Annotated in this window: 27 protein-coding genes; 22 read left to right on the top strand and 5 right to left on the bottom strand. The window is 56.2% G+C overall.

What is annotated here, in order from left to right; all coding sequences use genetic code 11:
• The 3 genes from WCO56_06910 to WCO56_06900 all read right to left on the bottom strand — a co-directional run.
• On the bottom strand, nucleotides 1–1360 hold a 1360-nt coding region (locus WCO56_06910; protein ID MEI7729283.1), incomplete at its 3' end, for a sulfatase.
• A gap of 33 nt (nucleotides 1361–1393) precedes the next feature.
• Nucleotides 1394–2833, bottom strand: coding sequence for a sulfatase (locus tag WCO56_06905; GenBank protein MEI7729282.1), 1440 nt, complete (start codon nucleotides 2831–2833; stop codon nucleotides 1394–1396).
• Nucleotides 2834–3166: 333 nt separating this feature from the next.
• Nucleotides 3167–4246, bottom strand: a complete 1080-nt coding sequence (locus WCO56_06900) for an agmatine deiminase family protein (protein MEI7729281.1) — start codon at nucleotides 4244–4246, stop codon at nucleotides 3167–3169.
• A gap of 144 nt (nucleotides 4247–4390) precedes the next feature.
• Between WCO56_06900 and WCO56_06895 the strand changes: the two genes are divergently transcribed.
• The 7 genes from WCO56_06895 to WCO56_06865 all read left to right on the top strand — a co-directional run bounded on the left by WCO56_06895 (nucleotide 4391) and on the right by WCO56_06865 (nucleotide 11335).
• Nucleotides 4391–4969, top strand: coding sequence for a malectin (locus tag WCO56_06895; protein ID MEI7729280.1), 579 nt, complete (start codon nucleotides 4391–4393; stop codon nucleotides 4967–4969).
• A gap of 113 nt (nucleotides 4970–5082) precedes the next feature.
• The gene (locus WCO56_06890) at nucleotides 5083–6687 is read left to right on the top strand and encodes a hypothetical protein (GenBank protein MEI7729279.1); all 1605 of its coding nucleotides are present in this window, start codon (nucleotides 5083–5085) and stop codon (nucleotides 6685–6687) included.
• Between the two features lie 5 nt (nucleotides 6688–6692).
• Nucleotides 6693–7427 carry an RluA family pseudouridine synthase gene (locus tag WCO56_06885; GenBank protein ID MEI7729278.1) on the top strand — a complete coding sequence of 245 codons (735 nt, stop codon included), beginning with the start codon at nucleotides 6693–6695 and terminating at the stop codon, nucleotides 7425–7427.
• A 35-nt stretch (nucleotides 7428–7462) separates the two neighbouring features.
• On the top strand, nucleotides 7463–8422 hold the full coding sequence (locus WCO56_06880; protein MEI7729277.1) for a sugar ABC transporter substrate-binding protein: 960 nt from the start codon (nucleotides 7463–7465) through the stop codon (nucleotides 8420–8422).
• Between the two features lie 24 nt (nucleotides 8423–8446).
• A complete protein-coding gene (locus tag WCO56_06875) occupies nucleotides 8447–9967 on the top strand; it encodes a sugar ABC transporter ATP-binding protein (GenBank protein MEI7729276.1) in 1521 nt (506 codons plus the stop codon).
• Nucleotides 9964–10971: an ABC transporter permease gene (locus WCO56_06870; GenBank protein ID MEI7729275.1), complete on the top strand. Its 1008-nt coding sequence runs from the start codon at nucleotides 9964–9966 to the stop codon at nucleotides 10969–10971. The genes WCO56_06875 and WCO56_06870 overlap by 4 nt, the downstream gene beginning before the upstream one ends.
• Before the next feature lie 100 nt (nucleotides 10972–11071).
• Complete coding sequence (locus WCO56_06865; protein ID MEI7729274.1) at nucleotides 11072–11335, top strand: type II toxin-antitoxin system prevent-host-death family antitoxin; 264 nt, start codon at nucleotides 11072–11074, stop codon at nucleotides 11333–11335.
• A gap of 305 nt (nucleotides 11336–11640) precedes the next feature.
• Here the strand turns inward: WCO56_06865 and WCO56_06860 are convergent, their stop codons facing one another.
• Nucleotides 11641–13554 carry a hypothetical protein gene (locus WCO56_06860; protein ID MEI7729273.1) on the bottom strand — a complete coding sequence of 638 codons (1914 nt, stop codon included), beginning with the start codon at nucleotides 13552–13554 and terminating at the stop codon, nucleotides 11641–11643.
• 261 nt (nucleotides 13555–13815) lie between these two features.
• Between WCO56_06860 and pilM the strand changes: the two genes are divergently transcribed.
• The 15 genes from pilM to WCO56_06785 all read left to right on the top strand — a co-directional run bounded on the left by pilM (nucleotide 13816) and on the right by WCO56_06785 (nucleotide 50764).
• The gene (gene pilM, locus WCO56_06855; protein MEI7729272.1) at nucleotides 13816–15627 is read left to right on the top strand and encodes a type IV pilus assembly protein PilM; all 1812 of its coding nucleotides are present in this window, start codon (nucleotides 13816–13818) and stop codon (nucleotides 15625–15627) included.
• A gap of 4 nt (nucleotides 15628–15631) precedes the next feature.
• Nucleotides 15632–16693 carry an Amuc_1100 family pilus-like protein gene (locus WCO56_06850; protein MEI7729271.1) on the top strand — a complete coding sequence of 354 codons (1062 nt, stop codon included), beginning with the start codon at nucleotides 15632–15634 and terminating at the stop codon, nucleotides 16691–16693.
• A 3-nt stretch (nucleotides 16694–16696) separates the two neighbouring features.
• Nucleotides 16697–17491: a hypothetical protein gene (locus tag WCO56_06845; GenBank protein MEI7729270.1), complete on the top strand. Its 795-nt coding sequence runs from the start codon at nucleotides 16697–16699 to the stop codon at nucleotides 17489–17491.
• A gap of 55 nt (nucleotides 17492–17546) precedes the next feature.
• The gene (locus tag WCO56_06840; protein ID MEI7729269.1) at nucleotides 17547–20336 is read left to right on the top strand and encodes a hypothetical protein; all 2790 of its coding nucleotides are present in this window, start codon (nucleotides 17547–17549) and stop codon (nucleotides 20334–20336) included.
• A gap of 58 nt (nucleotides 20337–20394) precedes the next feature.
• Complete coding sequence (locus WCO56_06835) at nucleotides 20395–21300, top strand: 5'-3' exonuclease H3TH domain-containing protein (protein ID MEI7729268.1); 906 nt, start codon at nucleotides 20395–20397, stop codon at nucleotides 21298–21300.
• A 106-nt stretch (nucleotides 21301–21406) separates the two neighbouring features.
• Nucleotides 21407–22921 (top strand): hypothetical protein, encoded by a 1515-nt coding sequence (locus WCO56_06830; protein ID MEI7729267.1) that lies wholly within the window; start codon nucleotides 21407–21409, stop codon nucleotides 22919–22921.
• A gap of 9 nt (nucleotides 22922–22930) precedes the next feature.
• Nucleotides 22931–24346 carry a hypothetical protein gene (locus WCO56_06825; GenBank protein ID MEI7729266.1) on the top strand — a complete coding sequence of 472 codons (1416 nt, stop codon included), beginning with the start codon at nucleotides 22931–22933 and terminating at the stop codon, nucleotides 24344–24346.
• A 36-nt stretch (nucleotides 24347–24382) separates the two neighbouring features.
• A complete protein-coding gene (locus tag WCO56_06820) occupies nucleotides 24383–27361 on the top strand; it encodes a hypothetical protein (protein MEI7729265.1) in 2979 nt (992 codons plus the stop codon).
• A gap of 74 nt (nucleotides 27362–27435) precedes the next feature.
• A complete protein-coding gene (locus WCO56_06815; GenBank protein MEI7729264.1) occupies nucleotides 27436–42135 on the top strand; it encodes a Calx-beta domain-containing protein in 14700 nt (4899 codons plus the stop codon).
• Between the two features lie 211 nt (nucleotides 42136–42346).
• On the top strand, nucleotides 42347–43384 hold the full coding sequence (locus WCO56_06810) for a TIM barrel protein (protein ID MEI7729263.1): 1038 nt from the start codon (nucleotides 42347–42349) through the stop codon (nucleotides 43382–43384).
• Nucleotides 43385–43887: 503 nt separating this feature from the next.
• A complete protein-coding gene (ileS, locus tag WCO56_06805) occupies nucleotides 43888–46716 on the top strand; it encodes an isoleucine--tRNA ligase (protein MEI7729262.1) in 2829 nt (942 codons plus the stop codon).
• A gap of 7 nt (nucleotides 46717–46723) precedes the next feature.
• Nucleotides 46724–47323: an HD domain-containing protein gene (locus WCO56_06800; GenBank protein MEI7729261.1), complete on the top strand. Its 600-nt coding sequence runs from the start codon at nucleotides 46724–46726 to the stop codon at nucleotides 47321–47323.
• Between the two features lie 154 nt (nucleotides 47324–47477).
• A complete protein-coding gene (locus WCO56_06795; GenBank protein ID MEI7729260.1) occupies nucleotides 47478–48548 on the top strand; it encodes a type IV toxin-antitoxin system AbiEi family antitoxin in 1071 nt (356 codons plus the stop codon).
• On the top strand, nucleotides 48541–49386 hold the full coding sequence (locus WCO56_06790; protein ID MEI7729259.1) for a hypothetical protein: 846 nt from the start codon (nucleotides 48541–48543) through the stop codon (nucleotides 49384–49386). Before WCO56_06795 ends, WCO56_06790 begins: the two co-directional genes overlap by 8 nt.
• Before the next feature lie 100 nt (nucleotides 49387–49486).
• On the top strand, nucleotides 49487–50764 hold the full coding sequence (locus WCO56_06785) for an MFS transporter (GenBank protein ID MEI7729258.1): 1278 nt from the start codon (nucleotides 49487–49489) through the stop codon (nucleotides 50762–50764).
• A 14-nt stretch (nucleotides 50765–50778) separates the two neighbouring features.
• Here WCO56_06785 and WCO56_06780 read toward each other — a convergent pair.
• Nucleotides 50779–51064: hypothetical protein (locus WCO56_06780; GenBank protein ID MEI7729257.1), on the bottom strand; the 286-nt coding region annotated here is incomplete at its 5' end.

The following is a 51064-nucleotide window of genomic DNA, read 5'->3' as shown; positions in this document are numbered from 1 at the left end:
GGGTATAGCGCTCCGTGCGCCGGCCGTAATGTTTTTGCACGCTGTGGCCGGGATCATAATAGTGGTAATAAATGCTGTGTCGCCAATCGGCCGGGACTTCACCGCGTAACAACGGCAGGAGCGAGCGCCCGTGCAGGCCGGCTGGCACTACACCGCCAGCGATTTCCACAAAGGTCGGCGCATAATCAATATTTTGCACCATTTGCGGAACCCGCAAGCCGGGTTTAACGACCCCCGGCCAGCGGATGATGAGCGGCATGCGCAGCGATTCCTCATAAATCCAGCGTTTGTCGAACCAGCCGTGTTCGCCGTTGAAGAAACTTTGGTCGGAGGCGTAAATTACCACGGTGTTTTCCTCCAATCCCTCCTGCTTCAGGTACTCGAGCAACTGCCCCACACTGTCGTCTACGCCCTTTACACAGCGCAGATAGTCCTTCATGTACTCCTGATATTTCCACCGGGTTAATTCGCGCCCTTCGAGATTCGCTTTTTGGAATGCCTCGTTGCGCGGGCCATAGGCTTTTTCCCATTCCGCCGCCGGCCCGGCGGGAATTCCCCCTGGGCGCTTGCCCGAGGCCAGCACTTTGAGATCGCTGGGCAGGGTCATGTCCCGGCCGATTTCCATTTTCTGATTTTTCGCAGATGAGGTGCGGCCGGAATAATCATCAAACAGTGAAGCAGGTTCTGGAACCTTTACGCCGTCAAGCAAGTGATAATACCGGTCCGGCGGCGACCAGGGACGATGTGGCGCCTTGTGATGACACATCAGCAGGAATGGTTTGGATTTATCACGCCCCTTCAACCAAGCCAGGGATTTTCCAGTAATGACATCGGTGGCATAACCCTCGACGGATTCCTTGAAATCATTCGCCCCCTTGAAGGCCGGCTGCCAGTAGGTGCCCTGGCCGGGTAAAATGCGCCAGACATCGAATCCGAGGGGATCATTGCCCAAATGCCACTTGCCGAAGATCGCCGTTTGGTAACCTGCGGCTTGCATGGCCGGAGGAAACGTCCATACCCCTTCACGAATGCTGCCACCCAAATGGGTGACCCCACTAATGTGCGTATGCACGCCCGAAAGCACCGTGGCGCGGCTGGGTGAACAAATGGAGTTGCCGCAAAAACTCTGCTCGAAGATCACGCCCTGATCCGCCAGCCGATCAATGTTCGGCGTGATTTTTTGTTCGCGGACAAACCCGGATAACCAGCTCCGGTATGCCCCAATACTCTGGACGGAGTGATCGTCCGAGAAAATGAAGAGGAGGTTGGGTTTGGCGGCCGCCCGGGCTTGGCTGCCCGAAAGGGCAAGTAACACCAAAAGGCCAAGGCTCAAGCGTAAAACGGTATTGGTTGGGTTCATAAGTCAGTTGCTGGTTGATGGTGGATCGGCCGGTTATTCAGCTTTTTTATTCTTTCGGTTTTTACGGTTATTTTCGCCGGTTTGCTTTTCCTCTTTTGCCGGCGGTTTGTTGTCGGATGGTAGAAATTTTCCCAACTCGGTTTTAACGGGGTTATATTCTGCACCTTTGCGCGCCAGATTGGTCCATTCGTACGGATCGCTAGTCTCGTTATAGAGTTCTTCGCCGCCATCAGAGTAATGGGTGTACCGCCAGGATTCGCTGCGGACAGTATGGTTGTTTTGCTTGTAAGTGGTAATGGCCGGTTGTTCCCAAGGCGCCTGCGCATCCGCCAGCAGCGAGCGAATACTGCGGCCTTGAACATGCGCGGGCGTTGGCAGTCCACAGAGATCCATCAAGGTCGGGTACATGCTCATGTAATCCACGGTACGATCGCAACGGCTGTTGGGTTTGGTCAAGCCGGGTACGACCCAGATGTGGGGGGACCGGGTGGTTTCCTCCCATAACGCAAATTTACGCCAATGCTGTTTTTCACCCAAGTGCCACCCGTGGTCGCTCCAGAAACAAAGAATGGTATTGTCGCGCTCGGGCGATTTTTCATAAGCATCCAGCAATCGCCCCACCATGGCATCACAGAAATTGATGGTGGCAAGATAAGCACGGATGGCCTGTTTCCAAGTGTTGGTGCCGCCTTGTTTGAGAATGGCCTCGTGATCGCCTGAACGCAGGGCCAGCTGCAAGGCAATCGGTGGCAAATCATCCAGGTCGTCTTCCTTGTACGGCGGCAGTTCGATGGTTTCGAGCGGAAATTTCTCGTAATATTTTTTGGGCACGCTCCAGGGAAGATGGGGTTTAGTCAGCCCACAGGCGATGAAAAATGGACGGTCATGTTTCTGTTTTAACTGCGCAATGGCGTAGTCCACAAACCGGTAATCCGGCATATCCTCGTCGCGACAATTCATGGGGGTGATGGGGAGCTTTCCGGCGAGAACAGCCGCCTGCGGTGAACCGTCTTCTTCTCGCTCGCCACCTTTGCCGCCTTTCAGCCAATCATCCCATTCTCCAGGGCGATACACGCTGGCATGGTAAATTTTTCCCGCGCCGCAAACATGGTAACCGGCCTTGCGGAATTGGGTAGTGAGTGTGATATCCACCGGGATGACCGGTTGAAAATTTTCCCCGTTGTCATAGACGCCGGTGGTGCCGGGCCGCAGACCAGACATGAGTGCGGCACGGGAGGGGTTGCAAACCGGGGCGGCACAGTAGCTGCGGGTGAACCAAGTCCCCCTTGCCGCGAGGCGGTCTATATTGGGCGTCATCGTCTGCCGATTGCGTCCCAGATAACCCACCCAATGGTTCAAATCATCCACCGCAATGAAAAGTACATTGGGTTTCATGGCTGGCTGGGTTGCGGCCAGCATATTCCATGGCAAAGCGATAATGCAAGCCAGCCAGAGATTGGATGTCGTTTTCATGGGTTATTGATAGCGGATGCCCGGGTTAGATTCAAGCGGCAGATTTAACATTTTGGGATCGCCTTGGACACTGGGGTTGATTGTTTATCCCGGTCCAAAACTAGGATAAAACTAGTACGCGTAAGAACCCTTTGGAACCATCATAGACGGGTTCCCACGGCAACCGGATCCTCGCGCCAAGAATCGCCCATCCGGCCAGGGCGGTCAGAAAAAAGGCAAAGGCGGCGGTCGTGGTCAAGGTGGCGGCGACCGTGGTGGGCAAGGAGAGGGTGGCCAACGCGGTGCCAGAGAGGATGCCCCAACGTCACCGCGCCCCTAATACTGGATACCGGGTTATGCGGGTTCCTGTTGCGTCAGGCAATGCAGGGTGCCAAAGCCCAGCACCAAGTCCACCGCGTGAATGCCAATGACCGGACGGTCTTTAAACAGTTCGCCCAGGGTGCCTAACGCGATGCGATCATTTGGATCGTTGAATGTGGGTACGATTACAGCCGCGTTGCTGATGTAGAAATTTGCGTAACTGGCGGGCAACCGGTAGCCGTCGAAGTAGAGCGGCGCGGGCATGGGCAGGGGCACCACTTCCGGCTTGGAGCCGTCCTCCAACCGCAAATCCTGGATGCGGTCCCAATTCTCGGAGAGCGGGTGGTAATTGATGTCCTTCCGGTTGGTCTCCTTGATAAGCACCACGGTCTTGGGGTTCACAAAACGGCAAATATCATCAATGTGACCGTGGGTATCATCACCCACCGGGCCGGCGACGAGCCAGCAGACATTGGTCACGCCCAGGTATTTCTTCAGGGTTTCGTCAATCTCCTTGCGACCCAGACCGGGATTGCGCACCTGCACCTTGGGGTCCAGATAACACTCTTCGGTGGTCAGCACGGTGCCGCGCCCGTTGACGTCAATGCCGCCGCCTTCGAGCACGAAATCCTTGCCGTCATATTCGGCATTGAATAGCGGGCGGCGCTGGCGCTTGGCAGCCATCTCCGGCACGCGCCGGTCTTTCTGCCAGTTGTCATATTTCGCCCAGGCATTGAAATGAAAATGGACAATGGCTTTTTCGCCGTTCGCCGCTTTGCGAACATGAATGGGGCCGCTGTCGCGCATCCAGCCACGGTTGGTCGGATAGGGGATGAAATCCACGCGCTTGAAATCGCCGCCGGAGAGCTTGATGATCCGGCGCGCCCGCGCTTCATCCGCCTTGGAGTTGACGCACAAACGAACCTTCTCACCCGCGCCAATCTTGCGGATCATTTCGCCATAGACCCAGTAAATGGCGTCGAGCTTGCCGGGCCAATCGGTTTTTTCATGTGGCCAGCCGAGCCAAGTGGCTTCGTGTTGGTCCCATTCCGCCGGCATGGAGAAACCCAAGCGAGCGGGCGTCGGTTCAATGATAATCGTTTTCGTTGCCATAATAATGCGTCTGAGCATAGCGATTTTTCCGCGATTGTCTAACCCGGAATGGTTGCGGCCAGCCATACCACTCTGGCGCGCGATTTTTCCATCTTGACGGGTTGGCAGGAGTAGCGCAATTTGGCCGATATGAAATCGAATCAAATGAATGTATCAACCCGCATCACTTCAAGTAAACGTTTGTCCTCTGCTCTGCTGGCGGGCGCGTTGCTGGCCGGTTTGTTGGGGATGACGGCGTGCAAGTGCCCCTTTGCCGGACAAAAGACGCCGGCGTTCCAACCCATCCGCATCAATGCCGGAGCGGAGAAGCCTTATGTTGCCCCCGATGGCAGCATCTGGCTGCCCGACCAGGGCTTTACTGGCGGCAAGATCGCCGACCGTGGCACTATTGAAATTGCCGGCACCAAGTTGCCAGACCTATACCGGACGGAACATTACGGAATGACTGCCTTCACGCTACCGGTGCCGAATGGAACGTACACGGTGAAACTACACTTCGCCGAGACCTACGCGCGCATCACTGAAAAGGGGCAACGTGTATTCGGCCTGAAGGTGGCCGGGGTGGAGATCAAGGATCTGGATATCGTGGCCCGAGCGGGTGCAGCCAAGACCGCGTTTGTGGAAACCGTGCCGGTGACCATTACGGATGGCAAGTTGGACATCCTCTTCACGGCGGGGGTCCAGAATCCGTTGATCAATGCCATTGAGGTCCAGGCCCGCTGATCCGGTTACACACCGGACATGCGTTTTGGACTCCCGGCTGAGGGAGTGGCCGTCCATCTTTGACTAGGCCATGATCGCATTCTGGTTTTCCTATTGTTTCAGTTAACGCACCGATGAACTTGTGGCGGACCATACTGGCAGCCGCGCTATTGCAGGCGGGTGGACTGGCGGTGGCGGGTTGGTGGATGCGGCAGGCACTGAACACCGATGCCATCGCCTATCTGCGCATTGCCGGGTATTACCTCGCCGGCCAAAATGAACTGGCGCTCACCGGCTATTGGGGACCGTTGCTCAGTTGGCTGATCGCGCCGCTGTTATCACTGGGGCTGGCCAAGCTGGTGGCCGTCCGGGTGGTGATGGCCGGGTCGGCGATGATTTTCTGGTGGGGTTGTCTGGCGCTGTTTCACAGTCTGGAGCTGCCGCCGCGCTGGTTGAAGTTGGGAATATGGCTGGCGGCGGCGGTGAGTATCCCGTGGTCGGTGGCCAACATCACTCCGGATTTGCTGCTGGCCGGTTGGGTTGCACTGGCGCTGGCCGGGCAGATACAGGCGGTGAAACGCGACGTTTACCATGCTTCCAGTTTTTTCATAGTTGTCGCCGGGGTGTGTTGGGGGATGGCCTATTATACCAAGGCCATCGCTCTGCCGCTGGCCCTGCTTACCATTCCGGCTTATGGTGTGGTCTGGCGGTGGCGCGCGCGGAAGGATTGGCCCGGCATCGTGAAACAGTGCAGCCTGATCATGGGTGTTTTTCTGCTGCTGGCTACGCCGTGGATTGGCGCGCTCAGTGTTCATTATAATAAGCCGGTCTTTTCCACGACCGCCGCGATTGCGCACGCGGTGGCGGGGCCGGTGGATCAGGAGCGGTATCATCCCTTTGTGCGCCAGTTTCATGTGCCGGAAGCCAACCGAATCACGGCCTGGGAAGAACCGTCCCGAATGAACTACGCCTATTGGGCACCGTGGGACAGCGGGAGTTATTTGTGGCATCAGATCAAATTGTCAGCGGTGAACTTCGGGAAACTCCAGTTGATGCTGACAGGGATTTGTCTGCTCTGGCCGGTGTTGCTGGTGGTGTGTGTTGTGCGGTGCGCCCGTCCGGACCGGGATGACGCATTTTGGCGGCAGCGCTGGTGGTGGGCGGTGATGCCGCTGGCCGCCCTGATGTTGGCGTTGTTGCCCGGTTATCTGGAGGTGCGCGAGTTGCGGTTCATGTTTGTGGTGTTTCCCCTCCTGATGGTGATGGCGGTGGAGACCGTGGCTTGGCTCGAAGTTCGCAGCACCGGACGCGTCAGCCAGCAGCTTGGGATGGTGGCGGTGGCACTGGCTTTCCTGCTACCGGCGCTGGCGTGGGGCGTTTATCAGTTGCCGAATAAAGATACCGCCAGTCGGTGCGCCCAAGATTTGGCGATACGACTGCGCCAGCATCAATTCGTGGTTCCACTCGCGGGAGCCGCGACGCTGCCCGGCGGGCGGACGGGCCTCTACACCGCGTTCTTTCTCGGCCAGCCGTGGTATGGCGATGAGGTCCGGCCCACTGTGGAATCCATCAGGAAATCCGGGGCGAAACTCTATCTTGTTTTGCGGCAGAATCCGCTGGTGACGGAGTTGTCACGCGCGGCGGGCTTCCGCAATCTGGACAACGAACTGTTTGCCTCCCAGACCGAGGCCAACCAATGCCCGGTGATGGTGTTTCAAGTGCCGCAACGCTCACGTTAAATTATATGGCCAAACCACCTTTCATTGAATTAAGCCGTACGGATCGTCTGCCGATTCTTTACGAGGATCGCGCCGTAATGGCGGTGGATAAACCGCGCGGCTGGATGCTGGTGCCGTTCACCTGGCAGCGCACGAACCGCAATTTGCAGGCCGCGATTGCTTCCTCCATCGCGGCCGGGCATTTCTGGGCACGCTCCCGCAACCTGAAATTCCTCCGTCACATTCACCGGCTCGACGCGGATACGACCGGCATCCTCTTGTTTGCCAAGAGCCAAGGGGCGCTGGAAACGTTTAGCGATATGTTTGAATCGCGGCGCATGGAGAAGCGTTATCTTGCCGTGGTGTGCGGCGTCCCGCGCGAGGCGGAGTGGATCTGCCGTCAGGCGCTGGCGCCGGATCCCGCTGAAGTAGGGCGCATGAAAATTGATGCGGGCGGTAAATCGGCGGAGACGCATTTCCGGGTGTTGCAAGCGAAACCCGGTTCGGCCCCCACTGCTTTGGTTGAGGCCCGCCCGGTGACTGGTCGCACGCACCAAATCCGCGTGCATTTGATGAGTGGCGGGCTGCCGGTGGTGGGCGACCCGATTTACGGGGCCGGATCATCTGCCGTGCCATTGGGATTGCGGGCGGTGGAGTTGATGTTCACCAATCCGTTCACGCGACGTTTGGTGCGCATTGAAGCGCCAGCGGCGGAGTTTTTGCGGCAATATGGATTTGAGTCGGGAAATATTCCGGCTTGAGTTTGGCGCGATTCCAGGCACAATTCTTCAAGAATATGAAAAACATTTCCACTGGACGCTTTCTGTTTCTGCTCGCGGCGGCAGCCGGTCTCGGCTGCCTGACTTTCGGATGCTCTCAATCGAAGGGCCCTGCCAAACCACGGATTGCCCTGATCATGAAATCTCTTTCCAACGAGTTTTTCATGACGATGGAAAACGGCGCGCGGGCGCATCAGAAACAGCACGACGCGGAATACGAGCTGATTGCCAACGGCATCAAGGATGACATGGATGTGGCCCGTCAGATTGACATTGTGGAGCAGATGATTGCCCAGCGCGTGGATGCCATCGTGATTGCGCCGGCGGATTCCAAGGCGCTGGTGATGACCTGCCAGAAAGCGCAGGCCGCCGGCATCCCGGTGGTGAACATTGATAACAAGCTGGACCCCGGGGTGCTGGCGGATAAGGGCGTGAAGGTGCCATTTGTGGGGCCGGATAACCGCAAGGGCGCCCGGCAGGTGGGCGATTATTTGGCCAAGCGGCTGCAGGCCGGGGACAAGGTGGCCATCATCGAAGGCATGCCGAGCGCGTATAATGCCGTCACGCGCAAGCAGGGATTGGAAGATGCCATGAAAGCGGCCAAGGTGAACATCGTGAGTTCGCAATCCGGCTTTTGGGAAACGGACAAAGCCAATGCAATTGCGGCGGCGGTGATCACGGAGCATCCGGACATCAAAGCCATCCTGTGCGCCAATGACAGCATGGCGCTGGGCGCGGTGGCGGCGCTGCGCTCGGCCAACAAGCTGGATAAAGTGCTGGTGATCGGCTATGACAATATTTCCGCCGTGCAGCAATTGTTGAAGGAAGGAAAAATTCTGGCGACTGCCGATCAGCACGCGGATCAACTTGCGGTCTTCGGCATTCAATACGCGTTGGACATGATCAAGACCAAAGGCGCGCCGCAGGATCGCGAGACGCCGGTGGATTTGGTCACGCTGGAACCGCTGAAGAAGTAACCCGCCATCACTGCGCCAACCCGAATGCCCGAATCTCCGGCATTGCTCCACGTTACCGGTATTGAAAAGGCCTATGCCACGCCGGTGTTGACGGGGGTGAATTTCGCGCTGCGCCGGGGCGAGGTGCATGCGTTGATCGGCGAGAACGGGGCGGGCAAAAGCACGCTGGCCCGCATCCTTGCCGGGCTGACCCAACCGGATGCCGGAACCATGCAGGTAAACGGGCGGCCGCATGCGCCGCGCAGCCGTCATGAGGCCGAGCAGCAGGGGGTGCGCATGGTCATGCAGGAGTTGAACCTGGTGGGCACGCTGACGGTCGCCGAGAATATTTTTTTGGAGGAGATGCCCAACCGGTTCGGGTGGATTGATTATGGCCGGATGAATTCCCGGACTGCTGAATTGTTGCAGACGGTTGGCCTTTCCCACGTGGACCCCGGCGAGCCGGTCGGGCGGTTGGGCATCGGCCAGCAGCAGTTGGTGGAGATTGCCGCCGGGATTTCCCGGCGCTGCGAGGTGTTGATCCTGGACGAGCCGACGGCGGCGTTGACGGACCCGGAAGTGGAGCGGCTGTTCGCGCAGATCAATCGTTTGAAGGCGCAAGGAGCCGGCATCATTTATATCTCCCATCGCCTGGAGGAACTGCGGCTGATCGCCGACCGCATCACGGTGCTGCGCGATGGCCGGATGGTGGGCACGCACCAGACCGGCGCTGTTTCGCTGGATGAGCTGGTGCGTCTCATGGTGGGACGCGAATTGGGGGAGGTTATTCAACCGGCTGAGTCAAAACCCGGTCCCGTGGCGTTGCGAGTCCAGGGGCTGTGTCGCGGCAACAAAGTGCGGGAGGTTTCCTTTGAAGCGCGCCAAGGGGAAATCCTGGGCTTTGCCGGCTTGATGGGTGCGGGACGCACCGAAACCATGCGCCTTATTTTTGGCGCTGACCAAGCGGATGCGGGGGAAATATTTTTGCATGGTTCTGATACACCCGCCCGCATCCGGTCACCCCAGGATGCCGTGCGGCAGGGTATCGCGCTGCTCACGGAGGATCGCAAAGAGCAGGGGGCATTTCTGCCGTTGCCCATCCGCGCCAATCTCAGCATCACGGCGCTGGACCTCGTCAGCCGGCTGCGATGCTGGATTGAGCCCAGCCGCGAACATGGCGCAGCCGTGGAGTGGAGTGAAAAACTGCGGGTGCGCTGTCATTCCGTGGAACAGCGCATTGTCGAATTGAGCGGCGGCAACCAGCAAAAGGTGATCATTGGAAAATGGCTGTTCCGCAACTGCGATATTCTGATTTTCGACGAGCCCACCCGGGGTATTGATGTGGGAGCCCGGTTTGAAATATACCAACTGCTGATTGAATTGGCCCGCAACGGCAAGGCGGTGATCGTGGTATCGTCTGATCTCAAGGAATTGCTGGCCTTGTGCGACCGGTTGCTGGTCATGTCCGCCGGAAAAATTGCCGCCGGTTTCACGCGCGGCGAATGGACGCAGGACAAGATCATGGCCGCCGCCCTGAGCGGTCATCTGGACAAACAACGACTATGAACGAGAAGCTTTCCACTATGGCACCCACGCCCACGCGCCCGTCGCGCGCCGCCGATTTGCGGCGGGTGATGGCGGATTATCTGGGCATGTTACTGGCTCTGGGGGCGCTGATTCTGGTATTCAGTCTTCAGGCCCAACATTTTTTCAGCGCGACCACTTTTCAGACCATCGCGAACCAAATACCCGCCGCGATTATCATGGCCACCGGGACGACCTTCGTGTTGATCATTGCCGGGGTGGATTTATCCATCGGTTCCGTGCTCGGTTTCAGCGGCGCGGTGTTGGGCGTGTGCATGAAACAATATAACTGGCCGTTGGGCGCGGCCATTCTCGCTGCCCTGGGGACCGGGCTGGCTTGCGGCGCATTCAACGGGCTGGTGTCCATCCGCTGGGGCCTGCCATCGTTTATTGTTACCTTGGGCATGCTGGAGATCGCGCGGGGCGGGGCTCACCTGGTCACGCATTCGCAAACACAATACATCGGGTCGGCCATTGAAGGCATCGCCGGAACGCATGTCCTGGGGCTATCCCTGCCGTTCCTGCTGGCGACGGCCATTGTCATCGCGGGGCAGTTGGTGTTGTCGCGGACCGTCTTTGGGCGCTACATGATTGCCATCGGGACCAACGAAGAAGCGGTGCGGTTATCGGGCATTGACCCTCGCCCGGTCAAATTGGCCGTCTTCCTGATCAGCGGCGTTCTGGTGGCCGTGGCAGCGATCATTGACACGTCGCGATTCCAATCCGCCAATCCGAATGCCGGAGCAGGTTTTGAGCTGCAGGCCATTGCGGCGGCGGTGATTGGTGGCACCAGCCTGATGGGCGGACGCGGGTCGGTGGTGCGGACCTTTTTCGGGGTGCTGATCATTGCTGTGCTCAATAACGGCTTGGCATCGGTGGGGGTGAAGGATGAAACAAAACGGCTGATCACCGGGGTGGTGATCGTGGCGGCAGTGATCCTGGACCAATACCGGCAGCGCTTGGGCAAAGGCGCCGGGAAAAGTTGAAGCCACGAAGCCACGGGCGAGTCATAAGCAATGGTTGCACGGGATATCCATGCATGTTAGACGTTAGCCTAGTCGTTGTCTGGTTAATTAGAAATTACGTATGTCAACTGTAACCGCATCTGAGGCCAAGACTCGCTTTGGTGAGTTGTTGAATCGCGTTGCCAAAGGTGAGGCGGTCGTCATTACCCGTTATGAAAAAACGGTTGCCCGGATGATCCCAGAAGGAGGGCAAAGCCTGGAAGATATTCGCAAGACGGTGGCTGGCCTCCAAGCACTGCAAGAATTGATCCGCACCCGGGCCAAGGGAAGAACAAAACTGTCTGATGCGGAAGTTCGCTCGGCCACCGAGGAAGGGCGTCTATGACGCTGCCTACCTTGAGCTGGCGCTTCGCCGCAAGCTTATTCCAAATCGCTATCAAGATGAGACTAATTCGCTGGTCTTTTGAGCTGCTGGCTTCGTTGCTCGCTCGTTACAGACCGCTGCGGGTATGCGCCTCGCTCGCGTCTCGCCAGCCGCTCAAAATCCTGCGCGCCTTAGTCTCATCTTGAAAGCTCATTGGAATTACTTTGGGCTGCAAGGACGGCCCGCTTCGGGAAGCCGCCAGTAAATGCCGCGTGCCGCTCTGGCGCTGAAGCACACAGAGGGCACGGAGATTGGAACCTCGCCAGTTACTTCCGCAGTCCGGGCGGCACTGGGGCGTAGAATTTAATGGCCATGCCCTCCGGCGTGGAACTGAACGCATAAACGCTCAGGTCGAAATATTTCTCCACTTTGGAGAAATCCGGCAGCAAGGAAAGATCCAGCCATTCCTTGAACTTCTTGCTGTCGTCCTGCATGCCCAATCGCCCGCCAATGGGCGAATTACTTACGGCATCTTCGATGGCTTTCGGATTTTTGGTCAGGGTGCCAAAGAGCATCTTCATGCTTTCCTTCTGGTTTTCGAAACCAAACAGGCCGGAATTCATGCCGCCGACTTTTTGCGCCGCTTCCGCCAGGCGCGGGTTTTCCCGCCAGGCTTTGCGGTCACCGGGGCCGCGCAGGAATTCTTCGAACATGGCGTTGTTGTTGCCCAACGCGAGGTATTCCTTGCTGCTGCTCAGGCTGAAACCGTCGCCCGCCGGAGCATCCGCCTTGCCGTTCTTGTTGCGCGGAGCCGGGGCTGGTACTGTATAGACCTTCCGGCCCAAAAATTCGCGTTCTTTCACCTGCCCACGGTTGCCTTTGCCCAGCATCAGGAGGAATTGCAGATTGGACACCAGTTGCTCACTACTGGGGGAACCCAACAGCAGGACAAACGGCGGCATGCCCAGCCCCTCGAGGGTGGCCGCAGCATCTTTGCGCGAGTAATAGATTACGTCATCGCCCAGTTGGTTGAGGATCGCTTTGATCATGTCGCCGATGGGGTTTTGCGGTTGGCCCTGCCCTTGCGGGGGAGGCGTCACGGCATCCACAAACTCTTTGATTCTCTGAAAATCCAAGCGATACCGCACAAAATTAACGATGTCTGCGGAGATAAACGCGGGCGGACTGCAGTCCTTGGGAGCAGGGGACAGGATTTTGAACAGGCCCTTGCGGTCGGCCTCCGGAATGCCCAAGTGCCAGACCATCTGGCCGCCGTCACCCTCATCCTTGAGATTGAAAGCCAACGACTTTAATCCGGTCAAGCCCATCATTTCCAACTGCGCTTTGGGGTCTGGCTTACCGCGCCGGTTGGGCTGGTTATCGGCCGCAGCGGCACCCGCTTCGATCAGGGTTTTCAGGTTGACCCAGCCAAAGAAAAGCGAGTTGCGGAGCATGGCGCGGTCGGGGGCGCCGAAGGCGGCATTTTCCGTGAGGGCCGGCGCGGCACCCCCGGTTTGCCGGATCATCAACTTCTCAATGTCTTTGGCGTTGGTGCCCACCAGCAGCAGGGAATCGGATTGGCCGACGATCAATTCCACTTTTTCTTTGCCTTTGTCCTTCTCTGCGGCTGGCTTGCGAGGTTTCTTGGCCGGTTTGTTGTCGGTGGACTCCCAGCCTTCGCTGGGGTCGGGAAACACTTTTTCAAACAGATTTTTGACATCCTCGCCGGCAATGATGAAGGTGACGAATTCGGCATCGCGGATTTTGTCGGTTTTAATTTGCTTGCCGGAATCCACCCACTTCTTCTTCAGATCGGCCAAAATTTTCTTGAGCTGGTCGCTCTTACTGCCGGTATCCATGACCATTAGGAAACCGGGGTCGCCTGATTCCGGGCCGGTTTTGCCGGGCACCCAGGTGCCGCGGGTGACCGCCAAGGAGAACTGCCCTTGGGCCAGGCCGGTGTAATCTGAAAACTTGATCCCCAGTTCTTTTTCCAATGGGGTGGTCACATTTTTTTGGAACGCGGCGGTAAAGTGGTCCAGAAAGGGCCTCATGGCCGCGTCTTGCCAGAGGGCGGCTTGGGGGGCGTTGGAGAAGTGATGGGCGGTGCGGGCATAGTCGGGTATGGCAAAGACCGCCATGGTGTCCTCCGGCAGCAGGTTCTCCGGCGCGGGCGTTTGGGCAGCAGGCAGGCCAGCGGCACAGGCCAGCAGACCGGTTAAGATGAGTAGTGTTTTCATAGTGGAATTACATGTTATCTTAGCAAACGTGCGCTTACTAAAGCCCATTTATCGGGCTTATGCCAGTAGAATTTTTCCGTATTTTGGTAATGCGGGAAAACCGTATTTTCACTTTTTATGGTTTTTTGTTTGACCAAGGTGTTTTTTTTCAGTAACCAACTCTCATATCAATTAACGCAATTGCGCTTGTTGAGTCGCCAATGGAGTAGTTTCGTTGCGCGGCCGGTGGTATGTTGTTAAATGCTTAAGGCAAAGTCATTTTTGGCGGTTGACTGCGGGGCGAACACCCTGAAGGTCGCTGAATTTGAGCCGAACGAGTCCGGTGGACTGCGGCTCAAGCAGTATGCTTTTCGTTCTTTGGGACAAGAGGGAGCCCAAGAGGCGACGCGCGAATCCGCCACGGTCAAGGCACTGCAAGCGGTCTTGGGGGAGAAGCCATTCAGCTCCAAAATGGTGAATGTTTGCGCGCCGGGCTTCCACGTATTTTCCAAGTTTGTCAAGCTGCCCCCGGTGGACGAAGCCAAGGTCACCCAGATTATTCAATACGAAGCCCAACAGAATGTCCCGTTCCCGCTCGAGGAAGTGGTGTGGGATTACCAGATTCTGGGGGCTACCAATTCGGGCGATCTGGAAGTGTTGCTGGTCGCCATTAAAACGGATGTCGTTGAGGGATTGTTTCGCAGCACGGAAAGCTCCGGCCTGCGGCTCAACCTTGTGGAAGTGTCGGCGGCGGCGCTATGCAATGCGTTTCGCTTTAATTACGGGGATCTGGAAGGCTGTACCATGCTGCTGGACATTGGGGCCAGAACCAGCAGTCTGCTGTTCTTCGAGAAAGGAAAAGTCTTTTCGCGCAGCATCAATATTGGCGCCAACACCATCACCCAGGATTTTGCGACGGAATTCAGACTTTCCTTTGACGACGCTGAACGGATCAAAGCGGAGAAGGGGTTTGTAAGTCTGGGTGGCGCTTATGAAGAGCCGGATGATGCGCAGGCGGCGGCGATTTCCAAGATCGCCCGCCAGATCATGACCCGCTTGCACATCCAGGTGAACGCGACGATTCAAAACTATCGCGGCCAACAGGCCGGTTCGCCCCCGTTGCGCTTGTTCCTTTCCGGCGGGGCGTCCATCATGCCGTTTACGGCCCAGTTTTTTGCCGAAAAACTGAATATTCCGGTCGAATATTTCAATCCGTTGCGCAACGTGGATCGCGATCCGGGATTGAATTTGGAGGAGTTGGCCAAAGTGGCGCATTCCATGGGGGAACTGGTTGGTTTGGGGTTGCGCACGCTGGCGCATTGCCCGGTGGAGTTGAACTTGATGCCAAAGACTTCGGTCAAGTTTCAAGAATTCAACCAAAAGAAACCGTTTTTCTTATCCACGATTTTCAGCTTGGTGTTGGTGGTGTTCGCGTACGGTTTTTTGCAGCAGAAACTGGTCGAGGAAAAGCGCCGTTCGCTTGATGATTTACAGGCCACCCGTTCGCCGCTGGAGGCTAGCAAAACGACCCTCCAAAACGAGCTGCGGCGCCTGAAGGAAATCATGTCCGACGCGGACGCCATGCGCGTGGTGCTTAGTGAACGGCGAATCTGGCATGAAATTTTGCCCGTGTTGCGCGAGTGCCTGATGGCCACTGAGGAAGAAGCGCGCAAGGAATTGGAAGTGGATACCGGCATTTGGATTGATACCCTGACCACCGAACTGCCTTCTGACCATGCAGCAGCGGCGGCGGCAGTGGCGGCAGAAGGGGCGGTGGCGACTGACCCGGGGGATTTGCGTCCGACCAAGAAACGACGCGGCCAAGCTGCGGTGGATCCGGCGGTCACGGCGGCAGCCTCCGACCAACTCATCACCCATTTGACGCTGAAAGTGCGTTCGATTGACATGACCAGCATCAAGCCGGAGGGTAACAACACCATGGCCTTTGAGTTGCTCAAGCAGTTGCAATCGCATCCCTGGTTGTTTGATACCAATGAACCCAACGCCACCGGATTCAAGGGCAGCATTAATCTCGAAGGGCCAACCTTTACCGCTGAGATTGTCGTGAAACTGAAAACCCCCATAACCTTATAGCCCTATGTTGTGGATCAAACGCAATCTCCTGTTTGTCGTTGGCTTGCTGGTCGCCGTGGGTTTGCTCGCGTTTGCCATCGTGCGGCTGTTGGGCACCATGGATCAGGATAAGCAGGTGCGCGACGGACTGGAGGAGGAGTGGGGGCAGTTGGCCAATTTGTATCGGGAAAATCCTTTTCCGGATACCGCCAATATCGGTTTGGTGCGGCAAGATCAAAAGCGGCTGCGGCAGTTTGTGCAACAGGCCCGGGATTGTTATCAGCCCATACCGCCAATCCATTATGCCAGCCAGCAAGGTTTCAAGACTGAATTGGAACGGTTGGTGTACCAGCTTAACGCGATTGCCAAATCGAATAAAATCGCCCTGCCAACCAACTATTACTATTCCTTCCAGGCGCAGCGTACGTTGATTAAATTCGCGCCGGGAAGTCTGGAGCCAATATCCCGGCAAATGGCGCATATTCAGCGCATTTGTGCCATCCTGTATGATGCCAAAATCCAACAATTGGAGTCCGTCCAGCGCGCCCGGATATCCGATGATGATACTGAAGCGGGCGATCTTATCCAGCAAACCATCCAGACCAATGCGGTGGCGGTGGTGACGCCGTACCGCGTCAATTTCAGGTGTTTTAGCAGCGAGCTGGCGGCCGTGGTGGATGGCCTGGTCAATTCACCAAACGGTTTTGTCATTAAAACCATTGATTTGATACCGGGATCGGAGGGCGTGCCGCAAATGCCGGCGCCCAGTACTCCACCGCCAGGCGCGATGGACCCTGGCCAGCCCGCGCCTCCGGCAGCGATGGACCCCGGCCAGCCGGCGCCTGCTCCAGTGTTGCCGCCGGTGCGTTTGCAACCGTATCGCCGGACGCCTGGTGGCGGTCGGGCCAGCCGTTTTCCAACGCCACCGGTAGTTGCTCCGCCGACTCCCGGCGCGGCTCCCACAGCACCTGTGACAGCGGTGCCGGGCAAGGTGGATGCCGGCGGCTTGAAAACGTTGTTAAATGAAAGAGCCTTCCGCGTTTCAATTCTGTTGAACGTGGTCTCGATGCGGCAAGGAAGCAAATAGCGCATGGAATTTCTCAAACGACATTACGAGAAAATCATCCTCAGCGTGGTGCTGATCGGCTTGGCGGCCGCTGTGGCGATGCTGCCCATGAAGATTCGCGAGGAGAAAGAGTATTTGACCCAGAAGAAATCCACGATCTCGGACAAGCCCATCAAGTATGTGCCACTGGATCATTCTTCGTATGACAAAGCTCTGGCACGTGCCACGAATAATACGCCGGTGGTGTTGAACGGCGGCGTTTCCGGTCATAACACCTTCAACCCGGTGCTGTGGCAGGTCAAGGAGGATGGCACCTTGATCAAAATTGTCTCGCCGGAGGAAAGCATTGGTTTGAAGAAGCTTGAATTGGTGAGTATTAAACCGTTGAACTACGTGGTCGCGTTTGAAAAAGTCTCCGGGTTCTCCTATGTGATGACCGTGTTTAATGAGGCCAAACCGAAGATTTCCAAACGCACGTGTTACCTCTCCAAGGCGTCGCCCAAGGTCACCGGAATGTTCTCGCTGGTGGAGGTCAAGGGAGAATCCCAGAATCCGGAGGCGCTGGTGATCGAGATGGCTGATACCAAAGAGCAGGCCACCATCACCACCAACCAGCCGTTTAAACGCGTGGAAATGTATGTCGCGGATATGCGATACGACTTGGAGAAAAGGGAGTTCAAACAGCAGAAAAAAGGCGATAAAATCGGTTTCGCGGGGGATATATTTAAAATTGTGGACATCAAGGCCGATGAAGTGGTATTCTTCGCCGAATCATCTGGTAAAACTGTGAGTGTGAAGTTGAAAGCGGCGGCGCAATGACGCGGCCGATTTTTGTTTTATGTCAGTGGATGAAGGAAAAATGAATTTGAGTTGCATGAAAAAAACATTATCTACCGTGGTTCTGGGTTGCCTGATTGGGCTGGCTGGCGCGTGGCCGATATTGGCTCAACAAAATCCGGTTCCGATTGCCGAGGAACAGGCCCTGCGCGTTCAGGAAAAAAATATTCTGATGCGCAAACATTTGGCAGATGCCCAAGCGGCGGCCGCCAAGAACGATTATAGCGAAGCGGCGAAAATTTACCTGAACGCCCTGACTCTGGCCCGGGAAATCGGGCCTTCGGCGGATTTGGAGTATCAGCGCATCGTGGACGGGTTGGTTCAGGCGCGCATCAAATTGGCGCGCAATTTCCTCGAGTATGCGCGTTACAATGACGCCCAGATCCAGGTGAGCAACGCGCTGGTGGTTGCCCCCAAGCATCCCCAAGCGGTGGCATTCAAGAAAGACCTGGACCGCGTCGTCGCGGAAAACAAGCGGTTTTCCCCCACGGCGGAGACACTGGAAGTCGAAACGCCGCGTTATCTTAAGATGCGCGAAAAAGTGGATGGATTGGTCCAGGATGGCAAATATCTCTATGAAATGGGGCGCATGGACGAGGCCGAAATCAAATTAAAGCAGGCCACCAAAGATGATCCGGAAAACAAAGCGGCATTCTATTATTTACGATTGGTCTCCGAGGCGAAGTTCGCCCGGGCTTCCCGCAACCGGGAAAACGATAGTGCCCGCGGATTTGTGGACGTCGAAGAAAGATGGTTGCGCCCGGTCAAAAATGAAACCCTCCCGCAGCCTAACGCGTATGCGCGCAGCACGCTGGTGCATACGAGCAAGGGCCGTCAGGCGATCAAGGACAAGTTGGATCGCATTACCATGAATGAGGTGTTTTTTCCGGGTGTTACGCTGGTGGATGTGGTGAAAACCCTTTCTGAGGAAGCCAAAAAGCGGGATCCGGACAAGCGTGGTATCAACTTCCTGTTAAATGCCAACGTGGACCCAGTGGGGGCGGGTGGCCGTCCGGCGGCAGCGGCAATTGATCCCAATACCGGCCAACCCGTGGCAGCACCGGCGGCCCCGGCCGGGGAGGATGTGAATATCAACGAAATCCAGATCAAAGTGGACCCCGCCATGTCGGATATGCGTTTGGCGGATGTGCTGGATGTCATCGTCAAGGTTTCCAAACCGCGTCTCAAGTTTTCGATCGAAGATTATGCGGTGGTTTTCTCGCTGCAGTCGCCCGAGCCGGAAACGTTGTACACCCGCGTGTTCAAAGTGGACGCCAATACCTTCATGCAAGGGTTGCAAAATGTGGAGTCCGCAGATTTCGGGTCGGGCGGTAGCAGTGGTGGCGGTGGTGGTAATGGTGGTGGTGGTGGCAACCGTGGTGGTGGTGGTGGCAACCGTGGCGGTGGTGGTGGGCAGGGCGGTAATCAGGGTGGTGGTGGTGGTGGTGGTGGTGGCACCACTTACGCTGAGGTTTCCATCGCAGGCGGTGGCGGTAACCGTGGTGGTGGCGGTGGTGGTCGCGGTGGCCAAGGTGGTCAGGGTGGCGGTGGCGGTGGCCAAGGTGGTGGCATTCGCTGGTTGACCCAAACCAATTCGATGGCGCAGGGCGAAGGGGTTCGCGCTTTCTTCCAAGCCCATGGTGTGGTTATTGCCGAGCCGAAGGCCTTTTTTTGGAATGATCGTAGCGGGTTATTAATGGTCCGGGCCAGCTTGCAGGACTTGGAGATTGTTGAGCAGGCGATTGAGGTGTTAAATCGTGCGCCGCAACAGCTTACCATTGAGGCGCGGATCGCGGAATTCACCCAGGAAGACAGTCGTGCCTTGGGTTTTGATTGGTGGCTTGGCAACATGAGTTTGCAACATGGCAAAATGGATGTCTCGGGGGGCTCGATGGCTTCCTTACTTCCAGCGGCGGGTAGTTCCGCCGGGGTTGCCGGGGGCAATGGACTTTTCCCCGGCCCTGGTCCAGCAGGTACCAGTACTGGTGGCCCGGGCGCGCAATCGCCAGCGTCCACCGACAATTACTTGACCAGCGCGTTAACTCCCGTGGGAACCCCCTTGGCCACCATTACCGGGATTATGACGGATCCCCAATTTCGGATGGTGATTCGTGCCATTGAAAATCGTGGCGGCGTGGATTTGCTGGCTTGTCCAAAAATTACCACGCTGAGTGGACGGCAGGCGCAAATCAAAGCAGTGGACATCAAGTACGTGGTGACCGATTTGTCCTTGGACCAAACGGCCACGGGTGGCGGTGGCAACGGTGGGGGTCTTGGTGGCAACGGTGGAGGCGGCGCAATTGGCTCCTTATCCCAGCCGACCACGGAGCCCATGGAATTCGGTCCGGTATTGGACGTTGTTCCCTATGTTTCTGCCGATGGTTACACCATTCAACTCACGTTGATTCCTACCTTGAAAGAGTTTCTTGGTTACGATGATCCGGGCGCCTTTGTTGCCCAGATTCAGTCGGCCACTTCGGGAGGCTCTTCCTCGCCGTTGATTTCGCCCACGCCGTTGCCCAAGTTCCGCCTGCGCCAATTGGCGACCAGCGTGGTCGTCTGGGACGGGCAGACCGTCGTACTCGGCGGACTGATTTCTGAAGACGTGACGAAGGTCAAAGATAAAGTGCCCGTCATCGGTGACTTGCCGCTCTTAGGTCGTTTGTTCCGCAATGAATCCACTAGGAGTACAAAGAAGAATCTGGCCATATTTGTCACCCCAACCTTGATTGATCCGGCGGGGAATCGCCTGCATAGCGAGGATGAGATGCCGTTTGCCGTCTCGACCGTGCCGGTTCAAAAACCGGTCACTCCAGCCACGCCATAAACGGGAAATCTTATTCACGCCCCGCACCCAACCCTGCGGGGCGTTTTCTTTTCCTCCCATGAGTATTCCAACTACTTCCGGTCGCTTGCTATTGGTGGACGCCCATGCGCTGGCATACCGGTCGTTTTATGGCATTCGCAACCTCAAGTCCGCCGGTGGCATGCCCACCAATGCGATCTACGGATTTATCAAGGCGTTAGACCGGATGCGGGCAGCCTTGTCGCCCACTCATTGGATGGTGATTTGGGATGGCGGCCTCGCGGCTGAACGCCTTGCCGCCTTGCCGGAGTACAAAGCCCAGCGCCCGCCAATGCCTGACGATTTACGCCAGCAATTGGATGGCATCAACGAGTATTTGGATGCGGCTGGGATTGTGCATCATTGTGAGGCTGGCGAGGAAGCGGATGATCGGATTGCGACGGTGACGCGGCTGGCGGGAGAGGCAGGGCTGGCAGTGGTCATTGCCAGCCCGGATAAGGACTTCCTGCAATTGGTCGCGGACCAGGTGGGCGTGTGGAGTCCGAATGATAAATCAGGCGTGGTCTGGGGCCGGGAACAGGTGGTTCACAAAACCGGGGTTCCGCCCGAGCAAATCGTGGATTGGCTGAGCTTGGTTGGGGATGCGGTGGATAACATCCCGGGAGTGCCGGGGGTGGGGCCAAAAACCGCTGCCGAGTTACTGTGTCAATACGGGAAACTGGAGGCACTTTATGCCACCGGCGGCGGAGCCTTTCCGGACAAACTGCGGGCGTCCTTGTCATCCTCCCGAGAGTTGGTTTTCCGCAACCGCCAATTGGTGCGCCTAAACCAGGATTTACCCGGGGAGGTGGATTGGCGGAAATGTATGGTGCATCCGCCTGATACCGAGGCGTTGCAGAGGTTATTTGAGCGTTGGGATTTTAAGAGCATGAGCGGACCGCCGAAGCCGCTTCAGGCAACCCAGGCGGAACTTTTTTCAGGATAATCGGCACCTGGGCATTTTTTTTAAGAAACCGTTTTACAAACCAACAATGTTTTGGTAGATTGGCTTGAACAATATGTCAGCGCTAATAACCGTCTGTAAACGGCTTGTGATAACGAGCCTGGCGATGGGCTACGCCTTCCTTGTGGAGGCGCAGCCAACTTTTGTGCCATCGGGCCAGGAGTATTCCATCGTGGGCAGCAAGTTGGGTGATCAAACCTCTCCAAGCGTGGCGCTTCGCAGTCAAGGTGGCTACCTGGTTTGGGAAGACAATGGCACCGGTGGCGCCTTGCGGGCCATCCTGATTCGTCCGCTGGACGCGAATTTTGCCGCAACCTACACCAATTATTTAGTCAATAACAAAGCGGCAGGCGGGGAGAATGGCAAACCGCAGGTGGTGTTGCTTAAGAACGGGAACGCGATGGTGGTTTGGCAGAATAACCGCAAAAAGAATTGGGACATTTACGCCCGCGTTTTTTCCACGAACCGCACCTTTGTGACGGCGGAAATCCAAGTAAACACCTACGCTGCCGACGACCAGCGGGAGCCGGTGGCGGCCTGCCTCGCGGATGGCAACGTGGTGATCCTTTGGAGAAGCTTCAAGCAGGATGGCCGGCTGTACGGCGTCTATGGCCAGTTGCTGTCCCCCACGGGACGGAAAATCGGCAAGGAATTTCGCGTCAATGGCGCGACGGATTGTAACCAGCGCTCCGCCGCAGTGGCGGCCTTGCCCAATGGACAGTTTGTGGTGGTGTGGGTTGCCGAAGGGAGGCGCTGGAACACAGCGACTACCACCAGTGTGGATATTTATGGCTGCATTATGGGCACCAACGGGGTGCGGTTGAGCGCGGAATTCCTGGTAAATTCCGGCACGAATCTTTGTGCCAACCCCAGCGTCGGCGCGCTGGCTAATGGTGGCCTGTTGGTGGCGTGGAGCCAAAAAGCCAAGGTGGTCACCAATAGCGCAATTGTGGTTGCGGAAAATAGCTGGGATATCTTCGCCCGCGGGTTCTCCGCCACGGCGGCGCCGGTGGGCCCCGCGTCCTTGGTAAATACGTTTGTGTATGGGGATCAATATTTTCCCCGGGTTTCCACGTTGGGCAACGAGGCGTTGGTGCTCTGGACCAGTCAGGGGCAGGATGGTTCGCGCGAGGGTGTGTTTGGCCGCTTGCTCAATCCCGTCGCGGCGCCGGATAGCGATGAATTTCGTGTCAATACCACGACGGTGGCCTCGCAAATCCAGCCTGTGGCCACCTCGGATGGGCAATCCCGCTTTTTGGCGGTGTGGTCCAGTTTCACCGGCTTGAACACCAGTTTTGATTTGTTCGCCCAAACGTACCAGCTTGCCGGTGTGCCATTGCGTGCGCCCGCTTTGGCGGCGGCTTCCACGCCGGCGGCCAGCCAGCCTGAAACCGTGGGCATGGATATCGTGCAACCATCGGCGAACAGTCTGCAATTGGCGTGGCCGGCCATCCCGGGCACCCGCTACCAGCTACAATGCAGCCGGGACATGAAAACCTGGCTGGCCATGGGCGATGCGCGTGTGGCGGCGGGAGCCAATGACGCGGTTTTGGTGGAGAAACCCGCCGGGCAAATGTTCTTCCGAATCATCCGGTTACCTTAAGGAATTAATATGTTACGATTTTTTTCTCTGAGTTTGACTTTGGCACTGCTGTTGGGGTCCGCGCGGCCAGCGCGGGCGTTTTCGCTGCTGGGCCTGCTGGAAACCTGGCAGGTGCCGCTCATCGGGTATAACTATTTGAACACCGATATCGGCGGGCCCAAGGTGCTGTACGAAGGGTACCGCTGGAGCGTGCCGTATGTGTACTACGGCTTTGATCCGTCGTTTATGATGTACTTTGGCACGGACGGGGTCAAGGCGGTGGATGAAGCGTTCCGAATCCTGAACGCTCTGCCGCCGGTTTCCAAGTGGAGCGCGGATTTGAGCGAGTTTCCGCTTTCCTCCACGCATGTCAATTACCAGGCGCAATCGCTGGGGGTGTATGATCTTAAGTCGGCGACTTTGGGTATGCTGATCGAGGCGATGGGTTTGGCGGAATCGGTGCGCTACACGTTTTGTTTGCGTGATCGCAAGACGATCGCCGGCTCCAATCCGACAGCCTACGACTATTACGTCATCATGCGCAATTATGATCCGGTCACTTGGGAGCCGTCCAAGTATGTAAATGGCGTTTTGTACAGCTATGCGGTGAATGAGTACATTTTGCCCATCGTGTATGCGGATGCCGACGAATACATGGTGGAACCGCTGGACATTGAGAAGGGATCGGTGGCCAACTTCACATGGTACAGCGGCAACAGCGCTAATGGCGGAGGGTTGGGGCTCGGGCAGTTTTATAGCGGCATTACTCGGGATGATGCCGGCGGGCTGCGGCATTTGTACAGCCGCCAGAACGTCGTGGGCGAAGGTTTGATTGCCGGCGCGTCCAATGCGCTGGCCTTTGCCGAAGGCAATGGCGGCTATACGATGTATTTTGGCAATGTGACAAATAATGTCAATCAATCGACCACCAATTCGTGGTGGGGCGGCAGTGTTTTCATGCCCAATGGATACCGCGCCGGGCTGGAAAAAATCAACTTTATAAAATTCAATTGGAATGCGGGCACCAATATCTCGCCAATCTGGACGGACCGCGTGGCCAGCAATGCCTACAGTCGCATGATCAGCCAGCAATGCCGGCGCCGCTTGGGGACGCCGGATATTCTCTTCACGGCGACGGATTTGGGGATGATGGCGAATGGCGCCGTGCCCGTCACCATGCAGCGCACGGATGAAGCGCGGTTTCAGGACAATCACGCCATGAATGGAGTGACCGTGCGGGCCGGCCCTGGAGTAGTCGTGCCGCCCCTTGTCATCCAATATTCGGTATTGTACCCTGGGTATGAAAGCACTTCCTATTTTAACACGGAGGCGGACGCGTTTAAAAGTCTGGTGTGGGGCACGTTCGACGGCACCACCAACGCGCCCATTATCATGCCTCGGATCATCTCCGTTCAGGATTTGGTGCGGAGAGTATATAATCCGTAGTGGTTAACTTTTATCGCAGCAATAATAAGTAATTTTATGAAACGCATTCTCTCCTGGCTCTGGACGATGACAGCGACGGTTTCGCTGGTGGCGGCAACCAAGTATCAGCCGGCGGCCATTTATGTGAACCAAGCGAACCTGGACACCACGGTCGGCATCGGTGCGACCGTGCCGCCGCAGGTGGACGCCACCGTGTTTGTGAACCAGGCGCTGTTCAGTGTCAGCGACAGCTTGGTGTACGAGACGCAAAACACGCGCTTTTATACCAATGAGGCCAGCGGCCTCATGTTTGGCTATCCTGGTTTTAATTTCATGTACAAGCCGTATAATCCCAAAGCCCTCAATAATGTGCGGTTGCCGGCGAGTTGGGTGGTCAATCGCGGGGATATTTATAGTTCGACCCATTTTTTTATCAATGCCACGAATGTGGTGAACCGTGGCATCCTGAGTGTCGGCCAGGCGGGAATGTTGCAGTTGCTCGGGAAGAATGTGGATTTGAGTTTCAGCGGACTGCGTGCCGGGCTTAACCCCGCCGCCGCAATCACAAGTGGCGGGGACGGACTGAATATGGATTATGTTCGAAGCTACTTCAACGTGAACGGCGTGACGGACTATTACTGGGCGTCCGGTACCAACAACGCGCAAATCACCAACGCCGCCCGACAGTTGCGCTTGGGGCAGGCCATCATTAATAATTTCGATACGCCGTACACCATGTCTCCCCAGCATCAAGTGCTCTACAGTAACCGTGGCATTCCCCTTTGGGCCACGGTACCGGCCGTAAACTATGGTGGTTACACGGCCTACGTATATCAGAATTATCTCGGGGTGGGGGACCAACCGGTCACGCATGTGGTCTATTTGCCCACGAATTTACCGCCGGAGTTGGTGGTGGATGTCCGTTTTGCCCAGGATTATCTGGCTGGGGGTGTCGGTGGAACCATGCCAATTGTGCGCATTGGCGTTACCAATTATGATAATGTACTGCAACGCGTAGTGACCAATTCGCTCTTTTTGATGGACCATTCCACCGTCATGACCAATTCTGCGACCTATCGCAATTGGCAGGGCACCACCCGCCGGCCGCAGGCATTTGAACTTACTGATGCCACCTATTACTATGGCCAAGTCTTTGATTTCTTTGATCCGGCGGATGCCGCGTTGTCCGGCGCGAATTTTGATAGTCGCATTCTGTTTCCGCGCGGTGCCTCAAATGTGATAAATACCACCTATAATGCGTATTCAGCCTTGATCGGTGATACGGGTACGATTGGATCGAACGTGAGCAATTCCCCCGGGCGCATTGAAATCGTCGCCGACCAGCTCAATGCCAACCAGACCCGTATGCGCGCGGAGCAGTTTATCAGCCTAACCACCACCAATTTGGTGAGTAACGTATTGCCGGACATGGATGCGCCGGTCATAAATTTTGACATCACTACGACCAATTCGTTGTTGCTGGTTTCCAATTTCGTGCGGCCCTCCATTAGCCGCTTGGCAGGTCAGGTTTGGATGTATAGCACCGTCTGGACCAACGCCTCGATGATCGCACCTGCCGTCGCCACCAATGAAATGATTCATGTGTTGATTGTGGATGTCAGCATGCTTCTGAACCAGCAAATCAAGATCGACCGACTGAAGCTTCATGCGAAGAATATTGATATTCATGACACGTTGAATGTGAATACCTCTTTGTTGCTGGATGCGGATGGCCTGCGCTTTTCCAGCAATCTGCCGGTGAACGCCTCGCTGACGCTGCCCACCCAATTGAGTTGGGCTCCGACCAATTTTCCACGCTTGTTCCACTTGACCAACGAGGGAAACATTCTGCTCTCCACCAATACGACCGCCTTTTTCTATTCCCAGGTCATGACCAATACGAACAGCGCCTTCCTGCAGTTGGCGGCCCGGCGGCCCACCGTCAACCGTGGCTTGCTCACCAACCAAGTGACTGTGCCGTATCTGGATTTGATTAATCGTGGCACGATTATTGGGGGTACCCATCTGGTCTATGCCAGCAACCTTTTCAACTCCGGCAACTGGACGGCGGCGGCGGGGACGATTGATTTCAACGCTCAAAATGCGTTGTTTACCGGCGGCCTGTTGTGGGCCAGCTCGGATATTCAATATCGCGGTCGCGTCTGGCAGTTGTATAATTCCACGGTGCAGGCGGGCCAAGGACTGAGAGGGGCCTTGGTATTCAGTGTTACCAATCAGTTATCGGATACCGGGCCAGCCGCGAATAATTCATGGCAGTGCTCGGATGGCTTCCGCATGTACGTCAAGCCGGTGCTCGGGGATTTGTTGGGGACAAAGATTCTCACCCAAGCCAGGCAGGATTCGGAGGCGGTCCATATCTGGGCGGGCCAAGACCGTGGCAATACGGCAGCGGGATATTCCAACAACGTTGCGCTGGGGCATTTGGTGCTCGACGGCGGGCTGCGGGGACGGTTCACGTTCCGCGGGCTGAACGTCCGCAACGCGCTTTATGTGGATAACCTCGAATTTGTCAATGGTGCCACAAATTGGATGACGCCTGGCGCGCTGGCCAACTTGGCCATTGATCCAAACCTGACCATCTATTTTGCCACGGCCAATGTGCCGCCGACCAAGCTCAATGGAAAACTGGGCGGACGGCTGAAGTGGGCTTCGGCGTACGCGGGTCCGGCTAGTGGTACGAACATCTTCGGCACGTTGCGAAATTATTACGTGGCCACCGATCCGTATTTTGATTCCAACGGCAACGGGATTCCCAATTTTCTGGAGTTGCAAGCCGGCAAAGACCCGTGGGACATTCAGCGCAACATCGTTTATAGTGGGACCACGGTGACGCTTTCATGGACCGCCGCTTCCAACGCGGTCTGTCAGGTGTTATATACCACTAACTTGACGACTGGCACTTGGCCGGCCTTGACCAATTTCACGGCCACAGTTAGCGGGCGGCAATCGGTGGTGGATGCGGTCCACACGCCGCCCCGGTATTATCAAATCAACGTGGTGGCGCCATTGCCATAAATGGATGGCTTTGGCTGAGAATGAACCGTGTGCGTATGCCTCGAATTGTTATGTGTAATGTTTTAAACAAGTTTATGTTTGTAAAAACTTTGTGCCGCCTTGGGGTGCTGCTGGCCCTGTGGGGTGTCCCTTTCCTCGCCACTGGGCAGGTGAAGCCCACCATCCAATTTGCCCAAACCAATATCACCATCGTCGAGGGCAGCTCGAACGCCTTGGTGGTGATGTGTCAATACGTGACCAACGCCAGCGTAACGCTGGGCGTGCAGCAGCTCACGGCCAACGGCCTCAATCAGGTTTCGAGCTGGCCGCCTGCCGGCGGGCTGACTTACACCTTTGCCAGTAACAACACGTGGACCATCCCCCTGAGCACGATTTACAACGCGCGCGACCAGGGAACCATGATTCTAAAATTCTTTCTGACCAATGTTATCAACGGCATCCTGACCGTGCAAAGTAATGTGGCGTGGGTTAATATCACCGACACCGATGTGGTTTGGCGCTTGATGGGGGATCCCAATGGCATGGCCCAAGTGAATGGGGCCGGAACGGTTTCGGTTTCCGAGCAGGAACAGTACGTGCTCTTCCGGCTGTCCCGAACCGGCAACCTGAACGCGACGAATTCGGTTACAGTAACGGCGACGCCGCCGGGCCCCAACTGGAGCCTGAACTGGCGTTTCACCACCAACATGTTCGTGTGGAAGCCAGGCTGTTCCAACTACACGATTTCAATTCCCATCTTTTGGAGTGCCGCGACTGGGAATCGGACGTTTACGCTGGCATTAACCACTCCTGATGCCGGTAGCCGGATTGATCCGGCGGCCGCGAGTGTGGTGGTGACGCTGGCGGATTATGTGCCGCTCGGAGCCGCTTGGTTCCGGTTTGCAACGGGACCCAACGTGATTGGCGGTAATATCAACTGGAATTGGACCAATTTCACCCGGGTCGAGGAAGATGCCGGCACCGTAAACGTGGCGGTGGAGCGCATGGGGGATATGGCGGGCGGCTATGACGCGTATTACACAACGATCACGTATGATTGTTTGAATTATCACAAGCCTGGATTGACGAATGCGCAGAATACCATCGGCGACGCGGATTATCAATTAGCCGATGGGATTTTGAACTTTGGCGCTAATGTCAGGTATATCAACATCCCAATTCCGATTAACAATGATCGGTTTGTGGAACTGGATAAAGTGGCGGAAATTTTGATTTATGACACCGGTCCGAAGCCGGGCCAGCCCGCTGATGTGGTGGGCGTGCGTACGTACGGTACGGTCAGGGCGCCGGGCGTCTATGGCGCGTGGGGCGAGTTTTTGTTCACCATTCATTTTGACGATCAGCCGGCCGGGGCGTTTGATCGCCGCTATAATCCGTTCGACCGGCGGTTGAACCAGAACCAGCCCGGCGCGGATCAACCGGTCTGCGCGGTGGCGGTGGACGATCAGGGAAGGACGGTGATTGGCGGCGAATTTCAAAACGTCAATTCCAGTCCGATTAATGGCATCTCCCGCTTGTTGGTGGATGGCACGTTGGATACAACCTTTGCTGCCGGATCGGGCGCGGATGGCAACGTGTATGCCCTCGCGATTTATCCCACCACTTCGACAAATAATGCCGGGAAAATCCTGGTCGGTGGCGAATTCTCCTCCATCAACGGCGTTCCTCGTAATGGCATTGCGCGCCTAAATAAAGACGGCTCGTTGGATACCACATTCGCGCCCGGGAACGGTATTCAGGGCAATATATACGGCGATCCGAACCGGCGCGCCGCAGTCCATTCGATTACGATTATGAATAACGACACCGCTGTCATCGGCGGTGATTTTAGTTTATTCAATAATTTTTCACGTAATGGCGTGGCCCGTTTGAAAGCCGATGGCAGTCTGGATGAGACTTTTGATCCCGGCAGCGGCGCGGATGGTCCGGTATGGACCGTGGCGCAGGAAGACACCGTGCCCATCCTGCTGAACGGCAGCCAATCAGGGGCGGGTCCAATGGAATGGCGCACGAACCTTAACACGGGCGCCAGTTCCGGCACCATCACTCTGGATTATGATTTTTATACTGTCCCGGATACGATCCACATCTATTACGACGGGACTCTTATTTATGATAGCGGTCTGGTTGGTGGCACCAACCATGTCGTCATCCCCTACGGGCCGGGAAGTTCAACGTCCCTTGATTTTGTGATGAACGAGGGTGGCGGTGATCCGTTTACGGTCTGGGATTTTTCGGCGACCATTGTGACGGCTGGCGGGTCTAAAAAGGTGTTGCTGGGTGGCGAATTCTTGAATGTCGGCACGTATTCCCGGCCCGGGGTTGCGCGTTTGAATGGCAATGGCACGGTGGATACATTATTTACTCCGGGCAAAGGCGCCGATGGTCCCGTGTATGCCATCAAGGTTCCGTCGCCCGGACAAATCCTCGTCGCCGGGAATTTCGCCTCCATGGGAGTGACGCCCCGCCGCAGCATTGCGCGGTTGGACAATTATGGGAATGTGGATCCGGCCTTTGATCCCGGACAGGGCGTGGATGGATCGGTGTATGCCATGGTTGTGCAAAACAACGGCCAGGCGATCATTGCGGGCGATTTCCGGTTCTATAACGGCACTGGGCGCACGAATATTGCGCGGTTATTCAACGATGGCACCTTGGACACCACGTTCCTGGACACGTACTATAACCAGTGGCTACCCGGCCTCTATTATCTGGATGATAACAACAATATCGTACCAGGATATGTCAATGCGTTAAGCTTGCAAACCAATGGTCATTTGATGGTCGGCGGACGTTTTGATTTCGGTGGTGGGGGTGCCACCATTGTCGGCTACGCCCCGGTCGAAGGTGGTCCGAATACGTATAATACCAATCTGCTGAATGACGTCAACAGCATGCACACCAATCGGAATTTTACCCGGATTATTGGTGGGGACATGCTGGTGGGTGGCGGGCAAACCAACGCGCCGGGTAATATTGAACTTGTGGACGACGCCTATTCCGTCATGGAAAACGCTGCGTATGTGACAATCACTTTACATCGTATTAACGGACGCTTGGGCACGGCGCAAGTGCCGGTTTATACACGCGATAGCAGTGGTATCGCAGGACGGGATTACGTCCAATTCGCCACCACGGTTACTTGGCCGATCAGCGCCAATGATATTCAGGAAATTCAAATTCCCATCCTCAATAACACCAATCGGGATGGGAATCGTGAATTTGAAATTGTTTTGGGCCAGCCCGCTTGGTATTGGCCTGATCCAAGTACGGCACCGATCCTTCAGCTAACCGCTATTCCCCCTGGTACGGCTGGTTACGTCTCCTCCGGTATTCCCAATCCAGCCTTGGGTTTCCGCTCCACGTCGCGGGTGACGATTTTGGATGATGATGCGTTGCCGGGTACCATTACGTTTGCCAATCCGGTGTATTATGTGAATGAAGGCACCAACTATGCCAGCATCATGGTGGTGCGCACCAACGGGGCCGATAAACGGGTGGATGTGAACGTCATGGCGACCAGCGGTACTGCCACCAATGGGGTGGATTATCAGTGGAATTATACTTGGGCCTCCCCCTACAAGTTAACCTTCAGCCCTAACGTAACGACCCAATTCTTCAGCGTTCGGATTATTGATAATCTGATCAAGCAACCTGAGCATACGTTGAAGTTGAGTCTGTTTGGCGCTTCCGGCGGGGCGGGTCTCGGTCGTACCAATGCCACCTTGGTGATCGTTGATAATGATAATTCCCCTGGTAGTTTGAGTTTTGTCAGCGATTCGTTCCAAGCGTTGGAATCGGATGGCGCGCTCACGATTCCGGTAATGCGTACGGGCGGTGCCACCGGGTTGGTATCGGTGGCCTATGCCATGATTGGTACCGGGCTGAATCCAGCCCAACAAGGGTTGGATTATTTGAACCCCTTGGCCAGTGGGGTATTGTGGTTCTCGAACGGCGTGACGGTGAACACCAATATCAGCATCGTCATCTCGAATCGCCTGGGTATTCAGGGAGATCGAACCCTGACCTTGTTCCTGTCAGCCCCGGGAGGTGGTTCTTACTTGGGATTCCAAAACAATACGACCTTGCTGATCAAGGATACCGACCGATATGGTCAGCTTTCGTTCAGCCGTCCGAGGTATGCGGTGAATGAAAAACAGGTGTCACTGGGCATTGATGTGGTCCGATCAGGCGGGAGTTATAGCAACGTAGCGGTGACGATTGCGCCGTTTACTGACTATCAACCGTTCAGCGCAATTCCGGGCGTGAACTTTCTGCCGGTGTTCACCAATCTGGTGTGGACCCAGGGGGATACCTCGGTCAAGACCTTCTACCTCCCCATCCTGTACACCAATTCGGTGGATGGCAACAAGACCCTCAGTGTGCTGATGCTTAATCTGACCAACGCCACGCTGGGGGATATTACGAATGCCAGCGTGTTGATCGTGGATGCGGAGTCGCAAAATGTGCCGGCTGGCAGCGTAGACACCTCTTTCAATCCCGATCCCGGAATGGATGGATATGTGCAGGCTATCACGCTGCAAAACGACGGCAAGATACTCGTGGGCGGCAGTTTCACGAGCGTCAATGGCATCGGGCGCAGCCGGATTGCGCGCATGGCGGTCAACGGGGTGTTGGATGGCACGTTTGACCCGCTGGATGGTGCCAATGATTCCGTGCAGGCCATTGCCGTCCAGACGGATGGCCGCATTCTGCTCGGTGGACGTTTCACCACGTTTGCTTCCACCAACCGTAACCGGATTGTCCGCCTCAACGCGGATGGTCGCATGGACCCGAGCTTCGACCCTGGTGCCGGCGCTGATAATCCAGTTTATGCGTTGGATGTCTGGAAGGATGGTCGGATTGCCGTGGGCGGGTCGTTTGTGAACTTCAGAGGGTTCACCCGTCCGGCGGTCGCGGTGCTAAATACCAATGGATCAGTGCGGTTGCTTTTCAACGCGGATGGGCAGGGGCCCAATGCGGTGGTTCGGGCCTTGGCGTTTCAGCCGGATGGCAAGTTGTTGATCGCCGGTGATTTCACGTACTATAAGAACCAACCGGTGGGGCATGTGGCGCGCTTGAATGACGATGGGTCGCTGGATACTTCGTTTAATGCTGGCGGGGTTGGCACTGATGGGACGATTTATGCTCTCGATATTGATTACAATGGACGCATTATCATCGGTGGCTTGTTTACTTCGGTCAATGGGGTCCGACGCAACAATCTGGCCCGGTTGAATTCGGATGGCACGTTGGATACGAGCTTCCTGCCCACCGCAGCGGAGATTGGCGCCAATGGCGCGGTGTTTGCGATTTCGCTGCAATCCGATGGCAAAGTGGTGGTCACGGGAGATTTTACCCGGTTTAATAATGTCAGCCGCAACCGTATCACCCGGCTTTTTGATGATGGAACCACCGATCCCACCATCAATTTTGGGACCGGTGCCAATGCCTTCATCGCCGCAGTGGCCAATCAAACCGATGATCAGATCATTATTGGCGGTGGCTTTACCTCCTTCAATGAGTCGCATCGCAATTACTTGGCCCGTTTGATCGGTTATCAGAACCTTGGTTCCGGACAGTTGGAGTTTCTGAAACCTGAGTTCACTTTCTACGAAAGCCAGACGAACGCAGTGATTACGGTTAGGCGCAATGGTGGCACCTCGAATACCGTCGCGATGGGCTTTTCAACCTTGACGAACGTGTTCGCCAATTATACTCCGGCCGTCTCCAATGTGGATTATATCGACACCAATGGCGTGCTGGTTTTCCCGCAGGGCGAAACCTTGCAAACCTTTACGGTGTTACTCATCAGTCACAACGTTCCGGCACCCACCAAGGCCTTGACTTTACAGTTGTCCACCAACGTGCCGGGTGGTGGTGCGCTTGACTTGCAGAGCAGCGCCAACCTGGTAATTGTGGATGATCACGCGGTGATTGGTTTTTCGAGTCCGGTCTATACCGTCAACGAAAATGACGTCAGCGGTTACGCGGTCATCCCGATTTGGCGAATGAGCGGAACCAATACGGACGTGCAGGTGCAGGCGTTCACGACCAACGGAACTGCCACTTCAGGGCTCGACTATCTGAGCACCAACCGTGCGGTGGCGTTTGCCCCTGGGCAGACGAATGCGCTGTTTTTGGTGAAAATAATCCGTAATTATGGGGTGACTGGCAACCGGACCGTCACGTTAAGCCTGAGTTCCACGCCGGGCACGACGGTGTTTTTCGGACAAGCCACGGCCCAGTTGACCATTGTGGATGTGGATACCGCCCCTGGGACATTTAATTTTGCCACGAATCAACTCAGTGTGTTTCAGTACGAGACCAACACTACGGTGTATGTGATTCGCACCAACGGCAGCAGCGGTTTTGCCACCGTGGATTTTAGTACCGAGGGAGGCACCGCCGCCGTTGGTTTGGACTATACGCCCGTAAGCGGCACGCTGGCCTTTGGGGACGGTGAAACGGTGAAATCATTTAATATTCCCATTAAACAGAACTATCAGATGGGCACGAACACAACGGTCAGCCTGCGCTTGAAGAATCCCACCGGCCCGACGGGAATAGCCTTGGGTGATGATCAAGCCAAACTGACCATTATCCAAAGCGATCTCATCAATGGTAGTTTGACCTTCGATGCCCCGAGTTATACGGTAAGCGAAACCAACACCAATGGATTTGCCACGATCACGGTGAAACGGCAGTTTGGCAATTTGGGCAATATCTCGGTGGCTTATTCGACGGGCACGAACGGAAGCGCCATTGTAGGAAGTAATTACTGGCCGACGAATGGTCTGTTGCATTGGACGAATGGCGAAGTTGCCGTGAAAAGCTTCCAGGTGCAGGTCATTAGCAACAACCTCGTCGAAGGTGACAAAACCGTCTGGTTGCAGATTGCATTGCCGACGGGCGGTGCCTCGCTTGGGCTATATTCCAACGCCACCCTGGTGGTTCACGATGAAAGCAATGGACCGGGGATGCTGTCTTTTGCAAAAGCACAGTTCTCCGCTCTCAAAAGTGCTAGTAACGCCGTCATTACGGTGACGCGTACCAACGGTAATCTCGGGACGGTTTCGGTGAATTACGCTACGACAGATGGTTCGGCATTGAACGGCACGCATTATCAAAGTGTCTCCGGTACGTTGGTGCTCACCAACGGTCAGGTTTCCAATACCTTTGCCGTTCCATTGTTATTCCCAAGCGGGACGGATTTGGATAAATTGGTGAATTTGCATCTCTCCAATCCGACCAACGCCACCCTGGTCGGTCTGAGCAACGCCACCTTGGTTATCCAGGAAGTCGGCTCCGTTGCTGGTTCAGTGGATAGTTACTTCCAAGCTGCGGTGGACGGTCCGATCAATGTGGTGTTGGTAAGCACCAACGTCACGGGCGTTACCACGAATATTGAGTTGCTCATCGCCGGTGAGTTTACGACCGTCAACGGAGTGCCGAGCGCCAAGGTCGCCCGGATTGCACGAAACAGTGGGGACGTGGATACCACCTTTAGTGTCACCAACACTCCCAATGGCGGAGTACGCGCGATGGCGGCTCTGGATGATGGGAGCGTGCTTATCGGCGGAACGTTTACGAACATGGGCGGCTTGATAACCAATGTAGTCGGGCCTATTAGGACGGTCGTCGGGCGTATGCCAAGATACTATTTGGCCAAGTTGACGGCCAGCGGTTTGGTGGATGCCGCGTTTATCCCAACCAACGCCTTGGATAACGTTGTGAATGCCATCGCCTTGCAAATGGATGGTAAAATACTGATCGGCGGCGCCTTTACCACGATCTATGGGCAAACACGCAATTACTTGGCCCGGTTGAATACGGATGGAACCTTGGATGCCAGTTTTGCTCCGCTCATCGGTGCCAATGGCGCTGCGGGTACTGTTCATGTCATTGCGGTGGATAATAACAACAATGGCCGGATTATTATTGGTGGTGACTTTACCACCGTCAATAATGTCACGAACAGTGGAATTGCCTGTTTGAACAGGGATGGAACGTTGGTTGCCAACTTTAACACGGGAAGCGGGGCTGATGGGTCGGTGCGTACCATCGTTATTCAGCCGGACAGCAGTATTTTGCTGGGTGGACTTTTCTTGAATGTCAATGGAGTCAGCCGATCACGGATTGCCCGGTTAACTGCGACCGGCGCATTGGATTATTCCTTCGATCCGGGTTTGGGGATGGACCAACCGGTTGCTTCCCTGGCGCTGCAGTCGGATGGTCGGATTTTTGCGGCTGGCACATTTGTCACCGTCAACGGGATTCCCCGCAGCCGGTTGACCAGGCTCATGGCGAATGGCTCGGTGGATCCGAGTTTCAATATCGGTTTGGGTGCGGATAACTACATCAACACTGTGGCGTTGCCCCCCGGATTGAAAGTCGTGATTGGTGGTGGCTTTACCAATTTCAATCAAACGCCGGTGGCGTATCTGGCGCAACTGAACAATGGCACGAATGTGGGGACCGGTGGTTTTGGCTTCGCCTCGCCCAATTACGCGATTGGCGAAGGTGGCACCAATGCGACGATTACGGTGTTGCGGTTCACCGGCGTATCAGGAACCGCCTCGGTGTCGTACGGGGTGCGTGATGGCACAGGGGTGGCGGGGGTCAATTATTCGCCGGTTTCAGGGGTGCTGAATTTTGCCTCAGGAGAATTGATTAAAACCTTTACGGTACCGGTTCTGGACGACGGGTTACCGGATGGCGACCATACCGTTAATTTATTCTTGTATGGCCCCACCGGGGGTGCTGAATTGAAGGCTCAGTCCAACGCGGTGTTGACGGTCATTGAGAACCGCAGTTTGGTGGAATTTACCACGACTGGGTACGGCATTACCAAGGGTAACACCAACGTGGCGATTCAAATTCAACGCAAGGCCGGGTATCAAGGAGTGGCCTCGGTGCTCTTTAGCACCATGGGCGGCACGGCGGCGGCTGGCGTGGACTATGTGCCCACTAACATCGTGGTGACGTTTACCAATGGGCAAGCCAATGCCGTGGCGAACGTGCGCCTGCTCAATAATACCAACGTCACTGGAGATCTCACAGTGTTATTGGCCTTGTCAAACCCGGTTAATGCGACCATGGGCATTTCGAATGCCACGTTGACGCTGGTCGAGCGCTCTATCGGCCCGGGCGTGTTTAGTTTTGCCTATACCAATATGAATGTGGACGAAGCGACCGGCACGGTGAGTGTGGCGGTGTTGCGCCGGTCAGGAGCGTTGGGTAATGCCACCGTGAATTACAGCACGGTGTCGCTTTCGGCCACGCCGAATCAAGACTATGTGCCGACCAATGGCTTGCTCATCTTCGCGGATGGCGAGGTTTCCAAAACGATCCAATTCCAAGTGATCCATAACTACATACCGGAAGGTAATGTGACGTTACAGTTGGTGCTTTCCAACGCCACGGGTGGCGCTTCCTTGAGTCGGAGTGCGAGTACTTCACTGGTGACGATTTTGGATATTGATTTGTCGCCAGGTTCCATCGCCTTTGGCGCTACGACCAACCTGTTTAGTGAAACCAATGGCTTTGCCATCATCTCAGTGAATCGTTTTCAGGGAAGCGTTGGGCCCGTCAGCGTCAACTATGCGACGACTACCAATGGCAATGCTGTGCCAGGGGGCAATTACTGGCCAACCAATGGTGTGGTTTCCTGGGCGGCGGGCGATGTGGCCGTTAAAACTTTCCTCGTGCCGTTAATCAACAGTCCCACCGTGGATGGCGATGTCTCGGTCGGCCTGACACTGTCCAATGTGCAAGGGGGAGCGTTGTTGGGGGCCTTGTCCAATTCGTGGCTGATCGTGCATGATGAAAGCACCGGTATCGGCAAGGTGACGTTTGCTGCCATCAATTATGTGACCACGGAGACAAACATCAATGCGGTGATTGCCGTGTTGCGGACCAATGGAACGGTGGGGACAGTTTCAGCGAATTATGCAACTTCCGATGGTACGGCCACCAACGGGGTGAATTATCTGGCGGTATCTGGCACGCTGACCTTTACCAATGGACAAACCTCGAACGGTTTCTTGGTGCCGCTGATAAGTCGGCCGGGGACGGACGTGAGCAAAAACCTCAATTTGCGGCTGTCTAACTTTACCAATGCTACGCCGGGCTTGATCACGAATGCCACCTTGACCATTTTGGATGGTGATCCAGCGGCAGGATCGGTGGACAACAACTTTCAAGTTTCGTTGGACGGCCCGGTCAACCGGTTGACGGTGATGCCGAGCGTGGGCAATCAAATCACCATTGTGGGCGATTTCACGATGGTCAATGGGCAGCCGATGAACCGGGTGGCCCGGCTGTTCCCGGACGGAACACTTAATGCCACCTTCCAAGCGGGGGGTGGCGGGAATGGGCCGGGTGGGCAAGTGCGAGCGTTGGCTACGTATGGGGATGGACGCGTAATGATCGGTGGTGCGTTTACTCATATCAGTGGAACGTCGCGTAATTATCTCGCGCGGCTGCTGAATAATGGCTCTCTGGATACCAATTTCATGGCGTCGGTCACCGGACCCGATAGCGTCGTCAATGCAGTGGCGTTGCAAGCAGATGGCCAGATTCTAATTGGTGGTTTGTTTGCGTCGGTGAATGGCCAGTCCCAAAACTATCTGGCCCGGTTGAATCCGGATGGCACACTAGACAATACGTTTACCTGCAACATTAGTGGCAGTGTAGCGGCTGGCGCGGTGCGGGCGATCCAGGTGCAGCCGGATGGACGCATCCTTATTGGTGGTGACTTCGTGCTGGTCAACGGGGTCGCTCGTAACCGGATTGCCCGTCTGTATCCGGACGGCAGCTTGGATGCTTCGTTTGATCCGGGGGCGGGTGCTGACGATTCCGTGCGGGTAGTGTTGGCGCAGCCGGACGGCAAGATTCTGCTCGGTGGACTATTCCTGAGTGTGTCGGGAAACAGTCGCGCGCGTATCGCCCGGCTGAATGCGGATGGCTCATCAGATGCCAGTTTCAACCCGGGCAGTGGCGCGAATGAATATGTGCTCTCGCTTGCGTTGCAAGTGGACGGCAAAATTTTGGTGGGTGGCGGGTTTACCGCAATCAATGGTTATCCGCGGAACAATCTGGCCCGCCTGATGTCCAATGGCGCGATTGATACGACGTACAATGTTGGTACGGGGGCCGATAATTATATCAATGTGGTGGCCTTGCAGCCCGACCAGAAGGTGCTGATTGGCGGTGGCTTCACCAGTTTTGACCGGGTGGCGGCTCCGTACTTGGCCCGTTTGAATGGTGGAACCAATCTGGGGACGGGTGCCTTTGAGTTTGCAGCCACCAATTATGTGGTGAACGAAAATGGCTCCAATGCCACGATTACCGTGGTGCGCACGTTGGGGGTATCAGGTCTAACCACCGTGGCTTATGGAATGAGTAACGGCACCGCAGTGGCGGGTGTCAATTATCTGGCTGTTTCTGGCACGTTGACCTTCGCGGATGGAGAAACCATCAAAACCTTTACGGTTCCCATTCTGGATGATCACACGTCAACCAGTAATCGGACGATCAATCTGTTCCTGGCCAATCCGACCGGTGGTGCCCAACTCGCGACTCAGTCCACGGCGGTGCTGACGATTATTGAAAGCATGGGGGTCATTGGATTTGACCGGGCCACTTATAGTGTGACGAGTGGCGCGTCCTTTACCACGATTAACGTGGTGCGCGCTGCCAGTTCCATTGGACTCGCCACGGTGGACTTTACCACCACCGATGGTTCGGCGGTGGCCATGCAGGATTATTGGCCGGTGAGCGGTACCATTACCTTCCTGCCCGGAGAAACCAATGTGACCGTGTACATTTTATTGATCAACAATCCGGTTGCGGGGGATCGTACCATCAATTTGAGTCTGTTTAATCCAACTAATGCCAGTTTAAGTATATCCAATGCCACACTGACGATTGTGGACCGTAATCCGGGGCCGGGGAGCATTGGCTTTAGTGTCGCCAATTACAGCACTCACGAAAATAGCGGATTCGCCAACATTACGGTGCAACGTCTGGGTGGCAGCCTGGGTAATGTTTCAGTGGATTTCGGCATTAATGTGGCGGCTGGCAACGCTACCGTGGGGTTGGATTATCAGATGACCAATGGCACCCTGCGGTTTGCGGACGGCGAAACGGTCAAGACTTTCACTGTGCCAGTAATGAATGACAATATGGCGGCGGGAGACAAGACGGTGGTTTTGACCCTTGCCAACCCATCTGGCGGAGCAACTTTGAATCCGTCACTCAGTACGGCTGTATTGACCATTATTGATGATGATGTCATGCCGGGTTCCTTTGTTTTCACCACCAATGGCTATTATGTGGTGGAGGGATACACGTATGCGCTGATCTCGGTCTTGCGCACCAACGGAGGGAGCGGCACGGTGTCCGTGAATTTTGCCACGATACCGGGCGGCACGGCGGTGGATGGGGTGGATTATGTGGGGAGTAGCGCCACGCTGGTGTTCACCAACAAAGAAATGTCCAAAGACCTCTATATCCCCATCATGGATAATCCCGCCGTGGATCCCACCAAGACGGTGCTCTTGCGGCTGTTCAACCCGGTCGGCGGGGCCACTTTGGGCACACCGTCGGATGCGGTTTTGTATATCCTGGAAAACCAAGCTGTCCTGAACTTCAGCCAGAGTAATTATTCCGTACTCGAGGGTGGCGGGTCAGTGACGGTTACGGTGATTCGCAGCAACAGCACGTTCGGTACGGTCAGTGTGGACTATAGTACGGGTGGTGGCACGGCCAATAGCGGTACCGATTACACCCCGGTCAATGGCACGCTGGTCTTTAACTATGGCGAAACCATTAAAAGTTTCACGGTTCCCATCATTGACAACAGCTACACCAATGCCAACAAAACCATCAATTTAAGTCTGAGTAAGATCGTCGGCTCGGCGATGCCTGGCAGCCAGGCCAACTCGATGATTACCATTCTGGATGATGACAGCGTGGTTTCCCTGGATTCCACCAATTACACGGTGCGGGAAAGCGGCGGGCAACTGCCGGTAACCATTACACGTACCGGCAGTGTCAACGGTCCGGCTTCCGTGAATGTCGTGACGACCAATGGCACCGCCTTGGCGGGTGTGCATTTCGTGGGCACCAACCAGACGGTGTTCTTCGCCGCCGGCGAAACCTTGAAAGTGGCCTATCTGCAAATTATTGACAATAAGGTGAGCCAAGGCAACCGGACGTTCGGGATCAACCTGACGCAGCCTTCGGCGGGTACGACTGTGGCGTCCGGTTCTGGCGGCGCAAGTATCATGATTCTGGATGATTACGTGCCCATCTTGGTGCCCGTGAGCGCCGCGCTGGTTTCTGAGAACCTGATCACCAATGGGGTGATTGATCCGGGTGAAACTGTGACGCTCAACCTGTCATTGCGCAATCTGGGCAGGCTGCCAGCGACGAATTTAGTAGCCACCCTCTTGGCGACCAACGGGATAAGCCTCGGTACGACTAACACGATGCAGGCCTATGGGACACTTGGTTACCTCGCCACCGCCTCGCGTCCGTTTACCTTTACTGTCACGGCGGCCAAGGGGACGTTGTTGCCAATCACGCTGAGTTTGACCAATGGTTCCACGAACTTCGGTACGGTTACGTTCACCTTCATTGTCGGCGAGGGTTCCGTTCGGTTCGTAAACAGCAATCCTATTACCATCACTAGCCCCGCCATTGGCACCGCTCAAAGCCCCGCCAATCCATATCCGTCGCCCATCTCCGTTTCCGGTATCTCAGGTATTATCACCAAGGTGACGGTAACGCTGAGTAATCTGAGTCATACCTCTCCGCGAGACATGGAAATCATGCTCGTGGGTCCGCAAGGGCAGCGGTCGGTGCTGATGTCACAGACCATTGGCAATCTTACCGGGTTGACGAACGCAACGCTGACCTTTGACGATGCGGCGGGAGCATTGCCTCAATCTGGTTACGTGCCAGGTGGCACCTATCGTCCTACCAGCTATGGTTCCATCGGTTTTGCCGCGCCTGCGCCGTCTGGAGCGGTCACGAATCTGGCGGTCTTTAACGGCACTGATCCGAATGGGACCTGGTTGTTGTATGTGCAGGACGACATGCAATATGATGACGGCCTGATGGCCAAAGGCTGGGCGATCAACGTCCAATATCAGCAAAAACTTGTCGCCAATGCCGATTTGGAGGTCAAGGCGTATAGTAGTCCCGCCCCGGTTGTGGCGACGAGTAACCTCACTTACTACATTACCGTGACCAATAACGGACCATCTGCCGCGTCGGGCGTTAAACTCACCAATACGTTGCCGGTTGGTGCGGTGCTGATATCCTCGAACCTCACGACCGGTAGTTTTTCTGTCAATGCCGGCCAAGTGGTTGCTAACGTGGGTAATCTGGCGATTGGCGGTGGTGCTCAGATGCTGTTGGTTGTGCAAGTGCCGTTCGCCGGTGTGGCGACCAATACCATTGTGGTTTCTGGCAGTCTGAATGACCCGGTATTGGATAACAATGTGGCGACGACTCTCACGCTGGTCAAATCCTTGCCGCCGGTGTTGCGAACATTGCTCAGTAGTGGCAACATCAGAAGTGGTGGTCTGCAATTAGGTTTCAGCGGCTCGCCAGGCATGATGTTCTACATTGATAACACTACGACCTTGACCAACTGGACCCGCATCGCCACCAATGTCATGACCGGTTCCTCCACCAATATCGCGATTGATCCGAAATGGCTTACTGGCCAGAAAGGATTCTTCCGCATTGTGGTGCCTTAAGGCGGTTGGCAAAAATGCATCAGGCAGAGCAGGGGATTTGCTGGGTGTGCCCAGCGTCCTTTGGGTGGTGCTTCATTTCAGGTAGGGCCGTTTTGATCCCGTTGAACATGCCAGACGGAGATACCGGTCAAGCTGTTGTTGCTTGAGTTCGTGACCTCGTTTTTTTAACTTTCCACCCGGAAGAATTTTAGGCAGAGTGCCCTCCAGACCTATGCCAAAGAAAAATTATAAATTCTGTTTCGGCCCGTGGAACCTCAGTGAAGGCCAGGATCCCTACGGTCCGCCCACGCGTATCGCTCAATCCTTCGATTGGAAGCTCGAACAACTCAAAAAGCATGGATTTGATGCGATGATGTTCCATGACGATGATGCCGTCCCGGACATTGATAACAAGAATGACGCCCAGCTCCGCCAGGAATCCAAGCAGTTGAAGAAGCGCCTGGACGACGCGGGCATCGCGGCGGAAATGGTGGCCCCCCGCTTATGGTTTAGTCCCAACACCATTGATGGCGCCTATACCAGCAATGACGCCAAGTGCCGTCAGTATGCCATTGAACGGTCGTTGCGCTGCATTGATGTGGCGCGTTATCTCGGCACTGATTTGATCGTCTTGTGGCTGGCGCGCGAAGGGTCTTATATTCGGGAATCGAAAAACGCCCGGCGCGCGGTGGATCAGTTGGTCGAGGCGGTGGATGCGATGTTGTCATACGACAAGCAGATTCGCATCGTCATCGAGCCCAAGCCCAATGAACCGATGGATCACGCCTACGTACCCACGATTGGCCATGCCCTGGCGATTGCACAACTAACGTGCGATGCCAAACGGGTCGGCTGTTTGATCGAGAGTGCCCACGCCATCCTCGCCGGGTTGGACCCTGCAGACGAAATTGATTTTGCCATGGCGTTCGGCAAATTGTGGTCCTTGCATCTGAATGATCAGAACGGTTTAAAATTCGATCAGGACAAACCGTTTGGCAGCGCCAACCTGCGTGTGGCGTTCAATCAGGTGCGCGCCCTCGAACGCAACGAGTACGGAAATCATGGCGAATATGTCTGTTTCGATGTGCATCCGTTCCGCGCCACCAAAGCGGAGCATTGGATGGCGCATTTGGTCAACAGCCGGAGCACCTTCCTGCGATTGGTTCAAAAAGCGCGCAGTTTCGACGAAAAGGCAGCCAAAGCGTTGGTGGCCAATCGTGATTATCAGGCCCTTGACCAAATGGTGCTGGAGCATTTGATGGGCAAGTGACGCGCCTGAAGCTTGTTCCTGCCAGGAAGCGAAAGGGGAGAATTCCCTGGAACCAGATTTCGCTTTTTGAATCCATGAACCTGAAAGTGGGGGTTCCTGGGGAAGCCCAACCGCAAACGTAGGTGACGATGTAACGAGTCTCAAATATGGTGGCGCGGGAAATTTTGGAGTGCGGTGACAACAGCCGGGGGGAGAACGGGGCGGATGGCGACACCGCTTTGGATTTACTCGGTCCAGTTGCGTGAGCGCGGGAGTCCACTGCGGCTTCCCAATTACGTCAGGCGGCATGCCGCCGCCCAGCGGGACGGAATAATCACAGGATGGCTTGTGCGCCCATCCAAAGCGGCGTCGCGGCCCCCTCCCCACGAACCAAAGAATTTCGCTCTTTGTGAAAGTGGGGGTTTCTAGGGAGGGGAAGCAGATCGAGTTTTACCCCACGCATCTTTTAGGCTTTGAAAATGGTGGGTGGGGTGGTAGGTTCCGCCCCCTTAATTGTTGTTCAAATGGAATACAAAGACACATTGAATCTGCCGCGCACGGATTTCGCCATGAAGGCGGACCTGGTGACGCGTGAACCCCAGCGCCTTGCCCAGTGGGAGGCTCGAAACTTGTATTGGGAAATCCAAGCCGCGCGCGCCCATGCTCCCAAGTTCGTGCTGCATGACGGCCCGCCCTTCGCCAACGGCGACGTCCACATCGGCACCGCGCTGAACAAAATTCTCAAGGACATCATCATCCGGTATAAAACGCTGCGTGGCTTTAACGCCCCGTATGTGCCCGGCTGGGATTGTCACGGACTGCCCATCGAATTCAAGGTCACCCAGGACATGCGCAAGGCGGGCGACACCACGGCTGATCCTGTGGCCATCCGCAAAGCCTGCGAGGTCTATGCCCGCCGGTTCATTGATACCCAGCGCGTTCAGTTCAAGCGCCTAGGCGTGCTGGGCGACTGGGAGAATCCATACCTGACGCTGAACAAGGAATACGAGGCGCAGGAACTGCGCTTGTTCGCCGACCTGGTGGAAAAAGGGTTCGTGTATCGCGGCAAGAAGCCGGTGTATTGGAGCATCCCCTGTCGTACGGCCTTGGCCGAGGCGGAAGTGGAATACGGCGACCATGTCAGCCCCAGCGTGTATGTAAAATTCCCGGTGGTCGGACACGATAACACCTATATCATCATCTGGACCACCACGCCGTGGACGCTGCCCGCCAATCTGGCGGTGGCGTATAATTCCACCTTCACCTATTCGCTCGTGCGCGTGCCGCGCCAGGATAATCCGGAGCTTTCCGAGGATTACATTGTCTCCACCATGTTGCTGGGGACGATCGCTGAAAAGTGCGGCTGGGAATACAGCATCATTCGCAGCCTCGATGGCGATCACCTGAAGTTGCTGGAGTTCCAGCATCCGTTCTGCGAGCGCACCGGCAAGCTTTTTGCCGGGGACGACTTTGTGGATAACACCACTGGCACCGGCTTTGTGCATATCGCGCCCGGTCACGGTTTGGAAGATTATCAACTTGGGCGGCGCAACGGCTTGCCCATCTATTCTCCGGTGGATGACGACGGACGATTGGCGATCACCACCGATCTGCCGCGCGAACAGCAGATGCCCGAGGCGCTCTTGGGCAAGTCCATCCTGGAAAAGCACGGCAAGAGCGATGCCAACGAAGCGGTGCTCCATGAATTGCGCACGCGGCATGCGCTGGTGCATCAGGAGAATTATCACCACAGCTATCCGCATTGCTGGCGCAGCAAATCGCCGGTGATCTTCCGCGCCATGGACCAGTGGTTCATTCGGGTGGATCATCAGCAATTCCGGCAGCAGGCCCTGGCGGAAATTGACAACGTCACCTGGGTGCCCGAGTGGGGTGTCAACCGTATCAAGGGCGCAGTGGAAACCCGCCCTGACTGGTGCATCTCGCGCCAGCGTTCGTGGGGCGTGCCCATCCCGGCGTTTTACGACGCGCAATCCAATCCCATCCTGGATGCGCGCGTGGTGCGGGCGGCGGCCGATTTGTTCGAGAAGCACGGGAGCAATGCCTGGTTTGAAAAGACAGCGGCGGAATTATGGACACTGCTCAAGCCGACAGATTGGAACGGCCCGGAAGCCGTCGCCAAATCCGGCGATACCCTGGATGTGTGGATTGATTCCGGCACCAGTTCCCGCGCCGTCCTGATGCAGCGCCCGGAATTGCAGCACCCCGGTAAAACCGGCAAGGATCAATGGCAGGCGGATGTCTATCTGGAAGGCTCGGACCAGCATCGCGGCTGGTTCCAATCCTCCTTGCTGCTATCCCTGGCGGGCAATGGTGCCGCTCCGTTCAAGACCGTCCTGACCCATGGGTTCATGGTGGACGCGGACCGCGAAAAAATTTCCAAGAGCAAGCAAGGGCAGGGGGGCTATGTCAAACCACAGACGTCCGAGCAGTACATCAAGGATTTCGGTGGCGATGTGGTGCGGCTCTGGGTGGCCTCGCAGGATTATCGCAACGACATTGTCGTCAGCGAGGAGCGTGTGCGCAAAGTGGGCGAAACCTATCGTGTCATCCGCAATGCGCTGCGTTACCAGCTTTCCAACCTGTTTGATTTCGATCCGGCCAAGCACGCCGTGCCGGATGCCGAATTGACTGGGCTTGACCGCTGGATTCTGGGCGAGTTCGGCAAGCTGGAACAGGCGGTCACGGCTGCCTATGAGACGTTTGAATTCCATGTGGTCTATCAGCGGATCAGCCAGTTTGCGGCGGTGGAACTTTCCGCCATGTACCATGACCTCGTGAAAGACCGGCTGTACACCGATCCTGCGCAGTCCGCGCGGCGGCGTTCCACCCAAACCGCTCTCTATCGTCTGGTCACTGGCTTGAGCCAGTTGCTTTCTCCCATCCTGGCGTTCACGTCGGATGAAGCCTGGGAGCACATCCCGGGCCGTCCCACGCCGTCCGTACATGCCAGCGATTGGAAACCGGTGGGGCTCACCCAATCTGAGGAAGATAATTCCGTCTGGCAGCGTCTGTTTGCCTTGCGCGAAGCGGCTCTGCCGGAATTGGAAAAAGCCCGGCAATCCAAGCACATTGGCAAATCACTGGAGGCCAAAGTGTCCTTTACCTTGCCCGCCGCGGATGCCGCGCTGGCGCAAGCGCACGGTCCCGCGCTGCAGGAACTGCTGAATGTTTCCCAGTTGGCGGTGCAAACCGGGGAGACCCTTGCGGTAACGGTTACCAAGGCGGAAGGCGAGAAATGCGAACGCTGCTGGCATTGGGAGACCAATGTGGGCGGCAACCCGGCCCATCCCACGCTCTGTGCGCGCTGTTTGCCGGCGGTGAAGCTCGCGTAAGCTGCCTATGAGTTGGCGCGACCATATTGTTGCCTATATTCATGAACAGGCCCAGCCGCCGGATAAGTTCAGTCACCAGGCGCGCCTGTATCATTTGACCCGCAAAATCGGTGAAGGGTTGACGTATGATGACGACATCGTCTTTGCGGCGGCGTGGATGCATGACTTGGGGGTGTTTATCGGACACCGTCCGGAAGATCCCGTGGAATTGGCCCATTGGGATTGCGTGGCGTATGCCATGCACATGACGCCGGAAATCCTGGCCAAGTTGGGTTTTCCCCATGCCAAAATTGCCGCCGTAGTGGAGGCGATTCGCACGCATCAACCCCAGGCGGAACCCAAAACCCAGGAGGGATTGATTCTGCGCGATGCCGACATCCTGGAGCAGTTGGGCGCGGTGAATATCATGCGCATGTTTGCCAAGGTGGGACGCGATACGCGGTACCAGACCTTCAGCGATGCGCTGGCGGTATTGCAAAAGTGCCTGAATACCTTGCCTCCGCAATTACGCTTGGAAAACGCCCGCACTTTGGCCCAGCCCCGCATCAGAATCCTGATGGATTTCCTGCAGGCCGCCCGCCAGGAAGCGGATGGGCAACCGTTGTAAGTGCGCGGGCGAGGACCGGGAGCAGGTTCAACGAATAACTGACCATTGTATCAGGCTGGCTGCGTGAGCAATGATGGCCGGGAAGATATGGGTTTAGTTACTTGCTTAAATTATGGTACTTGACCGCGCGGTCAAACAATAGTATTTGAGCAATATGAGTCGGTCATTGGCCCCAAGAATGGTAGAAGAAATCCCGCGCCGGCTGGCGGAGTTGCTGGCTGTGCCGCCGGGCCGCGTCAACGTCAAACTCGAACCGGTAGTACCTGGAGACGAAAATAACCGGGCGGATTTGCTGATGTCGGCGGGGAACTTGCACTTCGCCGTGGAGTGGAAGGCGTCCGGTCAGGCTTCCGCGGTGGCGATGGCGATCCGATCCATCTGCCGGTTTGTCGAAAAATCCCCCCAAAAATTCATCCCATTGGTGGCTGTGCCTTTCATTGGCGAAGTCGGGCGAAAACTGTGCGAGGAAGCGGAGGTGTGCTGGTTGGATTTGTCGGGCAACGCCTATCTGGCCGGGCCGGGTTTGCGAGTGAGGATCGAAGGTAAGCCGAACCAGTTTAAGCGTGCGGGGCGGCCACGTAGCTTGTTCGCCCCAAAGAGTGCGCGGATTTCCCGTTGGCTGCTGCTAGAACCGGAGCGTGCGTTCACGCAGCGGGAACTGGCGAGGACGTGTGGTTTGGATGAAGGTTTTACCAGCCGCATTGTCCGGCAACTGGAAGCGCAGCAATTGGTGGTGCGCGATTCAAATGGTGCGGTTAAAGTCGCGGACTATGACGCGCTGCTGGCTGCCTGGCGCGAGGTTTACGATTTTTCCAGGCATCGCATTGTGCGTGGTCACATCGCGGCGCGCTCCGGCGATGAGGTGCTGCGCCAATTGGCCGGGCAGTTGAAGCAAGGTAAATGCGAGTACGCGGTCACCGGCTTGGCGGGAGCGTGGCTGCTGAACCAATTCGCCGGCTTCCGACTCGTCGTCTTCTACGTCGCACAAATCCCATCTGCCGCAGCACGTCAGGCGATGGGCTTCCATGAGGAACAACGTGGCGAAAATGTGTGGTTCGTCGTGCCGAATGATGAAGGTGTGTTTCATGGGGCGGAAGCGCGCAATGGCATCCGCTGTGTTCATCCGGTGCAGGTGTATCTGGATTTGAAAAATCATCCCGAGCGGTCGGTGGAAGCAGCGGATCAGTTGTGGCAGAAACTCTTGAGGAAGGGCGGCCATGCCTGAGAAACCAACGACTGCCGCCGGTTATCCGCCCGCCCAGATGGCACGCGTAAAATCCACCTGCCTGTATCTTGCTACGAAGCTCGGCGATTTGATGCCGGAACTGGTGGTTGTGGGTGGGCTTGTGCCGTCACTGCTGATTGACCAACAGAATTTGCCGGAGAATGTGCCCCCTCACGTTGGCACACTGGATTTGGACTTGGGGCTGGCGTTCGCGCTGGTGGGTGAACAACGGTATCAGGAGGTCGCTGAGCGCCTGCGGAATGCCAAGTTCACTGTGGATGTCAATGAAAACGGGCAACCCACCCGGCAGCGCTGGCGCATTAGCGATCCGCCGGTGACGGTGGATTTTCTGATCGAGCCGGAGCAGAGCGCTGAAGCGCAGGCGGGACGGTTGTTTCCTCTCACGAAAGATTGGGCGGCGATCATTGCGCCCGGATTGCATCTGGCGTTTAAGAACCATCAGTCCGTGACGCTGGCTGGACGAACCATTGCCGGGGAAACTGCCACTCGGGTTCTTCGTGTGTGCGGGGCAGGGGCGTTTGTCGCGCTCAAAGCCCTTGCGTTCCACATTCGCGGTGAGAACAAGGATGCCTATGATTTGTTTTATGTACTCCGGAATTACGGTCGTGGTGTTTCGGATGTGTCGGCGCAACTGCGTCCGTTGCTTGCAGACGGCAGCGTCGTAAAAGCCCTGAAACACTTGCAGGCTGATTTCCTTGATCCCGATGCCATTGGTCCAAGGCGCGTTGCCGAATTTCTGTACGGGCGTCCCGATCCGGAAATCCAAGCAGATGCCGTTGGTTTCGTTCGCCAAATCCTTCAGGATTGCAGCCCATGAAAACCCAGTTCCGGCATTGCGGAAGTCATCGGGTGGCAGCGTCTTGCTTCTGCACGTATTTGCTTTGCTCTGATGGCGATGTCATGTTGAAGTTAAAGCGGTGACCGACGAGCCCACCCATTCTGTGCCGGGAAAAATCCGGATCGCCCTGAGCCATGGCCCCTTCATGCGGTACATGGCGGGGGAAGCCGTATCCATGACCGGCACCTGGATGCAGGTGATGGCCCAGAACTGGGTGATGACCTACCTCACCACCAGCGCCATGGTGCTCGGCATGGTCAATTTCGCCGCCGGCATTCCCATGATCGCCTTTTCCATGATCGGCGGGGTCTGTGCGGATCGCTACGATCGGCGGGGCATTTTGCTGGCAACCCAGGTTGTGCAAATCATCCTGGCGCTGCTGGCGGGTTGGCTGGTGGCCAGCGGGCGGATTCAAATCTGGCACGTGGTGGTGATTGCCGCCATCATCGGGGTCTCGAATTCCTTTGAAATGCCCGCCGCGTCCGCGCTGGTTCCCGAACTGGTCCCCAAGGAACACCTGGCCACGGCCATTGCCATTGACCGGTCCGTTTTTCATGGCACGCGCCTGATTGGCCCGGCGGTGGCCGGTTATGTGATTGGCCTGTGGGGGACGGCGTCGGCGTTTTATCTGAATGCCTTTTCATTCGTGGCCCTGATGGCCGCGCTGTTCAGCCTGCCGCCGCGCCTGCCGGGAACCGCCGAGGAAGAATCGCGCCGCCGTGGCGGCATCAAGGAAGGCATTCAATATGCCCGCTCGGACAAGCCCACCCTGGCCATGATCGCCTTGATCGGGTCCATCACCGTATTTGTCTTTCCGGTCATGGTGGTCATGCTGCCGTTGTATGCCCGCAACGTGCTGCATCTGGGGGCGCATCACATGGGCTTGCTGATGGGCGTCTCGGCGTTTGGATCGTTTGCCGGCTCGATCACCTTGCTGACGGTGCCGAGGCACACGCGTTGCCGATTAATGATGGTGGCGGTGGTTGGGGTGGTGGTGGCCATGATCAGTTTGGCTCTGGCTCACCGTTTCGCGGTTGCGGGAGCCGCGTTGATCCTGCAATCGCTCGGCGTATCCACCTTGATTGGCATCGCCAACACCATTGTTCAGGAACGCGCGCCCAACGCGTTGCGCGGACGGGTCTCCGCCCTCGTGGGGCTGAGCTTCTTCGGGCTGATGCCCTTTGCCAGCCTGGGCATCACCAGCCTGGCGGATTGGGTGGGCATGCGGGAATCGCTGCTGATTGCGGCGGGCCTTTACGCGGCGGTTTCCATTCCCGTCCTGATCGGGTCCCGCAAGCGAATCTGTGAAGAATCAGGGAAGAATGCCGAAAGCCCGAACGCCGAGCCGGGGAAGTGATGCTAGGTTGTCCTTCAGTTTATCAAGGAAGACCCCGGGTGTGCTGTTACGCATTTGACTTTTTTCTCACGGGGCTGCCCCAGATATTGGAGGTAGTGATCCTCAGCTCCAACGGAGTTGCGGTTTCCCAAAACAAAACCGTGTTCCGTTGAATCCACGTCAGGAACGGTAAAAATTTCTTTTAGCTGGCAGATTTGCCGGGAGCAAGGTATTGTTACCGCATGATAGCGGAAGAAGTTAAAGCTCTGCCGATTGACCGAAAGCTTCAGATCATGGAGGCTATCTGGGAGGATTTCCGGG

The sequence above is a fragment of the Verrucomicrobiota bacterium genome (assembly GCA_037139415.1).
Taxonomy (GTDB): domain Bacteria; phylum Verrucomicrobiota; class Verrucomicrobiia; order Limisphaerales; family Fontisphaeraceae; genus JBAXGN01.
The sequence above is the reverse complement of the archived record's forward strand: the minus strand, read 5'-3'. Positions and strand labels throughout refer to the sequence as shown.

Coding starts and splice junctions, on each gene's coding strand:
- WCO56_06905 (MEI7729282.1), bottom strand. CDS start 2,833: ATGAAAACGACATCCAATCTCTGGCTGGCTTGCATTATCGCTTTGCCA.
- WCO56_06900 (MEI7729281.1), bottom strand. CDS start 4,246: ATGGCAACGAAAACGATTATCATTGAACCGACGCCCGCTCGCTTGGGT.
- WCO56_06895 (MEI7729280.1), top strand. CDS start 4,391: ATGAATGTATCAACCCGCATCACTTCAAGTAAACGTTTGTCCTCTGCT.
- WCO56_06890 (MEI7729279.1), top strand. CDS start 5,083: ATGAACTTGTGGCGGACCATACTGGCAGCCGCGCTATTGCAGGCGGGT.
- WCO56_06885 (MEI7729278.1), top strand. CDS start 6,693: ATGGCCAAACCACCTTTCATTGAATTAAGCCGTACGGATCGTCTGCCG.
- WCO56_06880 (MEI7729277.1), top strand. CDS start 7,463: ATGAAAAACATTTCCACTGGACGCTTTCTGTTTCTGCTCGCGGCGGCA.
- WCO56_06875 (MEI7729276.1), top strand. CDS start 8,447: ATGCCCGAATCTCCGGCATTGCTCCACGTTACCGGTATTGAAAAGGCC.
- WCO56_06870 (MEI7729275.1), top strand. CDS start 9,964: ATGAACGAGAAGCTTTCCACTATGGCACCCACGCCCACGCGCCCGTCG.
- WCO56_06865 (MEI7729274.1), top strand. CDS start 11,072: ATGTCAACTGTAACCGCATCTGAGGCCAAGACTCGCTTTGGTGAGTTG.
- WCO56_06860 (MEI7729273.1), bottom strand. CDS start 13,554: ATGAAAACACTACTCATCTTAACCGGTCTGCTGGCCTGTGCCGCTGGC.
- WCO56_06850 (MEI7729271.1), top strand. CDS start 15,632: ATGTTGTGGATCAAACGCAATCTCCTGTTTGTCGTTGGCTTGCTGGTC.
- WCO56_06845 (MEI7729270.1), top strand. CDS start 16,697: ATGGAATTTCTCAAACGACATTACGAGAAAATCATCCTCAGCGTGGTG.
- WCO56_06840 (MEI7729269.1), top strand. CDS start 17,547: ATGAAAAAAACATTATCTACCGTGGTTCTGGGTTGCCTGATTGGGCTG.
- WCO56_06835 (MEI7729268.1), top strand. CDS start 20,395: ATGAGTATTCCAACTACTTCCGGTCGCTTGCTATTGGTGGACGCCCAT.
- WCO56_06825 (MEI7729266.1), top strand. CDS start 22,931: ATGTTACGATTTTTTTCTCTGAGTTTGACTTTGGCACTGCTGTTGGGG.
- WCO56_06820 (MEI7729265.1), top strand. CDS start 24,383: ATGAAACGCATTCTCTCCTGGCTCTGGACGATGACAGCGACGGTTTCG.
- WCO56_06815 (MEI7729264.1), top strand. CDS start 27,436: ATGTTTGTAAAAACTTTGTGCCGCCTTGGGGTGCTGCTGGCCCTGTGG.
- WCO56_06810 (MEI7729263.1), top strand. CDS start 42,347: ATGCCAAAGAAAAATTATAAATTCTGTTTCGGCCCGTGGAACCTCAGT.
- ileS (MEI7729262.1), top strand. CDS start 43,888: ATGGAATACAAAGACACATTGAATCTGCCGCGCACGGATTTCGCCATG.
- WCO56_06800 (MEI7729261.1), top strand. CDS start 46,724: ATGAGTTGGCGCGACCATATTGTTGCCTATATTCATGAACAGGCCCAG.
- WCO56_06795 (MEI7729260.1), top strand. CDS start 47,478: ATGAGTCGGTCATTGGCCCCAAGAATGGTAGAAGAAATCCCGCGCCGG.
- WCO56_06790 (MEI7729259.1), top strand. CDS start 48,541: ATGCCTGAGAAACCAACGACTGCCGCCGGTTATCCGCCCGCCCAGATG.